At 66.4% G+C, this 55,874-nt stretch carries 51 protein-coding genes and 1 pseudogene (1 of these 52 running past the window's edge); 37 read left to right on the top strand and 15 right to left on the bottom strand.

Annotated elements, in window-relative coordinates; translation table 11 throughout:
* Positions 1-66 precede the first annotated feature (66 nt).
* Complete coding sequence (locus OU419_RS15680) at positions 67-696, top strand: eCIS core domain-containing protein (RefSeq protein WP_254473936.1); 630 nt, start codon at positions 67-69, stop codon at positions 694-696.
* A gap of 32 nt (positions 697-728) precedes the next feature.
* On the opposite strand, the gene OU419_RS15675 is transcribed toward OU419_RS15680, so the two are convergent.
* The 5 genes from OU419_RS15675 to OU419_RS15655 all read right to left on the bottom strand — a co-directional run bounded on the left by OU419_RS15675 (position 729) and on the right by OU419_RS15655 (position 7,692).
* Entirely contained in the window at positions 729-2,225 is a 1,497-nt protein-coding gene (locus OU419_RS15675) for an efflux transporter outer membrane subunit (protein ID WP_254473937.1), read from the bottom strand.
* Positions 2,226-2,552: 327 nt separating this feature from the next.
* Entirely contained in the window at positions 2,553-3,656 is a 1,104-nt protein-coding gene (locus tag OU419_RS15670; protein WP_254473938.1) for an ABC transporter permease, read from the bottom strand.
* 144 nt (positions 3,657-3,800) lie between these two features.
* Positions 3,801-4,928 carry an ABC transporter permease gene (locus OU419_RS15665; protein WP_254473940.1) on the bottom strand — a complete coding sequence of 376 codons (1,128 nt, stop codon included), beginning with the start codon at positions 4,926-4,928 and terminating at the stop codon, positions 3,801-3,803.
* Positions 4,925-6,691, bottom strand: a complete 1,767-nt coding sequence (locus OU419_RS15660) for an ATP-binding cassette domain-containing protein (RefSeq protein ID WP_254473942.1) — start codon at positions 6,689-6,691, stop codon at positions 4,925-4,927. The genes OU419_RS15665 and OU419_RS15660 overlap by 4 nt, the downstream gene beginning before the upstream one ends.
* Complete coding sequence (locus OU419_RS15655; RefSeq protein ID WP_254473944.1) at positions 6,691-7,692, bottom strand: HlyD family efflux transporter periplasmic adaptor subunit; 1,002 nt, start codon at positions 7,690-7,692, stop codon at positions 6,691-6,693. Before OU419_RS15655 ends, OU419_RS15660 begins: the two co-directional genes overlap by 1 nt.
* Before the next feature lie 212 nt (positions 7,693-7,904).
* Between OU419_RS15655 and OU419_RS15650 the strand changes: the two genes are divergently transcribed.
* A complete protein-coding gene (locus OU419_RS15650; protein WP_254473946.1) occupies positions 7,905-8,168 on the top strand; it encodes a hypothetical protein in 264 nt (87 codons plus the stop codon).
* A gap of 10 nt (positions 8,169-8,178) precedes the next feature.
* Here OU419_RS15650 and OU419_RS15645 read toward each other — a convergent pair whose 3' ends face one another.
* Complete coding sequence (locus tag OU419_RS15645; RefSeq protein WP_254473948.1) at positions 8,179-8,361, bottom strand: hypothetical protein; 183 nt, start codon at positions 8,359-8,361, stop codon at positions 8,179-8,181.
* A gap of 212 nt (positions 8,362-8,573) precedes the next feature.
* On the opposite strand from OU419_RS15645, the gene OU419_RS15640 reads away from it, so the two are divergent.
* The 7 genes from OU419_RS15640 to OU419_RS15610 all read left to right on the top strand — a co-directional run bounded on the left by OU419_RS15640 (position 8,574) and on the right by OU419_RS15610 (position 14,916).
* Complete coding sequence (locus tag OU419_RS15640; RefSeq protein WP_254473950.1) at positions 8,574-9,554, top strand: quinone oxidoreductase family protein; 981 nt, start codon at positions 8,574-8,576, stop codon at positions 9,552-9,554.
* An 11-nt stretch (positions 9,555-9,565) separates the two neighbouring features.
* Complete coding sequence (locus tag OU419_RS15635) at positions 9,566-10,414, top strand: TauD/TfdA dioxygenase family protein (protein WP_254473952.1); 849 nt, start codon at positions 9,566-9,568, stop codon at positions 10,412-10,414.
* A 46-nt stretch (positions 10,415-10,460) separates the two neighbouring features.
* Complete coding sequence (locus OU419_RS15630; protein WP_254473954.1) at positions 10,461-11,513, top strand: BKACE family enzyme; 1,053 nt, start codon at positions 10,461-10,463, stop codon at positions 11,511-11,513.
* 103 nt (positions 11,514-11,616) lie between these two features.
* A complete protein-coding gene (locus OU419_RS15625; protein WP_254473956.1) occupies positions 11,617-12,930 on the top strand; it encodes an MFS transporter in 1,314 nt (437 codons plus the stop codon).
* Positions 12,918-13,577 carry a DsbA family protein gene (locus tag OU419_RS15620; protein ID WP_254473965.1) on the top strand — a complete coding sequence of 220 codons (660 nt, stop codon included), beginning with the start codon at positions 12,918-12,920 and terminating at the stop codon, positions 13,575-13,577. Before OU419_RS15625 ends, OU419_RS15620 begins: the two co-directional genes overlap by 13 nt.
* Positions 13,574-13,909, top strand: coding sequence for a Rieske (2Fe-2S) protein (locus OU419_RS15615; protein WP_254473967.1), 336 nt, complete (start codon positions 13,574-13,576; stop codon positions 13,907-13,909). Before OU419_RS15620 ends, OU419_RS15615 begins: the two co-directional genes overlap by 4 nt.
* Positions 13,906-14,916 carry a YeiH family protein gene (locus tag OU419_RS15610; protein WP_254473969.1) on the top strand — a complete coding sequence of 337 codons (1,011 nt, stop codon included), beginning with the start codon at positions 13,906-13,908 and terminating at the stop codon, positions 14,914-14,916. The genes OU419_RS15615 and OU419_RS15610 overlap by 4 nt, the downstream gene beginning before the upstream one ends.
* 169 nt (positions 14,917-15,085) lie before the next feature.
* Here the strand turns inward: OU419_RS15610 and OU419_RS15605 are convergent, their stop codons facing one another.
* Positions 15,086-16,090, bottom strand: coding sequence for an AraC family transcriptional regulator (locus OU419_RS15605; RefSeq protein ID WP_254474108.1), 1,005 nt, complete (start codon positions 16,088-16,090; stop codon positions 15,086-15,088).
* A gap of 357 nt (positions 16,091-16,447) precedes the next feature.
* Here OU419_RS15605 and OU419_RS15600 point away from each other — a divergent pair, with 357 nt between their 5' ends.
* The 5 genes from OU419_RS15600 to OU419_RS15580 all read left to right on the top strand — a co-directional run bounded on the left by OU419_RS15600 (position 16,448) and on the right by OU419_RS15580 (position 24,035).
* The gene (locus OU419_RS15600; RefSeq protein ID WP_254473974.1) at positions 16,448-17,008 is read left to right on the top strand and encodes an RBBP9/YdeN family alpha/beta hydrolase; all 561 of its coding nucleotides are present in this window, start codon (positions 16,448-16,450) and stop codon (positions 17,006-17,008) included.
* A 131-nt stretch (positions 17,009-17,139) separates the two neighbouring features.
* Positions 17,140-18,987, top strand: coding sequence for a DUF1302 domain-containing protein (locus tag OU419_RS15595; protein ID WP_254473975.1), 1,848 nt, complete (start codon positions 17,140-17,142; stop codon positions 18,985-18,987).
* Positions 18,988-19,027: 40 nt separating this feature from the next.
* Positions 19,028-20,386 (top strand): DUF1329 domain-containing protein, encoded by a 1,359-nt coding sequence (locus tag OU419_RS15590; RefSeq protein WP_254473982.1) that lies wholly within the window; start codon positions 19,028-19,030, stop codon positions 20,384-20,386.
* A 123-nt stretch (positions 20,387-20,509) separates the two neighbouring features.
* Positions 20,510-21,574 carry a WD40/YVTN/BNR-like repeat-containing protein gene (locus OU419_RS15585; protein ID WP_254473984.1) on the top strand — a complete coding sequence of 355 codons (1,065 nt, stop codon included), beginning with the start codon at positions 20,510-20,512 and terminating at the stop codon, positions 21,572-21,574.
* A 25-nt stretch (positions 21,575-21,599) separates the two neighbouring features.
* A complete protein-coding gene (locus tag OU419_RS15580) occupies positions 21,600-24,035 on the top strand; it encodes an efflux RND transporter permease subunit (protein ID WP_254473986.1) in 2,436 nt (811 codons plus the stop codon).
* A gap of 274 nt (positions 24,036-24,309) precedes the next feature.
* On the opposite strand, the gene OU419_RS15575 is transcribed toward OU419_RS15580, so the two are convergent.
* The gene (locus OU419_RS15575) at positions 24,310-25,203 is read right to left on the bottom strand and encodes a LysR substrate-binding domain-containing protein (RefSeq protein WP_254473989.1); all 894 of its coding nucleotides are present in this window, start codon (positions 25,201-25,203) and stop codon (positions 24,310-24,312) included.
* Between the two features lie 161 nt (positions 25,204-25,364).
* Here OU419_RS15575 and OU419_RS15570 point away from each other — a divergent pair, with 161 nt between their 5' ends.
* The 6 genes from OU419_RS15570 (at position 25,365) to OU419_RS15545 (ending at position 31,790) form a co-directional block, all read left to right on the top strand.
* Positions 25,365-26,444, top strand: coding sequence for an ABC transporter ATP-binding protein (locus tag OU419_RS15570; RefSeq protein WP_254473991.1), 1,080 nt, complete (start codon positions 25,365-25,367; stop codon positions 26,442-26,444).
* A gap of 27 nt (positions 26,445-26,471) precedes the next feature.
* On the top strand, positions 26,472-27,590 hold the full coding sequence (locus OU419_RS15565; protein WP_254473993.1) for an ABC transporter substrate-binding protein: 1,119 nt from the start codon (positions 26,472-26,474) through the stop codon (positions 27,588-27,590).
* A 1-nt stretch (position 27,591) separates the two neighbouring features.
* The gene (locus tag OU419_RS15560; RefSeq protein ID WP_254473995.1) at positions 27,592-28,443 is read left to right on the top strand and encodes an ABC transporter permease; all 852 of its coding nucleotides are present in this window, start codon (positions 27,592-27,594) and stop codon (positions 28,441-28,443) included.
* Complete coding sequence (locus tag OU419_RS15555) at positions 28,440-29,279, top strand: ABC transporter permease (RefSeq protein ID WP_254473997.1); 840 nt, start codon at positions 28,440-28,442, stop codon at positions 29,277-29,279. Before OU419_RS15560 ends, OU419_RS15555 begins: the two co-directional genes overlap by 4 nt.
* A 90-nt stretch (positions 29,280-29,369) precedes the next feature.
* A complete protein-coding gene (locus OU419_RS15550) occupies positions 29,370-30,521 on the top strand; it encodes a M24 family metallopeptidase (protein ID WP_254474002.1) in 1,152 nt (383 codons plus the stop codon).
* 174 nt (positions 30,522-30,695) lie between these two features.
* Positions 30,696-31,790, top strand: a complete 1,095-nt coding sequence (locus OU419_RS15545) for an arginase family protein (RefSeq protein WP_254474004.1) — start codon at positions 30,696-30,698, stop codon at positions 31,788-31,790.
* A 134-nt stretch (positions 31,791-31,924) separates the two neighbouring features.
* Here OU419_RS15545 and OU419_RS15540 read toward each other — a convergent pair whose 3' ends face one another.
* The 3 genes from OU419_RS15540 to OU419_RS15530 all read right to left on the bottom strand — a co-directional run bounded on the left by OU419_RS15540 (position 31,925) and on the right by OU419_RS15530 (position 34,790).
* Positions 31,925-32,725, bottom strand: a complete 801-nt coding sequence (locus tag OU419_RS15540) for a lytic transglycosylase domain-containing protein (protein WP_254474006.1) — start codon at positions 32,723-32,725, stop codon at positions 31,925-31,927.
* 308 nt (positions 32,726-33,033) lie between these two features.
* A complete protein-coding gene (locus OU419_RS15535; protein WP_254474008.1) occupies positions 33,034-33,393 on the bottom strand; it encodes a cupin domain-containing protein in 360 nt (119 codons plus the stop codon).
* 11 nt (positions 33,394-33,404) lie between these two features.
* Positions 33,405-34,790, bottom strand: coding sequence for an NAD(P)/FAD-dependent oxidoreductase (locus OU419_RS15530; RefSeq protein WP_254474010.1), 1,386 nt, complete (start codon positions 34,788-34,790; stop codon positions 33,405-33,407).
* 238 nt (positions 34,791-35,028) lie between these two features.
* On the opposite strand from OU419_RS15530, the gene OU419_RS15525 reads away from it, so the two are divergent.
* The 3 genes and pseudogenes from OU419_RS15525 to OU419_RS15515 form a co-directional block, all read left to right on the top strand.
* Positions 35,029-35,769, top strand: coding sequence for an AraC family transcriptional regulator (locus OU419_RS15525; protein ID WP_408004956.1), 741 nt, complete (start codon positions 35,029-35,031; stop codon positions 35,767-35,769).
* Positions 35,770-35,988: 219 nt separating this feature from the next.
* Positions 35,989-37,461 carry an aldehyde dehydrogenase family protein gene (locus OU419_RS15520; protein ID WP_254474014.1) on the top strand — a complete coding sequence of 491 codons (1,473 nt, stop codon included), beginning with the start codon at positions 35,989-35,991 and terminating at the stop codon, positions 37,459-37,461.
* A gap of 56 nt (positions 37,462-37,517) precedes the next feature.
* A pseudogene (locus OU419_RS15515) lies at positions 37,518-37,697 on the top strand (MFS transporter); the annotation flags it as partial.
* Between the two features lie 18 nt (positions 37,698-37,715).
* Here OU419_RS15515 and OU419_RS15510 read toward each other — a convergent pair.
* Entirely contained in the window at positions 37,716-38,600 is an 885-nt protein-coding gene (locus tag OU419_RS15510) for a DMT family transporter (protein WP_254474016.1), read from the bottom strand.
* A gap of 291 nt (positions 38,601-38,891) precedes the next feature.
* Between OU419_RS15510 and OU419_RS15505 the strand changes: the two genes are divergently transcribed.
* The 4 genes from OU419_RS15505 to OU419_RS15490 all read left to right on the top strand — a co-directional run bounded on the left by OU419_RS15505 (position 38,892) and on the right by OU419_RS15490 (position 43,239).
* Positions 38,892-39,260: a c-type cytochrome gene (locus tag OU419_RS15505; protein WP_254474018.1), complete on the top strand. Its 369-nt coding sequence runs from the start codon at positions 38,892-38,894 to the stop codon at positions 39,258-39,260.
* 16 nt (positions 39,261-39,276) lie between these two features.
* Entirely contained in the window at positions 39,277-40,671 is a 1,395-nt protein-coding gene (locus tag OU419_RS15500; protein ID WP_254474020.1) for a D-arabinono-1,4-lactone oxidase, read from the top strand.
* An 85-nt stretch (positions 40,672-40,756) separates the two neighbouring features.
* The gene (locus OU419_RS15495; RefSeq protein WP_254474111.1) at positions 40,757-41,965 is read left to right on the top strand and encodes a DSD1 family PLP-dependent enzyme; all 1,209 of its coding nucleotides are present in this window, start codon (positions 40,757-40,759) and stop codon (positions 41,963-41,965) included.
* A 227-nt stretch (positions 41,966-42,192) separates the two neighbouring features.
* Entirely contained in the window at positions 42,193-43,239 is a 1,047-nt protein-coding gene (locus OU419_RS15490) for an AraC family transcriptional regulator (RefSeq protein WP_254474022.1), read from the top strand.
* A 14-nt stretch (positions 43,240-43,253) separates the two neighbouring features.
* Here OU419_RS15490 and OU419_RS15485 read toward each other — a convergent pair whose 3' ends face one another.
* Positions 43,254-44,540 (bottom strand): glycosyltransferase, encoded by a 1,287-nt coding sequence (locus OU419_RS15485; RefSeq protein WP_254474024.1) that lies wholly within the window; start codon positions 44,538-44,540, stop codon positions 43,254-43,256.
* 88 nt (positions 44,541-44,628) lie between these two features.
* Positions 44,629-45,561 (bottom strand): GntR family transcriptional regulator, encoded by a 933-nt coding sequence (locus OU419_RS15480; protein WP_254474026.1) that lies wholly within the window; start codon positions 45,559-45,561, stop codon positions 44,629-44,631.
* Positions 45,562-45,750: 189 nt separating this feature from the next.
* Between OU419_RS15480 and OU419_RS15475 the strand changes: the two genes are divergently transcribed.
* The 10 genes from OU419_RS15475 to OU419_RS15430 all read left to right on the top strand — a co-directional run bounded on the left by OU419_RS15475 (position 45,751) and on the right by OU419_RS15430 (position 55,433).
* Complete coding sequence (locus OU419_RS15475; RefSeq protein ID WP_254474028.1) at positions 45,751-46,800, top strand: polyamine ABC transporter substrate-binding protein; 1,050 nt, start codon at positions 45,751-45,753, stop codon at positions 46,798-46,800.
* A 175-nt stretch (positions 46,801-46,975) separates the two neighbouring features.
* A complete protein-coding gene (locus OU419_RS15470) occupies positions 46,976-47,848 on the top strand; it encodes an ABC transporter permease (protein WP_254474030.1) in 873 nt (290 codons plus the stop codon).
* Positions 47,841-48,647, top strand: coding sequence for an ABC transporter permease (locus OU419_RS15465; RefSeq protein WP_254474031.1), 807 nt, complete (start codon positions 47,841-47,843; stop codon positions 48,645-48,647). The genes OU419_RS15470 and OU419_RS15465 overlap by 8 nt, the downstream gene beginning before the upstream one ends.
* Positions 48,640-49,719, top strand: a complete 1,080-nt coding sequence (locus OU419_RS15460; RefSeq protein WP_254474032.1) for an ABC transporter ATP-binding protein — start codon at positions 48,640-48,642, stop codon at positions 49,717-49,719. Before OU419_RS15465 ends, OU419_RS15460 begins: the two co-directional genes overlap by 8 nt.
* 31 nt (positions 49,720-49,750) lie before the next feature.
* Complete coding sequence (locus OU419_RS15455) at positions 49,751-51,052, top strand: glycosyltransferase (protein ID WP_254474033.1); 1,302 nt, start codon at positions 49,751-49,753, stop codon at positions 51,050-51,052.
* Entirely contained in the window at positions 51,045-51,410 is a 366-nt protein-coding gene (locus OU419_RS15450) for a cupin domain-containing protein (protein WP_254474034.1), read from the top strand. Before OU419_RS15455 ends, OU419_RS15450 begins: the two co-directional genes overlap by 8 nt.
* Before the next feature lie 180 nt (positions 51,411-51,590).
* Entirely contained in the window at positions 51,591-51,935 is a 345-nt protein-coding gene (locus tag OU419_RS15445) for a cupin domain-containing protein (RefSeq protein WP_254474035.1), read from the top strand.
* A 4-nt stretch (positions 51,936-51,939) separates the two neighbouring features.
* Positions 51,940-52,971 (top strand): aminoglycoside phosphotransferase family protein, encoded by a 1,032-nt coding sequence (locus OU419_RS15440; protein WP_254474036.1) that lies wholly within the window; start codon positions 51,940-51,942, stop codon positions 52,969-52,971.
* 17 nt (positions 52,972-52,988) lie between these two features.
* On the top strand, positions 52,989-54,494 hold the full coding sequence (locus OU419_RS15435; protein ID WP_254474037.1) for an aldehyde dehydrogenase family protein: 1,506 nt from the start codon (positions 52,989-52,991) through the stop codon (positions 54,492-54,494).
* Between the two features lie 9 nt (positions 54,495-54,503).
* Positions 54,504-55,433, top strand: a complete 930-nt coding sequence (locus OU419_RS15430) for an NTP transferase domain-containing protein (protein ID WP_254474039.1) — start codon at positions 54,504-54,506, stop codon at positions 55,431-55,433.
* Here the strand turns inward: OU419_RS15430 and OU419_RS15425 are convergent.
* A protein-coding gene (locus OU419_RS15425) for a GNAT family N-acetyltransferase (protein WP_254474041.1) crosses the window boundary here: on the bottom strand, positions 55,396-55,874 show its 3' portion. Its footprint extends 136 nt past the window's final position; only the last 479 of its 615 coding nucleotides appear in the window; the start codon falls outside the window, past its right edge; it ends in the stop codon at positions 55,396-55,398. The two genes, OU419_RS15430 and OU419_RS15425, sit on opposite strands and share 38 nt — an antisense overlap.

The raw sequence follows: 55,874 nt of genomic DNA, 5'->3' as shown, positions 1-55,874 counted from the left end.
TGGCATGATCGCGCAGCGGTGTGGTCCAACCGCCACCGTACCTTCTCCCGTCGCTCCGGAGCCCCCATGCCATCCCTCGTTCCGACCCGCTTCCTGCGCCGGCTGGCGCTGCTTGCCGGGTTGGCCGCCTCCGTCGCCGTGCTCGCCTGCCCGGAAGGCCAGCGGCAGATATGCGAGCAGACCTGCGTTTGCATTCCCGATCTCGCCACGGTTCTCGGCCCGGTGCTCGCCGACGGCCGGAAGATGGCTGCCCAGGCGCTGGCGGTGTGGCTGCAACAGTCCCGCGACCAGGCCGAGCAGAGCGGCACCCAGCCCATGCCGCTGGATATCCGGGCGCAGTTGCAGGCGTACTTCCCGGACGAAGTGCTGATGACGGCGCGCTACTCCACCGGCGCCCTGGATGAACTCAACGCCGCCCAGGCGATCATGCAGAACCCCGATACCGAGGCCGTCACCCTGGTTGACGTAGTGGTGTTCCGCAGCGAGGAAGATGCGCAGAAGAACGTCGCGCTATGGGCGCACGAGCTGTTCCATGTCCAGCAGTACCGGGAGTGGGGCGTACAGGGCTTCGCCACCCGCTACACCCAGGACTACGACGCCGTGGAAGCGCCGGCCTACGAGATACAGCGGCGTGTGGCCAAGGATCTGCGCGATGGCAGGCTGGCGTCGCCGGATCGATCCGGCGGCGATCGATAGACGCGCGCCGGGAGTCCCGCTGCGAGGCTGGGTCAGGAGCGGCTGGCCGCCCCCTCCGTCACGGGTGTCCCGCCGCCCAGGGCCTTGCACAGGGCGATCAGGGTCAGTCGCAGCTGCGTGTCGCTGTCCACCACGTCACGGCGTGATTGCAGGTAGGCGCGCTGGGCGTCCAGTTCCACCAGGAAGTCGGTCATGCCGCCTGCGTAGCGGGCCTTGGCCATGCCGTAGGCGGCGCCGCTGCTGCTCAGCTTCTCCTGCAGCCGCTGGTTGCGCTGTCGTTCGGCGCCGTACTGGCTCAGGGCGTCGTCGACTTCCTGCCAGGCCCTGAGCACGGTTTGCTGGTAGGACACGGCGGCTTCCTGCTGTTCGAGCTTGCGCAGATTGATCTGCGAGCGGCGGCGGCCGTTGTCGAAGATCGGCAGGGACAGGCTCGGCCCGACGCTCCAGGTGCGGCTGCCCCAGTCGCTGAACTTGCCATCGTCCGCCGATTCGTAGCCGAAGCTGGCGCCCAGGCGGATGGCTGGGTAGAGGTCGGCGACGGCGACGCCGATATTGGCCGTGGCGGCGTGCAGTTGGGCTTCTGCGGCGCGGATATCCGGGCGCCGGCGGGCCAGTTCGGAGGGTACGCCGAGGCTGAGGTCTGGCGTTTGCGGTGCAGGTTGTGCAACGGGCTTGAGGTCGTCGCGCAGGCTGCCGGGCTCAGCGCCGATCAGCACGCCGATCTGGTTGATCGCTGCGCTTTCGCTGGCCTGCAATTGCGGCAGGCTGGCGCGCAGCTCGGCGAGCTGGCCGCGCTGGCGCTCCACGTCGAAGTCGTCCACCAGCCCGCCGTCGGCGCGTACCTGGATCAGTTGCAGGGACTCCTCGGTGGCGGCGATGTCCTGCCTGGCAACGGCGATCTGCTGCTGCACGCCGCGCAGTTCGAAGTAGGCCCGCGCCAGTTCGGCCGAGACGCCCAGGCGGGTCTCGTAGAACATCGCCTGCTGCGCCGCCACGCTGGCGTCGGCTGCTTCGATGGAGCGGCGGATGCGGCCCCAGAGGTCGGGCTCCCAGGAGGCGTCGAAGCCGGCCTGGTAGAGCGTGAAGGGCTGTGCCAGCACCTTGCTGATTTCGTCACTGTCGGCGCCGGGGGCGATGCGCTGGATCATCAGGGCGTTGGCGCCGTTTTCGCTCATGCGCTGGCGATTCACCGCGCCGGATGCGTTGACGTCGACGCCGCGCTGGGCGGCCACCATCTGCCGCTGCATGCGGCTCTGGGCGAAGCGCAGCACGGCGGTGTTGAGGTCCGGGCTGGCCTTGTCGGCGCGTCGTTGCAGGTTGTTCAGCACCGGGTCGTTGAACAGCGTCCACCAGTCCTCGGTGAGGCGGACACTCCCCTCGGCCGGGGGCAGTTGCCCATTGCCGGAATGCGCGGCCTGCCAACTGGCCGGCGCCTGGGCCTTGGGCGCCTCGTAGTCGGGGCCGACGGCGCAGCCGGCCAGGCTGGCGCCGAGCAGGGCGAAGGAGGCGAGGCGGGAGGTGCGGTTCATGGGTTACACCCTCTCAGGTTTGCCGGCGCGGCAGCGGCGCAAGCACGAATACCAGTGTCAACGGTGCCGGTCATCGTCATCCGAGGACTCCTCGAATCGCCGGGCGGAAAGCCCATCGCCAGCGACAGCGCGATCAGGAAGATGCCGCCCGCCTGCCACGACGCGTGGGAGTGCCCTTTTTCCGGCAATACAGGTATCCCAGCCCGAACGGCAGCAGGAGCTGGGTGACGAGAAATACGATGGAGTGGCCGCTGTCGTCCATGTCTGTTGGCTTCCGAGGGTGGCTCGCCCAGGGTCGTGGGTTGCTCGATCATGCCGGGTTATCCGTTACGCAAGCCGGTGGCGGAACAGCCACGAGGCGAGCGGCAGGGTGACGGCGGCGACCACCAGCATGGGTATCAGGTTGAGCCCCACGTCGGTGAGGCTCGCGCCTTCCAGGTAGACGCGCTGGATCAGGTCGATACCGAAGCGCAGTGGGTTCGCGTAGGTCACGATCTGCAGGAACTCGGGCATGTTGCGCACGGGCGTGGCGAGGCCTGAGAGCAGCGTCAGCGGCATGATCAGCACGAAGGTGTAGAGCATCGCCTGCTGCATGTTCAGCGAGATGGCGGAGATCGACATGCCCAGGCCGACGCAGGCGATGGTGAATACCGCGAGGCCGCCGTAGAGGTTCAGCAGCGAGCCGGCCATCGGGATGTCGAACCAGAACAGCGCCATGAGCAGGACCAGGGTGGCCTGGGCGAGCCCGATCAGGGTCGGTGGAATCGCCTTGCCGAGCATGATTTCCAGCGGTGTGTAAGGTGTCACCAGAAGCTGGTCGAAGGTGCCTTGCTCGCGTTCGCGGGCCACCGACAGGGCGGTGAGCATGAGTGTCTGCATCATGCTCAGGGTGGCGATCAGCGCGGGGATCAGCGGCCAGCGGGTTTCCAGGTTGGGGTTGTACCAGGAGCGGCTCACCACGCTGACCGGCGGCGTCGCCAGGCCCATGTCGCGGTTGAAGGTGCCCACCACTTCGGCGAGGCCGGCAGCCGCCGATCCGGCGGTGTTGGAGTTGCGCCCGTCGAGGATCACCTGGATCGGCGCGGCGTCGCCCTGGGCCAGGCGGGTCTGGAAGTCGGCGGGAATGTGGATCACCAGCAGGGCTTTCTGTTCATCGATCAGCGTCTGGATTTCCTCGACCCGTGTCAGGGTCGCGACCCGGTGGAAGATGCCGCTGCCATCCAGGCGCGAGGCCAGCTCGGTGGACGCTTCGCCGCGGCTCAGGTCGAGCAGGGCGTAGGGCGCGTCGTTGAGGTCGAAGGTCACCGCGTAGCCGAACAGCACGCTCTGCATCAGCACCGGTGCCACCAGCACGATGCGGTTGGCCGGGTCCTTGAGGATCACCAGCAGTTCCTTGCGCCAGAGGTTGAGGATGCGCCAGAGAAATTCCATGTCGTCAGAACCTGCTCAATGTCTGCCTGTGCCTGCCCATAGGGTGGGACCAGGCCCGGAATGCCCATCTACAGAGTGCGAACTGCGGTTCTTCGCCCGTTTGCGCGTTGGCCGGGCTGTGCTCGGCGAGACCTTGGACATGTTCTAGTCCAGCCGCTTGCGGGTCACTGCCCGCGCCAGTCCGAGCAAGGCTACCGCGTAGCCGGCGAGGATCGCGCAGTTCTTGAAGATCATCGGCCAGAAGTCGCCGGCCAGGAATAGCGACTTCACCAGCTCCATGAAGTAAGTCGCCGGCAGCAGGTTGCCGATGATCCGGATGGCGGTCGGCACGTTGCGCAGGTCGAAGATGAAGCCCGAGAGCATCATCGCCGGCAGGAAGCTGGCGAGCAGGGCGATCTGGCTGGCGAGGAACTGGTTCTTGGTCACCGCCGAGATCAGCAGGCCGATGCCGAGGGCCACCAGCATGTAGAGCATCGAGGCGATCACCAGCACCACGAAGGAGCCATACAGCGGCACGTCGAACAGGACGCGCGCGGCGATCAGGCACAACGCCAGGCCGATCATGCCGACGGCGAAGCAGGGAATGATCTTCGCCAGCAGGATTTCCACGGGTCGCACGGGGGTGACGAACAGCGCCTCCAGGGTGCCGCGCTCCCATTCGCGCGCCATCACCAGGGCGGTGAGGAAGGCGCCCACCAGGGTCATGATCAGCACGATCAGCCCCGGAACCAGGTACCAGGTGCTGGTGTTGGCGGCGTTGAACCACATGCGCTGGACGATGGTGACCGCGCCACCCTGGGCCTGCCCGGCGTTGCGGTCGGCCTGCTTGGCGCCCCAGCCGGCCAGGGCGCTGCTGACGTAGGTGGAGACGCTGGCGGCGCGGGTGGCGTCCGAGCCTTGCACCAGTACCATGATCTGCGCGTTGCCGTCGTTCAACTGGCGGGTGAAGTCCGGCGGCACCTGCACCAGCGCATCCACCTCGCGGCGCTTCATCAGCGCTTCGCCCTCGGCGAACGAGCGCACCAGGTGCGGCTCCAGGTACTCGGTGCGGCTGATGCTGGCGGCTACGTCCCGCGCCACGGGGGAAGGGTCTTCGAGGACGATGGCGATGATCGCGCGCTTGACGTCCAGCGACAGGCCGTAGCCGAAGATGAGGATCAGCGCGATGGGCAGGCCGATGCCGATCAGCAGGTTGCTGCGGTCGCGCACCAGTTGGCGGACCTCCTTGCGGGTCAGCGACAGCAGGCGCCGCCAGAATCCGGCCGCGCTCATCCCGCGCCCTCGCTGGCATGCTGGCGGTTGGTTTCGACGATCTGGATGAACGCCTGCTCCATGTTCAGCGTGCTGCCCTTGCCGCCGGCCTGCTCGCGGACCTCCCGCGGGGTGCCCATCGCCAGCAGCTTGCCGGCGTCCTGGATGACGATGCGGTCGCAGTACTCGGCTTCTTCCATGAAGTGCGTGGTGATGATGATGGTGGTGCCGGATGCCGCCAGCGCCGTGATGCGCTGCCAGAAGCCGCGGCGGGCGAGGGGGTCGGCGCCGCTGGTGGGTTCGTCGAGGAAGAGTATTTCCGGCTCGTGGAGCAGCCCCACGGCCATTGCCAGGCGCTGCTTGAAGCCGCCGGGCAACTGGCCGCTGGGAGCATCTTCCTGGCCGGAGAGGTCGAACTGGCGGGACACCGTCGCCATCCGCTCGCTCAGGCGCTTGCCGCCCAGCCCGTACGCGCCGCCGAAGAAACGCAGGTTTTCCGCCACCGAGAGGTTGCCGTAGAGGGAGAACTTCTGCGACACGTAGCCGACCTTGCGCCGTGCCTGCGCCCGCGCGTTGCGCAGGTTGACGCCGGCGACCTGGAGGGTGCCGCTGGTGGCCGGCAGCAGGCCGCAGAGCATGCGGAAGGTGGTGGTCTTGCCGGCGCCGTTGGGGCCGAGCAGGCCGAAGATTTCGCCGCGGCGCACGCTGAAGCTGGTGCTGGCCACGGCGGTGAAGTCGCCGAACTTGCGCACCAGGTCCTTCACTTCGATCACCGCCTCGTCGCCTTCCTCATGGCGGCGCGTACCGGACTTGAGAGCGTCCATGTCCACGGCTTCGGCGTCACTGCGGGCGCGCAGAAGGAACATGAAGCCATCCTCCAGGCGCGCATCGACCTGCCTGACCGGCGCGCCATCGAGCATCTGGTCGAGCTTGCCCTGGTCGGCGTCGGGCTGGCGGATGAAGCGCACTTCGCCGCTCTGCGGCACGGCATCGACAATGTTCTGCTGGTCGTCCAGCAGGCGTGCCTGCAGGGTGCGCGCCGGTTCGTCCCGGGGCGGCGTAGCGATGAAGCACAGGCCGTCGGCATGGTCGCGGATTGACGCGGGATCGCCTTGGGCCATCAACTGCCCCTGGTGCAGCAGGAAGACCTTGGCGCAACGCTCGGCCTCGTCCATGTAGGAGGTTGCCACCAGCACGCTGAGCTGCTCCTGCTCGATCAGTTGCTGGATGATTTCCCATAGCTCGCGGCGCGACAGCGGGTCTACTCCGACGGTCGGCTCGTCAAGCAGCAGCAGGTCCGGCGAGCGCACCAGGGTGCAGGCCAGCCCGAGTTTCTGCTTCATGCCGCCGGAGAGCTTGCCGGCCGGTCGCTCGGTGAAGCGTGCCAGGTCGGTCATCTCCAGCAGCCGCTGGTAGCGCTCCTTGCGCTGGGCGGGCGAAACGCCGTGCAGGTCGGCATAGAGGTCGAGGTTTTCCTGCACGCTGAGGTCTTCGTAGAGGCCGAAGCGTTGCGGCATATAGCTGATGCGGTCCTGGACCTGTTGCGGATGCTCGTGGACATCGAGGTCGAGCACCGTGAGGCTGCCTCCGTCGGCCTGCAACAGCCCGGCGGCGAGGCGCAGGAAGGTGGTCTTGCCGGCGCCGTCCGGGCCGACCAGCGCGGTGAGCTGGCCGCGCGGGATTTCCAGCGAAACGTCATGCAGCGCCTGCACCGTCTTGCCCGACTCCTTGACCAGGAAACGCTTGGCCAGCGCCTCGGCGCGAATCACCCAGGGCTCGCCCATCAGTTAGGCTCGTCGGCGAAGCGCACCGTGGCCGGCATGCCCAGGCGCAGGCGGTTGTCCGGGTCGGCGACGATAATCCGTACTTCATAGACGAGGCTGGTGCGCAGTTCTTCGGTCTGCACTGACTTGGGCGTGAATTCGGCGACCGAGGAGATGAAGCCGACATGGCCGTCCACCGGGCGTTCCGGGTGGCTGTCGGTGAAGACCTGCGCCTTCATGCCGGGCTTGATACGGCCGAGATTGGCCTCGCTGACGTAGGCGCGGATCCACTTGGGATCGGTCAGAGCCAGCGAGTAAACCGGGCGCTGCGGCGAGGCCATGTCGCCCGGCTCCAGCAGACGCGAGCGTACTACGGCGTTCTGCGGGGCCTTGAGTTCGGCCTCGTCGAGATTGTGGCGGAGCAGGGCGAGGTCGGCGCGGGCGCCTTCGAGCTGTGCCGCCGCCTGGGCGACGTCTTCCGCACGCGGGCCGATCTGCGCCAGGCGCAGGGACTTCTGGCGGTCTTCCAGTTCGGCCTGCGCCACCTTCTGCTGCGAGGTGGCGGTATCGATGTCCTGCTGGCTGACGGCGCGGCCGCCAGGGCTGCTGGCGCGGATGTTCTGCAGGCGGCGCAACTGGGTATTGGCGAGGTCGAGCTGTGCGCGGGCGGCCTGGTCCTGGGCGCGGGCTCTGTCGATGTCCTCGGGGCGCGAGCCGTTCTTCAGGCGCAGCAGGTTCTGCTCCTGCGCGGCGATCTGCGCCTGTGCCTTGTCGATCTGCAGGCGCAGCGCGCGGGTGTCGAGGCTGGCCAGCACGTCACCGGTCTTCACGGTGTCGCCTTCCTCGACGTTCATTTTCGCGATGCGCTCGCTGCCGGTGAAGGCCAGCGATACCTGGCGGATGTCCACGTTGCCGTAGAGCACCAGGCCCTTTTCCGCACTTCCGCGGGACTGCAGGTACCACCACAGTCCGCCCCCCAGCAACACCACCACTACGGCGACCAGCAACAGCTTCTTCGGCATGAAGACCTTCCCTGTTTCGTGACAGCCCGGTGAAGGATAGACAGTTCCGCGCCGCTGATGGGGATCTGTATCAATAGCCCGGTATCCCGACTGGCCGCCAGGCGGCATTCCAGAGCGTCCGCCGCCGCCGTGACGGACCCTTTGTCAGGTGCCCGGCCAGGGCCTGGCGTTGCCTGTTAGCGTGGAGTGAAGCATTGGACGGGAGCACCGTCATGAACGACGACGTGGAGAATCTGCAGGCGGTCAGGCGATCCCCCTGGCTCCGCCGCGCACAACTGATGCAGTGGTTCGGCCTGGTGATGTTCGTGCTGGCCATCGGCCTGGCCGCGCTGACCGACTTCATGGACCGCCGCGAAGGCATCGCGACCATCGCCATCTTCGCCATGCTCGGCCTGCTGGCGCTGGTGCCGGCGCGCTTGATCCTCGCCCGGTACCTGATGAACCCGGAGCAGAGGGGGCGGGTGCGCCACCCGTAGCGCCGTTGCTTCAGCGCGGGACGATGGACTGCACCCGTGGTTGTATCTGTTGCTGCGGGATGCCTTTGTAGCCGATCTGGCCGCTGTCCCCCATTGGCGGCGGCGGTGGCGCGTCGTTGTGGCTGTTGCAGGACGAGCCGCCCAGGACGACGGCCAGCGCGCCCGCCAGGAGCACCGGTACGAATCTGCTCATCGCTGCTGCCTCCCGCAAGCCCCCGCGTTTCACCCAGTGAACCCGAGAACGTCTGCCTCCCGGCGCCCGCCTGACGAACGGTGGCGCATCCCTGTCATGAAATGAAAAGCCCCTGTCGTTCGATGTGAAGCGGTCCGCAAGGCCCCTCCCTAGAGTCCGGTTCATGGGCAATCGCCCAAGTAAAAACAACAAGACTGACAGGAGTTACCGGCATGGCCAAAGCCGTTCGTTTCTATGAGACAGGAGGTCCCGAAGTCCTGCGTTACGAGGATGTGGAGGTCGGCGACCCCGGCCCGGGGCAAGTGCGTCTGCGCCACGTCGCAGTGGGGCTCAACTACGCCGACACCTACTTCCGCAATGGCACCTACGCGGTTCCGCTACCCAGCGGCATGGGTGTCGAGGCCGCCGGCGTGGTGGTGGCGGTGGGCGAGGGCGTCGAGAACGTGGTACCGGGCGACCGCGTCACCTACACCGGCTTCATCAATACCCTGGGCGCTTACAGCACCGAGCGCCTGGTTCCCGCCGCACCGCTGATCCGCCTCCCGGAAAGCATCGCCTTCGAAACCGCTGCCGCCATGACCATGCGCGGCCTCACCTCGGCGTACCTGCTGCGCCGCATCCACGACTTCAAGCCCGGCGACAGCATCCTGCTGCACGCGGCGGCCGGCGGCGTGGGGCTGATCGTCTCGCAGTGGGCACGCCTGCTCGGGCTGCGGGTGATCGGCACCGTTTCCAGCGGTGCCAAGGCGGAAATCGCCAAGGCCCACGGTTGCGAGCACGTCATCAACTACAGCGAGGAAAACGTCGCCGAGCGCGTTCGCGCGCTGACCGATGGCCGTGGCGTGGATGTGGTGTTCGACAGCGTCGGCAAGGACACCTTCATGTCCTCCCTCGATTCGCTCAAGCGGCGCGGCCTGATGGTCTGCGTCGGTACTGCGTCCGGGCCGATCCCGCCGTTCGACCCGGTGCTGCTGGCGATGAAGGGCTCGGTGTTCCTCACGCGCCCGGCGCTGGCGGACTACATCGCAGATCCGCAGGAAAAGGCCGCGCTGCTCGATGAGCTGTTCACCCACGTGGGCAACGGTGATATCCGCATCGAGATCAACCAGCACTACGCCCTGGAAGACGCAGTCCAGGCGCACCGCGACCTGGAGTCTCGCAAAACCACCGGCTCGTCGATCTTCGTCATCTGAGGTGACTCGTCATGCACGTGGAGCAACTGACTTGCAGCATCGGCGCTGAAGTTTCCGGCGTGAACCTGGGCGATGCCGCCCGTGACGATGCACTGTTCGACGAAATCCGACGCCTGCTGCTCAAGCACAAGGTGCTGTTCCTGCGCGATCAGGACATCACCCGTGCCGAGCATGTCGCCTTCGCTCGCCGCTTCGGCGAGCTGGAGGACCACCCGGTGGCTGGCAGCGACCCGGAGCATCCGGGCCTGGTGCGGATCTACAAGACCCCGGACCTGCCCAACGACCGCTACGAGAACGCCTGGCATACCGACGCCACCTGGCGCGAGGTGCCGCCCATGGGCTGTGTGCTGCGTTGCGTGGAGTGCCCGCAGGTAGGTGGCGACACCATGTGGGCCAACATGTCGCTGGCCTACGAAATGCTGCCGGCGGAGATCAAGGCCCGGATCGAGGGCCTGCGCGCCCGCCACAGCATCGAGGCGAGCTTCGGTGCGGCGATGCCGATCGAGAAGCGCCTGGCGCTCAAGGCGATGTACCCCGACGCCGAGCACCCTGTGGTGCGCACGCACCCGGAGACGGGCGAGAAGGTGCTGTTCGTCAATGCCTTCACCACCCACTTCACCAACTACCACACCGCGCAGAACGTGCGTTTTGGCCAGGACGCCAATCCCGGCGCGCTGGACCTTCTGCGCTACCTGGTGAGCCAGGTCTACATCCCCGAGTACCAGGTGCGCTGGCGCTGGAAGAAAAACAGCGTGGCGATCTGGGACAACCGCTGCACCCAGCATTACGCGGTGATGGATTACCCGCCGTGCGTGCGCCGCATGGAGCGCGCCGGAATCATCGGCGACAAGCCGTTCTGATTCCCGGATAGACGAGTCCCTACAAGAACAATCCAAGGAGACAGACATGCAATTTTTCGACGATTCCCTGCACCCGGAAAACCAGGACAAGGTAGTGATCACCGTGGCGCCCTATGGCCCCGAGTGGATGCCCGAGGATTTCCCCGAAGACATCCCGGTGACGATGGATGAACAGGTCCAGAAGGCCGTTGACTGCTACGAGGCCGGCGCCACCGTGCTGCACCTGCACGTTCGCGAGCTGGACGGCAAGGGCTCCAAGCGCCTGTCCAAGTTCAACGAGCTGATCGCCGGCGTGCGCGAAGCGGTGCCGGATATGATCATCCAGGTTGGCGGCTCGATCTCGTTCGCTCCCGAAGACGAGGGCGAGGCCGCCAAGTGGCTGTCCGACGACACCCGCCACATGCTGGCCGAACTGACGCCCAAGCCTGACCAGGTGACGGTCGCGATCAACACCACCCAGATGAACATCATGGAGCTGCTCTATCCGGAATACCTCAAGGGTACGTCCCTGGAGCATCCGGCCTACCAGGCGGCCTACAGCGAGATGACCGTGCCGGCCGGCCCGGCCTGGGTCGAGGAGCACCTCAAGCGCCTGCAGGCTTCCAACATCCAGCCGCACTTCCAGCTCACCGGCATGCACGCGCTGGAAACCCTCGAACGCCTGGTCCGCAAGGGCGTCTACCGTGGCCCGCTGAACCTGACCTGGATCGGCATCGGCGGCGGTTTCGACGGCCCCAACCCGTTCAACTTCATGAACTTCGTGCACCGCGCGCCGGACGGCGCCACGGTCACCGCCGAGTCGCTGCTCAAGAACGTCCTGCCGTTCAACATGATGGCGATGGCGATGGGGCTGCACCCGCGCTGCGGCATCGAGGACACCATCATCGGCCAGCACGGCCAGCGCATGAGTTCGGTGGAGCAGATCCAGCAGTGCGTGCGCGTTGCCCACGAGCTGGGCCGCGAGATCGCCAGCGGCCAGGAAGCCCGCGCCATCTACAAGATTGGCGTGCAGTACGACAGCGTCGAGGAAACCTTGCGCATGAACGGCATGGCGCCCAATCGCCAGGCCGGCCAGCGGGCGGTTCCCCTGCGCGCCTGATCGGCCTGCGTGCCTTGGCCGGTCCGGGTTCTGCCAGTAGCCGGGCCGGCCGCTTCGAAGAAGAACAACAAAAAAATCCCGTATACGTCTGGAGAGGTGCGTCATGGCCATCCACTCAGTCGCCCTGGGCGACGCTGCCGATACAACGATTTCCGTCCCGCGCCGCTATGCCTGGGTGGTCTTCGCCCTGACCTTCGGCCTGCTGATTTCCGACTACATGTCGCGCCAGGTACTCAATGCCGTCTTCCCGCTGCTCAAGGGCGAGTGGGCGTTGACCGATGCGCAGCTCGGCCTGCTCAGCGGCATCGTCGCGGTGATGGTCGGGCTGCTGACCTTCCCCCTGTCGCTGATGGCTGACCGCTGGGGCAGGGTGCGCAGCCTGACGCTCATGGCGATGCTCTGGAGCCTTGCGACCCTGGGGTGCGCGCTGGCACAGAATTTCCCGGAGATGTTCGTCGCACGATTTTTCGTTGGCGTGGGCGAGGCGGCCTACGGCAGCGTCGGTATCGCCGTGGTGATCTCGGTCTTCCCGGCACACATGCGTGCCACCCTGACCGGCGCCTTCATGGCCGGCGGCATGTTCGGCTCGGTGCTCGGCATGGGCCTGGGCGGGGTGCTGGCCGCCCATCTGGGCTGGCGCTGGGCGTTCGCCGGCATGGCGCTGTTCGGCCTGCTGTTGGCGCTGGTCTATCCGCTGGTGGTGAGCGAGAAACGCATCGCCCCGGTGGCCGCCGCAGAATCCTCACGCCAGCGTGGCGGACGCTCGTTGCGCAGCCTGTTCGGCAGCCGTTCGGTGATCAGCGCCTACGTCGGCAGCGGCCTGCAACTGTTCGTCGCTGCCTCGGTGATGGTCTGGTTCCCCAGTTACCTGAACCGTTACTACCACCTGGCCACCGACAAGGCCGGGATGATCTCCGCCATTATCGTGCTGGTCGGCGGCAGCGGCATGGTGCTCTGCGGCATTCTCTGCGACCGTCTGGGCCGTGCCAGCCCGCCGCGCAAGATCGTGCTGGCCATCGCTTTCTGTGCAATCAGTTGCGTGTTGCTGTCGCTGGCCTTCCGCCTGGCGCCGGGGGCGCTGCAACTGAGCCTGGTGGCGCTGGGCATGCTGGTCGCCGCCGGTACATCCGGGCCGTCCGGCGCAATGGTCGCCAACCTGACCCATCCGCTGGTGCATGGCACCGCCTTCGCCACCCTGACCCTCGCCAACAATCTGCTCGGACTGGCGCCCGGCCCGCTGCTCACTGGCGTGATGGCCGACGCCTTGGGGCTGGACCGCGCCTTCCAGTTGATGCCGCTGATCAGCGTGCTGGCGGCACTCGTATTCCTGTATGCGCTGCGCCACTACCACGGCGATATGCATCGCCTGCGCAGCGAAATGGACGGCATGGAGGAGGGTAAGCGATGCCAAGCCTGAGCCTGGAAATGACCTTCGACTTCATCTGCCCCTGGTGCCTGATCGGCAAGCGCAACCTGGATGCCGCACTGCGCCTGCTGGCGCGGCAGCGTCCGGAGTTGGACGTGCGGGTAAACTGGCTGGGCCTGCAATTGCTGCCCCAGGTGCCGATGCAGGGCGAGCCCTTCGCCGAGTTCTACCAGCGCCGGCTCGGCGGCAAACGTGCTGTTCGCGCCCGCCAGGCCGAGGTGTACGACGCGGCGCGGCGCGCGGGTGTGGAAATCGAACTGGAGCGTATCCAGACCATGCCCAACACGACCTACGCGCACCGTGTGTTCCAGCGCGCGGCCCAGGTGGGCAGCCAGGCCCAACTGGAGCGCCTGCTGGAGCTGCTGTTCCGCGCGCACTTCCAGCTGGGCGAGGACATCGGCCAGCGGGAAACCCTCAAGCGCCTGCTGCGCTCCTGCGACTATCTGCCGGAGCAGTTCGACGAAGCGCTGGCCGACGGTGCGCGGGCCTTCATCGGTCGCCGCGTCGGCCTGGCCGACTCCAGCGTCCCTTTGTTCCTGGCCGATGGCCGGGCCTTTGCCCTGGGCGGGCAAAGCCCGGAACAATTGCTCGCGTCGCTGCTGCGCACGCTGGATCGACAGGAGGCGTTGTCGGCATGAGTGGTGCATTGCGTGTCCCGGCAGAGCGCCTGCCCGTCAGAGGAGGCCGCAGCCTGTTCCATCATGAGAAGGGCATTGTCCTGTTGTTCGACGTCGAGGGCTGCCTGTACGCCGTCGACGATCGTTGTCCCCATGCGGGTGCCTCCCTGTTCACCGGGCGCCTCGACGGTCGCTGGCTGCAGTGCCCGGCGCACGGTCTGAAGTTCGACCTGGCCAGCGGTTGCCCCGCGGGCATCAAGGGCTTCGGCGTGCGCCGCTATCCCGTCGAGTGGCGTGCCGGAGAATGTTTCCTGTTGCTCGATGAACCCATCACGGAAGAGGTGCCGGTATGAGCGCCGCCGTGATCTCACATCTCGGCAGCCGCAGCCGGACGCTGCTGCCGGGGCTGTCGGTCAGCGCGATGGTTGCGGCTGCGGCGACCTTCCTTTCCGAGCACTACGGTGCGCCGGTGATGCTGTTCGCGCTGCTGCTGGGCATGGCGCTGAACTTCCTCGGCAGCGACAGCGTGTGCAAGGCCGGCATCGAGTTCACCGCCCGCGAGGTGCTGCGCCTGGGTGTGGCGCTGCTGGGAATCCGCATCACCTTCGGGCAGATAGCCGAGCTTGGCTGGCAGCCGGTGGCGATAGTGGTGGTGCTGGTCAGCGTCACTATTGTGGTGTCCATCGTCGCCGCCAGGGTCATGGGTTTCAGCAGCCTGTTCGGCCTGCTCACCGGGGGTGCCACGGCGATCTGCGGCGCATCGGCGGCGTTGGCCCTGGCCGCTGCGTTGCCGGCGCATTCGCAGAAGGAGAAAGCCACGCTGTTCACCGTGCTCGGCGTTTCCGCGCTCTCGACCCTGGCGATGATCCTCTATCCGATGGTCGTCAGGTGGTTGGGCCTGCCGCCGCTCCAGGCCGGCATCTTCCTCGGTGGCACTATCCACGACGTGGCCCAGGTCGTCGGGGCGGGCTACAGCCTGTCGCGGGAGGTCGGCGACAGCGCCACCGTAGTCAAATTGATGCGCGTGGCCATGCTGTTGCCGGTGATCCTCTGCGCCGCGATGATCACCCGTGCCCAGGGCGTGCAGCCTGGCGACAAGCGCCCGCCGTTGTTGCCCTGGTTCGCCGTGGGCTTCGTGCTGCTGGCGGCGATCAACAGTACCGGCGTGCTGCCGCAGATGCTGCAGCAGGCAGGTGGAAAGCTGTCGCAATGGTGCCTGGTGATCGCCATCGCAGCGCTGGGGATGAAGACTCAGTTGCGCGCCCTGGTCACGGTCGGGATCAAGCCGATCCTGCTGATGGTGGGGGAAACGCTGTTCCTGGCGTTGCTGGTGTTGGGAATGCTGCGCCTGGCCGATTGAGCCCCGGCAAAGGCGCTCTGGCGAAAAGCCCGTTCCCGCCCTGTGTGGGAGCGGGCTTTGTCTTTGTGTTCCACCATCGACATGGGCTGCGGGCCGTTCGGTGGGTATCGCTTCGGCGAGTGTACCGGCGGAATCTGTCCTGTGGAGCGGGGCCAGTCGACGCGTGGCGTCAGTCGCCTTCGCGCCCCATGTGTTCGCGCCGCCAGGCCGCCGGCGACATGCCGTACTGCATCGTGAACCATCGGGTGAAGGAGCTGGGCATGGCATAGCCGAGCAGGTCGGCTATGCGGCTGAGCGAGTAGCGCGGGTTTTCCATGTAGCGCAGCACCAGTTCGCGGCGCACTTCGTTGATCAGGTCGGAGAAGGTCACGCCGTTTTCCTCCAGCCGGCGTTGTAGGGTGCGGACATTCAGCCCCAGCGACTGGGCGATCTGCTCGATGGTCGCACGGCCCATCGGCAACAGCAGGTAGATGGCCTTGCGGACTTCGTTCAGGGTGCTGCCTTCGGTGGCGCCCGGCAGTGAGTCGACGAAGCTGCGCGCGTGCCGCGCCATCGCCGGGTCGGCCATGGGGTTGGCGGCATCGAGGTCGGCGGCGGGAATCACGATGCCGTTGAATTCGCTGCCGAATTCGATCTTGCAGCCGAACAGGCGCTTGTGCACCTGCATGTCCGCTGGCGCGTCGTGGGTGAGATTGACGCTCATCGGCCGCCAGTGCGGGCCGAGGAGGGCGGCGCAGAGACGGTAGAGCGTGCCGATGGCCAGCTCGATGCTCTGGCGCATCGGCATGGGCGGCACGGTGATGATTTCTTCGCGCAGGATTGCCATCTTGCCTTCCTGATCCACGAACAGGGCCAGCGATTCGTTGATCATGTGGCGGTACTGAACGATGGTGTCTATGGCTTCGCGCAGTGTCGCCTGGTGGGTGATCAGCAGGCTGATCACACCGAAATCGGCAAGCTGGCGGGACTCGGCCATGCGCAGGCCGAACGTCTCGCAGCCGCTGGCACGCGAGGACTCTTCCAGCAGGCTGACCACCGGTGTGATGGGGACGCGCTGCTCGGGATGCTCGAGCATCGACAGGCTCAGGCCGACCTGGCTGAGCTGCTGCTGGGGGTTGAGGCCCAGGTGGCGGGCCACTTCCAGGTAGTTGGTAAGGGCCGCGATGCGAACCATTGGTGTCATGCCTATCGCCTTCTTGTTCTTCTGGCTGCTCCGCGCCGACGGCGCCAGGTGTCGATGGACAGGTGCCGGAGCGTCAGCAGCGAATTCATGGCTGGGTCGATGACGCAGGATTCTATCGGCGTATTCATCCAAGCGTGTACGAAGTTTTACCTATCGGCCAGCGCCTTTTTGGCGTTCTTGAGCGGGCGCACGTTCTGTGTCCCGTGGGGTTGGGCCATGCAACCGCACGCCGGATGGATTCACCGCTGTCACCAAATGCGAAGTGCCTGACGTTCTATGCAAAGCAGCGTTGCCGGGCTGCCTCTACTGTCTGCTCCAACAAGTTCGAAAACGCTGCAAGGTGATCCGGTGAAACATAACAATTCCACCACCGTCCTCATCGTTCCCGGCCTGCGCGATCACGTCGCCGAGCATTGGCAAACGCATCTCCAGGAGCGTCTGCCGACGGCGCGGAGCGTGCCGCCGCTGACCGGCGACAAGCTCGACCTCGACGCCCGCGTGGCTGCCATCCAGAACGAACTGGCCCGTATCGACGGACCGGTGATCCTGGTCGCACACAGTGCCGGCGTCCTGATGGTCGCCCACTGGGCGGCCCGCCACGACCGCCCGATCAAGGGCGCGCTGCTGGCCACGCCGCCGGACCTGGACGGCACCTGGCCCGACCACTATCCCAGCCCGGACAGCCTCATCGAACGTGGCTGGGCGCTGCCACAGCAACCCTTGCCATTTCCCAGCCTGGTGGCGGCCAGCGACAACGACCCGCTCGCCACGCCACAGGCCGTGCGGCGCATGGCCCAGACCTGGGGCGCGAGCCTGGTGGAGCTGGGCTGCGTCGGCCACCTGAATCCGGCCGCCGGATTTGGCGACTGGCTAGAGGTCGATGCCCTGATCCACCTGCTGGATCACTGATTCCAGATCAAGTTCTGCGTTCCGGCGCCTGACGCCGGGGCGAGCCTGCGTGCGCCCTGGTGGCGGCGCGGGCGGGGCCGCGGGACGGGCCCGGATAGCGTCCCGACCACAACAAGAAATGGAGCACACGCATGCACTACCAGAGCAACCCACCGCGGCGGCTGCGCCGCTGCCTGCTCGCCACGGCGATTCTCAGCGCCTTCGGCGGCAACGCGGCACAGGCTTTCGAGCTGAACACCGGCAACCCCGACCTCTCGATCCGTTTCGACAACACCGTCAAGCTCAGCTACGGGCAACGGGTCGAATCCGCCAACAGCAAGATCGCCAACACCGCCAATACCAATGACGGTGACCGCAATTTCTCCGCCGGCACCCCGGTGACCCAACGCTTCGACCTGCTCAGCGAGCTGGACTTCATCTATCGCGACAGCATGGGCTTCCGCCTCAGCGCCGCCGGCTGGTACGACCATGCCTACGACGACGTCGGTTCCAGCAACAATTTCCCAGGCCAGGCGGGCAACGCCGGCCACCTGGTGGGCCTCAACGGCAACGTGATCGCGCCGCGCGGCGCACATGCGTCTACCCACGGCCTGAGCAACTTCGCCGACCGCTACTACAACGGCCCGTCCGGTGAGCTGCTCGACGCCTTCATCTTCGCCAACCACGAGGTCGGCGACGGTATGCAGCTCAGCGGCAAGCTCGGGCGCCACACTGTGTACTGGGGCGAAACCCTGTTCAGCGCCGCCAACGGCATCAACTACGGCCAGTCGGCACTCGACCTGGGCAAGCTGTACAACGTGCCGGGCACCGAGGCGAAAGAGCTGTTCATGCCGCGCAGCCAGCTATCGATGTCGCTCACGGTCAATCCGGAGCTGACCCTGGCCGCGCAGTACTTCCTCGAATTCGAGAACTCGCGCTTCCCCGAAGGCGGCACCTACATGGGGCCCTATGACATGCTCAACGATGGCGGCAACGTGTTCTGGCTGCCGCTGCCTGCGCAGAAAGCCTTCTACGGCGCACCGCGCGGTGACGACCGCGAACCGAGCAACACCGGCGACTTCGGCCTGATGGCCAAGTGGAGCCCGGAATGGCTCGACGGCACGCTGGGCTTCTACTACCGCAAGACCTCCGACACTCTGCCGGCGGTGCTGATCGACGCGCCCAACATGCACAAGCCCGGGCTCGCCGGCCTCAAGGGCATGAACTACTTCACCGCCTATGCCGACGACATCGATATCTACGGCATCAGCCTGTCGAAGGAAATCGGCGGGGTGAGCGTCGGCATGGACCTGAACTACCGCGAGAACATGCCGCTGGCGAGCAACTTCACCACCGTCAACCCGACGCTCTACGCGGCAGCCAAGCGCGGGCTGATCAACGGCGCGAACCTGATCGGCGAGCTGCCCAGCGACGGCGACACCGGCCTTGCCCGCGGCAAGACCTTCCATGTCGTGCTCAACGGCCTGGTGACCTTCGGCGCGACTCCGCTGTGGGACGCCTCGTCGCTGGCGGTGGAAGGCACCCTGACGCACCTGATTGACGTCACCGAGGGCGAGCAGACCTTCAAGGGCGACTCCAGCTACCGCGGCGTGGACAAGGTCAGCACCAACGCCTACGCCATGTCCGCCAACTTCACCCCGACCTGGTACCAGGCGTTCCCCGGCGTCGATCTGTCCATGCCCATCGCCTACAACGTCGGCCTGCACGGCAACTCGGCGGTGCAACTGGGCGGCAACGAAGACGCCGGCAGCTACTCGGTCGGCGTGGCGGCGGACTTCCACCAGAAGTACCGCATCGACCTGAAGTACGTCGATGCCTTCGGTCCCTTCGACACCTGTTCGAGCGGGCACGACAACAACACCCCGGGGGCCAACGGGCAGTACCAGTGCATTCCCGGCCAGATCACTTCCCAGGGTGGTCTCGCGCCCCTGCTGAAGGACCGCGGGATGGTCACCGCTTCCCTCAAGGCAACCTTCTGATTTCACCCCAGCCTCCTACCCGGAGCAGGAGAAACACAGCATGAACTTCAAGCCTACCCTGATCGCCACGGCCCTCGGCCTGGCCCTGTGTGGCGCGGCCCAGGCCGCCGTATCCCCCCAGGACGCCGCTCAACTGGGCAGCACCCTGACCCTGGTTGGCGCCGAGAAAGCCGCCAGCAGCGACGGTTCAATTCCCGCCTACACCGGCGGCCTGACCAGCGCCCCGGCCGGTTTCAAGGCCGGCGACAGCATGCGCCCGGACCCGTTCGCCAGCGACAAGCCGCTGCTGGTGATCGATGGCAAGAATGTCGACCAGTACAAGAACGAGCTGACTGCCACCACCCTCGAGCTGGCCAAGCGTTATCCGAGCTTCCGCGTCGACGTCTACCCGACCCACCGCAGCGCCGCGCTGCCGGATACCGTGCTGGAGAACAGCAAGAAGAACGCCGTTACCGCGCAGTCCCTGGAAGGTGGCACCGTCATCGACAACGCGCTGCCGGGCGTGCCGTTCCCGATTCCGAAGACCGGCGCCGAGGCGATGTGGAACTTCCTGCTGCGCTACCAGGGCGTGAACATCAAGGCCAAGTACGACTCCTGGAACGTCGATGCCTCGGGCAGCGCCAATCTCGCCACCACCGGCCAGGCCTTCATCAACTACCCGGTGTACGAAGACCTCACCCAGCCGGTGAAGGGCTCCGAGGTCTACTACCAGATGAAGCTGTACTACAGCGGCCCGGCGCGCCGCGCAGGCGAGGCGATGATGCTCAAGGACGCCGCCAACCCGCTGCAGCAGCCGCGCCGCGCCTGGCAGTACCTGCCCGGCCAGCGCCGCGTGAAGCTGGCGCCGAACCTGGCCTACGACACGCCCAACCCCGGCATGGCCGGCGCCGGCACCTACGACGACGTATTCGTCTTCAATGGCGCGCTGGATCGCTACGACTGGAAGCTGGTGGGCAAGCAGGAAATGATCGTACCCTACAACACCTACCGGCTGACCTACGCCAGCGACATCAAGCCGGTGGTCACGCCCTATCATCTGTCGCCCGACTACGTGCGCTGGGAGAAACACCGCGTGTGGGTAGTCGAAGGCACGCTGAAGTCCGGTGCGCGGCACATCTACGCCAAGCGCCGCTTCTACCTCGACGAAGATAGCTGGGTGGCCCTGGCCTCCGACCAGTACGACGCCCGCGGCCAACTCTATCGGGGCTCCTTCGCCTTCCTCAGCCAGAGCTACGACAAGCACATCCCGGATGCCACGCCGTTCATGATCTACGACCTGGCCGCCGGCTCCTACAACATCAATGGCATCGTCGGTCCGTACGGCGGCATCAGCTACATCGACCCGCTGGCCGCCACCCAGTGGTCGCCCGACGCCCTCGCCGGCAGCGGCATTCGCTGAGGGCCTGACGGCCCTCTCGCACGGCGCAGGCATGCCGGCGTGCGAGAGGGCGGACAGGTTCCAAGCGGGTGAGTCCGGTCGCGGCGGCACCCACCGCCGCGACATTCCCATCGAGGTAGCCGTATGCAGTTTTCCTTCAAATTCGCCCTGGCCTCCGCCAGCCTCGGGTTGGCGCTGCTCGCCGGCCACGCCGCCGCCGTTGAGTTCGCCGATGTGCTCGACCTGCCGGCCCAGCGCACCGGACTGGCGTTGCACAGCCCGCTGGCCGCCGTGGCCCGCGCAGGCGGGCGCCTGGTGGTGGTTGGCCAGCGCGGCCACATTCTCTATTCGGACGACGACGGGCGGAACTGGCAGCAGGCCGATGTGCCGGTCAGCTCCGACCTCACCGCCGTACGCTTCCCTGCACCGCGCGATGGCTGGGCAGTCGGCCACGACGGCGTAGTGCTGCACAGCGCCGACGGAGGCCAGCGCTGGACACGTCAGCTCGACGGCCGTGGCATCGGCCAACTGATGCTGGATTTCTATACGACCCATCCCCAGGCGGATAACGAAACCCTGCTGGAACAGGCGCGGCGCATGAAGGAAGAGGGGGCCGACAAGCCGTTCCTTGACCTCTGGTTCCGCGATGCCCAGGAGGGTTTCGTGATCGGCGCCTTCAACCTGATCCTGCACACGACCGACGGCGGGCGCAGTTGGCAGCCCTGGAACCACCTCATCGACAACCCCCAGGCACTGCACCTGACCGCCATCACCGCGGTAGGCGACGAGGTGTTCATCGTTGGCGAGCAGGGCCTGCTGCTCAAGCTCGATACGGCCAGCCAGCGCTTCGTCGCGCTCGACTCGCCCTACAAGGGCACCTTCTTCGGCGTGTTCGGCAAACCGGGGCTGCTGTTCGCCTATGGCCTGCGCGGAAACGCAGTGCGCAGCGTCGATGGCGGCGCGAGCTGGAGCGAAGTGGCCACCGGTGTGCCGGTCAGCCTTACCGCCGCCAGCCAGGGCGCCGATGGTGGCCTCTATCTGTTCAGCCAGGCGGGCCAGGGGCTGGTAAGCCACGACGATGGCGCCACCTTCACCACTCTCGACATCGCCCAGCGCACGCCCGTCAGCGGCGCCCTGGTCGGTGCCGACAGCCTGTTGCTGGTGGGCGGTCGCGGTCTGCAGCGCAGCACGTTGCCGCTCTCCCAATAAGAACAAGACGAAGAGACAGCCTCATATGGTCGACCTCAAGCAAGGGCAGATGCCCGTCATCCGCGACATGCGGGATTTCGATGTGCACAGCGGCAGCGTGCTGGAGCGTCTGGTGTTCAACCATCGGATCCTGTTCATCAGCCTGATCGCCGTGGTCACGCTGGTGCTCGGCTGGATGGCGGCGACCCGCCTGGAGATCAAGCCCAGCTTCGAGAAAATGATCCCGCAAAGCCATCCCTATATCCGCAATTACCTGGACAATCGCGGGGCCCTGCGGGGCCTGGGCAACTCCGTGCGGGTAGTGGTGGAAAGCAGCGGCGGCGACATCTTCGAGCCGGCCTACCTGGACACCCTCAAGCAGATCAACGACCAGTTGTTCCTCAGCCCCGGCGTAGACCGCGCCTGGATGAAGTCGCTGTGGTCGCCCGCGGTACGCTGGACCGAAGTGACCGAGGAAGGCTTCCAGGGCGGGCCGGTCATGCCCGACGGCTATGCTGGCGATGCCGCGAGCATTGCCCGCCTGCGCCAGAACATCGCCCGCGCCGGTATCGTCGGCAGCCTGGTGGCCAATGACTTCCAGTCGAGCATGCTGGTAGTGCCGCTGCTGGACCATGACTCGGCCACCGGCAAAGGCATCGACTACCGGCAGTTCTCCCACGAGCTGGACGCGCTGCGCCTGAAATACGAGTACCTGGGCGACCAGCGTGCCTTCGACGCCGGCGGGCCGGGCAAGGGCGCGGTGCGCATCCACGTTATTGGCTTCGCCAAGCTGGTGGGTGACCTGATCCACGGCCTGGTGCGAGTGATGATGTTCTTCGGCCTCGCGGTGGTCTCGGCGTTCGTCATCATCCTGCTCTACACCCGCTGCCTGCGCAGCAGCCTGCTGGTGATCGTCTGCTCACTGCTGGCGGTGGTCTGGCAACTGGGCCTGATCGCCTGGTTGGGTTATGCCCTGGACCCATACTCGATCCTCGTACCGTTCCTGATTTTTGCCATCGGTGTGTCCCATGCGACGCAGAAGATGAACGGCATCATGCAGGACATCGGTCGCGGCACCCACCGACTGGTGGCGGCGCGCAACACCTTCCGCCGCCTGTTCCTCGCTGGCGTCAGTGCGCTGCTCTGCGATGCCGTGGGCTTCGCCGTGCTCATGCTGATCGACATCCCGGTGATCAAGGCTCTGGCGATCACCGCCAGCATCGGCGTGGCGGTACTGGTCTTCACCTCGCTATTGATGATGCCGGTGGCGCTGTCCTTCGTCGGTGTCAGCCCGCGTGCCGCCGCCCGCGCCCTGCGCGAGGAGCAGCAGGAGGCGCGCGAGCAGGGCCTGGGCCGGCTGTGGAGCCTGCTCGACCGCTTCACCGAGCGTCGCTGGGCGACCGTCGCCCTGGCTTGTGCCGCGCTGATTGGCGCCGGCAGCTTCATGGTCAGCCAGCACTTGCAGATCGGCGACCTCGATGCCGGTGCGCCCGAGCTGCGCGCGGATTCGCGCTACAACCGTGACAATGCCTACATCACCAGCCACTACGCGCTTTCCAGCGACCTGTTCGCAGTGATGGTGAAGACGCCGGCCGAAGGCTGCCTGAACTACCAGACGCTGATCCTCGCCGACCGCCTGGGCTGGGCGCTGCAACAGCATCCTGGCGTGCAGGCCACCGTCTCGCTGGCCGACGCGGTACGCCAGATCACCGCCGGCACCTACGAGGGCAACCCCAAGTTCGCCAGCCTGCAGCGCAACCAGGACGTGCTCAACTACTCGGCGCAGCAAGCCTCGGTGAATACCCCGGAATTGTTCAACACCGACTGCTCGGTGATGCCGGTGATCGGTTTCCTCAAGGACCACAAGGCCCGCACCCTGGAAGAAGTGACGGCAATCGCCGAGGACTTCGCCAAGGCCAACAGCACGCCCGACCGCCAGTTCCTGCTTGCCGCCGGCAGCGCCGGCATCGAGGCTGCCACCAACAGCGTGGTGCACCAGGCCAATCGCACCATGCTGCTGTACATCTATGGCGCGGTCAGCCTGTTCTGCCTGATCACTTTCCGTAGCTGGCGTGCCACCGTCGTCGCCATGCTGCCACTGGTACTGACCTCGATGCTCTGCGAGGCGCTGATGGTGTTCCTCGGCATCGGCGTGAAGGTGGCGACCCTGCCGGTGATCGCCCTGGGCGTCGGTATCGGCGTGGACTACGCGCTGTACCTGCTCAGTGTACAACTGCAACTGCAGCGCGCGGGCTTCCCGCTGGGGCTGGCGTACCGCCAGGCGGTGATCTTCACCGGCAAGGTAGTGGCACTGGTGGGCGTGACCCTGGCCGCGGGCGTGATCACCTGGGTCTGGTCGCCGATCAAGTTTCAGGCCGACATGGGCATCCTGCTGACCTTCATGTTCCTCTGGAACATGCTTGGCGCGCTGGTGCTGATTCCGGCGCTGTCGCACTTCCTGCTGAACGACCGAAAGGGGTGAGGGAGAGGGAGGATTGCCGGGCAGGGGCCGCTCCTGTGCAGGAGCGGACTTCATCTGCGATCCAGCTCTGACTGCCTCGCGCCGAGTGTCCGGTACGGCCTTGCGCAGGAGGAGTGGCGCTGTGCTCCAGCCATCCTGCGGAGCTACCCGGGCGGCAGCTCGCGCGAACCTATTGCGTGCCGGCGTCATCCTGCGGGCCAACCAGGCCAGTTAATTCTGCGTTTACCAATCCAGCGGTGTCCTCCCGGTGCCGCCAGCGCACCTGCCGTGCCATTCAATCGAATGCCGGGATCGCCTCCAGCTCGCGCAGCAGCCAATCGGCGAACTCCTGCGCGAGGGCCTGGTGGCCGTGGGGTGGGATGATCAGGAAGTAGGGGTGGGGTGCCGGGAAGTCAACGTCGAACAGGCGCACCAGCCGCCCCTGGTGCAGTTCCTCGCCAGCGAGGATGTGGTCGCTGATGGTCACGCCGCCACCGGCGATCGCCGCGCGGATGGTCAGGTAGGCGTCAGGCAGGAAGACGTTCTGCCGCGCCTGCAACCCCGGAATGCCGGCGGCGAGGAAGTAGCGGCTCCAGTCGAAGCCGTCGTCTTCGTGCAGCAGCACCTGGCGCGCCAGGTCGCGGGGTTTGCGCAGATGGTCCTGGGTGTTGAGCAGGCGCGGGCTGCATACGGGGAAGTAGCGGATGTCGCCCAGGGCGGCGAAGCGCTGGCCCTCGATATGGGTTTCGCCAAAGGAAATCACCATGTCCACGTCGCCCAGGTCGCTGCTCATCGGCAACAGGTGCAGGGCCACTTCCTGGTAGTTGCGCAGGAATTTCTCCAGCAGCGATGACACCCGTGCCAGCAGCGCCGGCGCGCAGGCGATGCGCAGTTCGCCGGCCGGTTCCTCGTTGGGCAAGGCACGGCGGATATCGCGCAACTGGTCGAAGGCGCTGCTGATCTGCTGGCTCAACTGGCGCCCGGCCGGAGTCAGCTTGACGCCTTTGCCCTGGCGCTCCACCAGCGCCACGCCAAGTTCTTCTTCCAGCTTCTTCACCTGGTGGCTGACCGCGCCGTGGGTGACGTGCAGCTCCAGCGCGGCGCGGCCGATGCTGCCTTGCCTGACCAATGCCTCGAAAGCGCGCAGGGCGATCAGGGATGGCATGCGAAACGCACTGTTCTGACGCATGGGAGCCTCTTTTCTGTGAATTTGACTAACGATTCAGCCGGAAAACTATTGAATTGTCGTTACTTAAATTACTGGAGATGATCGCCCCAAGTCGAACGCCGAAGTCCCGTCACGCGGGCCGGCGAACAGCACCTACAAGAACAAACGGCTGGAGACCCGCCATGCAGCATTTCGTCGACTTGCTCGGACTGGGCAAGCGCTATGGCAATCTGCAGGTCCTGAGCGACCTCAGCTTGAGCATCCGCCAGGGCGAGTTCCTCACCCTGCTGGGGCCTTCGGGCTCGGGCAAGAGCACCACGCTGATGATGCTCGCCGGCTTCGTCGAGCCCAGCGAGGGGCGCATCGAGCAGGGTGGCCGCGATATCACCCGGCTGCCGCCGGACCAGCGCGAGTTCGGCGTGGTGTTTCAGGGCTATGCGCTGTTTCCGCACATGAGCGTGGCGCAGAACGTTGCCTACCCGCTGCGCATCCGCAAGGTGCCGGGCGCCGAGATCGAGCGCCGCGTCGCCGAGGTGCTGGAGCGCGTCGGCCTGGCCGGGATGGGCGGGCGGGGCATCAGCCAGCTTTCCGGCGGCCAGCAACAGCGCGTGGCGCTGGCCCGTGCGCTGGTGTTCAAGCCCAGGCTGCTGTTGCTCGATGAGCCGCTGTCCGCGCTGGACCGCCGCCTGCGCCAGGAAATGCAGGGCGAGCTGGCTCGCATGCACAAGGACTTCGGCACCACCTTCGTCTTCGTCACCCACGACCAGGAAGAAGCCCTGGCCCTGTCGGATCGCATCGCAGTGTTCAACAAGGGGCGCCTGGAGCAGGTCGGCACCCCGCGTGAGGTCTACGAGCGTCCGGCCAGCCGCTTCGTCGCCAATTTCCTCGGCGACACCAACCTGCTGGAGGTCGGCGTGCTCGGTCGCGAAGCCGAAGCCACGCTATGCGACTACCGGGGCCAGCATCTGCGCGTGGCCCAGGCGGCGCAGCCCGGCGACGGCGCGCGGCAGTGGCTGGCCGTGCGCCCGGAGCACATCGACCTGCGCCCGCTGCATGACGCCGGCCGCGACAACGGCCTGTGCGCCACCGCGGGCAACGCCACCTACCAGGGCGCCCACGTCAATCTCGAACTGATGCTGGAGCAGGGCGAGCGTATCGACCTGCGCCTGCCGGTTTCGCACCCAATGCTGGGCAGCCTGCGCAGCGGCCAGCGCTATTGGTGCAGTTGGTCGCCGCAGAACTGCCACCTGTTGTCCGCATAACGAAAACAACGATCGGGGAGCAATCACATGAACGAACGCCAAGGCTTCATCGAAGATGCACTGGAGGTCGCCGCCGAGCGCGCCGAGCGGGCCGGCATCAGCCGCCGCCACTTCAACCGCAATCTGCTGCTGCTCGCCGCCGCCAGCGTCTTGCCGTTCGGCATGGGCGGTCGCGCCTTCGCCGCCGGCAACCTGGTCGTCGCCAACTGGGGCGGCGATGCGGTGCCGGCCTTCGAGAAGAGCTTCGGCGGCTTCGGCCAGGTAGCGGGGCTGGCCCTGAAGATCGATGGCAGCGGGCCGACCGAGGGCGCGCTGAAGACCCAGGTGAACAGCGGTGCGGTGCGCTGGGACGTGTGCGATGGAGAGATGTATTCGTCCTACCGGCTGGGCCGGGACAAGTTCCTTGCGCCGATCGATTTCGGCATCGTCGACAGGTCGCTGATCGGCTACGGCGATGTGCACGATTTCGGTCTCGCCAACTACAGCTACAGCTACGTGATCGGCTACGACCACGAGCAGTTCGGCAAGAACCCACCCAAGTCCTGGGCGGACTTCTGGGATGTGAAGAAGTACCCGGGCAAGCGCACTCTCTACAAGTGGATGAGCGCCAACCTCGAGTGCGCGCTGCTGGCCGACGGTGTGCCGCCCGAGCAGCTCTATCCGCTGGATGTCGACCGCGCGCTGCGCAAGATCGAGGAACTGCTGCCGCACATCGCCACTCACTGGTCTACCGGCGCCGAGTCGCAGCAACTGATCCGCGACGGCGAGGTGAGCATGGCGCAGTTGTGGCACACCCGCGCGGAGCTGGTGAAGAACGATACCGGCGGCAGGATCGACTGGAGTTTCGATGGCGGCATCGTCTCGCCGTCGGTGTGGATGGTGCCGAAGAACAATCCCGCCGGCGCCAAGGCCGCGATGCAGTTCATCGCCTACGCACTACGCCCGGAGGTCCAGGCCAGGCTCATGGAGGTCTACAACATGGGGCCGGTGAACCTGGCGGCCAACGAGCTGCTCAGCCCGCAGCTGCAGGCGATCAACCCCACCGCGCCGGACAACCTGAAGAAGCAGGTATCGCTCAACAACAAGTGGCACGCCGAGCATTACGGCGAAACCCTGGAGCGCTACCTGGCGCTGATCGGAGGCTGAGATGCGACGCCTGGCACCTGGCGTGCTGCCGGTCTACGGCCTGCTGATCCTGCCCTTGCCGCTGCTGGTTGTGGTCGGCTACCTGCTACCGACCCTCGGCGTGCTGGGCTGGAGCTTCAGCCTGCCGGAGTGGGGCACGCAGAATTACATGGCCATCGCCGACAACGCCAACCTGCAGACGGTTATCTGGCGCACGCTGCGCATCTGCCTGCTGACGACTGCGATCAGCGTCGGCATCGCCTACCTGATCGCCTACCGCTGGCGTTTCGCGACGCCGCGCGGCCGGCAACTGATCGAGCTGTTCGTGCTGCTGCCGTTCTGGCTGTCGATGCTGATCCGCGCATTCGCCTGGCTGGTGCTGCTGCGCAATGGCGGGCTGGTCAGCCAGGGGCTGATGGCCACCGGCTGGTTCGATGCGCCGCCGCCGCTGGTGCGCAACGAGCTGGGTGCGCTGATCGGCATGGTGCATTTCATGGTGCCGTACGCGGTGCTGCCACTGCTGTCGTCGCTGCGTCAGGTCGATGACAGCCTGCTGCGTGCCGCCAGCAGCCTCGGCGCGAGCCGCTGGCAGACGCTGCGCGATATTTTCGTCCCGCTTACCCTGCCGGGCGTGGTCGCCGCGTCCGCCATCGTCTTCGTGTTCAGCCTGGGTTGCTTCGTCACCCCGGCGCTGCTGGGCGGCGGCAAGGCGGCCATGCTCGCCGAGTACATCTACGTGCAGATGTTCCAGCTTTCCAACTGGGGCCTGGGCGCGGCGCTGAGCATCGTGCTGATGCTGCTGGTGGTCGGCTGCGCACTGCTGTTCGGACAACTGGTCGGCTTCCGCCGCCTGCTGGGGAGGAATGAGCTGTGACGCCGCAGGGAACCTTCGTCTGCGCCATGCCCAAGCGAGACAAACCGCAGCCGCCGCGCCTGCCGCTGGGGCGCTGGCTATCCTGGTTCGGCCTGGTACTGGCCGCGCTGTTCCTCATGCTGCCGATCCTGGTGATCGTGCCGCTGTCGTTCGGCAACCAGCGCTACCTGGCCTTCCCGGATGGCGACTGGTCGCTGCGCCACTACGCGACGCTGTTCGATGGCGCCTGGCTGCTGTCGATCCTGCAGAGCCTGGGGCTGGCACTGCTGGTCGGCGCGCTGGCCACGGCGCTGGCGTTCCTGTTCGCCACCGGCATCTGGCTGCAACGCCGCTACCGCACGCTGCTGACCGCCATCGTGCTGCTGCCGATGATCGTGCCGCAGGTGGTCTCGGCCATGTCGATCTACTACCTCGATGCACGCCTGGGCATTCTCGACAGCCTGCTGGGCGTTGGCTTCGGCCATCTGCTGATGGCGCTGCCGTACTCGGTGATCGCCATGCTGGTGGCCTATGCACGGCTCGACCTGAGCTTGTACAAGGCATCGCGCTCGCTCGGCGCCGGGCTCTGGCCGACGCTGTGGAGCGTGCTGCTGCCGAACGTGCGCGGCGGCCTGCTGGGCAGCTTTTTCATGGGCTTCGTGATGTCCTGGGAGGAGGTGGTGGTGACGCTGTTCACCAGCGGCCTGAGCGTGGTGACGCTGCCCAAGCGCATCTGGGACGGCCTGCGCTACAACCTCGACCCGGCGATTGCCGCCGTGTCCACCCTGATGATCGTCCTCACCCTGGCGGTGATGCTGCTGCGCATGTACTTCGAACGGCGCCGACCGCCTGCCTGACCGCGCTTCATCCGCTCCACACCGGGCCGCTGGCTGGCGGCCGCACAACCTGTCTGTCGAACGCACCTTGTCCCTGAGGAGGGAATCCCCATGCTTACCGCTTTTCCCGCGCGCACCTACCGTCAACGCGTCGAAGCCGTCAAACGCCGCATGGCCGATCGTGGCCTGGATGCCCTGGTGGTCAACTACCCGGACAACATCAACTACCTGAGCGGCTTCGACAGCCTGGGCTTCCTCTGGTACCAGGCGCTGATCATCTCGCCGAAGCTGGCGGAGCCGGTGTTCCTCACCCGCACCAGCGAGGAGCCCTGCACCTGGGAGCTGTCGTGCATCGACGAGGCGATCTTCTATGACATCGCCAGGCAGGACCCGCTGAAGATCGTCGCCGACGTGCTCGCCCAGGCGGGCCTCTCCCAAGCGCGCATAGGCCTGGAAATGACCGCCTCGACCTTCTCCCCGGCACAGTACAACGCACTGCTGGGCTATATGCCCGAGGCCCGTTTCGAAGATGCCGGCCCCCTGGTCGCCGAGAACCGCCTGATCAAGACCGCCGAGGAAATCGAGTACCAGCGCAGCGCCGCGCGCATGGCCGACCAGGGCATGCTGGCCGCCTTCGAAGCACTGCGCCCGGGTATCTCCGAGGTGGAAGTGGCCGGTATCGTGGCCAACGCCCTGGGCCGTGCCGGCAGCGAGTATTCGGCGATCAGCCCGATGTGTGCCACCGGCCGCCGCAGCACCATGACCCACGCCATGCCGCACCGCCAGACCATCAGCCACGGCGACGTGGTGATCCTCGAACACGCCGGCGTGTGCAACCGCTACCACGCCATCCTCATGCGCACCGCCGTGATCGGCAAACCCAGCCCGCGGGTGAAAGAAGTGGCGACCCTGCTCACCGAGGCCTTCAACGCCGCCATCGATATCGCCCGACCCGGCACGCCAGTGGGCGAGGCCAACCGCGTGTGCAACCAGATCCTCGACCGCATCGACCTCTCGCGCACCCGCGTGCACCGCATCGGCTACAGCCTCGGCCTCGCGTACCCGCCGACCTGGCTGGAAGCGATGATGGTGGACGAGGCCGATGATCACGTGTTCCAGCCGAACATGTCGTTCTCCATCGAGCCCAACCTGTCGTTGTACAACGAAGGCTTCGGTATCAAGCTCGGCGACACCGTGCTGTGTGGCGAGAAGGGTTCGGCAAGCCTGTCAGAGCTGCCGCCGGAGCTGACGGTCATCGACTGACACAGGCTCGCCTTCAGCCGCATGACCTCGTTGGGCGGCCTCACCGTGCTAAGCACTGTCTTCGGCCGCCCGCCGAGTTCTCTGGCCCAATGCAAACCCGTATCAACCTGTTTGAAGCGTGCCTGCGTTTGCGGGCGCAGTGATGGAATCCGAGGGTTTCCGATGAGTCACACGATGGATGTTTTCTGGCACGACGACGTGCTGCGCCACGACACCGCCGCCGGCGTCTTCGAGGCGCCGCCCAGCGAACTGCTGGCCGAACAACTGCAACACCCGGAGAGCAATCCCCGGTTGCTCAACATGCGCGCCATTCTCCAGCGCGGGCCGGTTGCGGGCTCGCTGCGCTGGCATGAGGGCCGTCATGCCAGCGAGCAAGAACTGCTGAGCTTCCACGATGCCGGCTATCTGCGTGGAATCTTCGCAGCGGACGCGCAGGGCAAGCGTTTCAGCAGTACCACGCTGATGTCCCCCGGCAGCCTGGCCGGGCTTCTGGCCGCCGCCGGCACCAGCGTGCAGGCGCTGCAAAGCGTACTGGCCACCGGCAACCCGGCGATGGCCCTGGTGCGCCCGCCGGGCCACCACGCGGCGCCGGCGATGGCCGACGGTTACTGCTTCTTCAACAACGTCGGGATCGCCGCGCGGGCTGCGCAGGCGGCGGGGCTTGAGCGGGTGGCCATCGTCGACTGGGACGTGCACCACGGCAATGGCACCCAGGAAGGCTTCTACGACGATCCATCGGTGTTCACCGTGTCGCTGCACATGGACCACGGCGCCTGGGGGCCGAGCCACCCGCAGACTGGCGCGGCGGACGAGCGCGGTCATGGCGCGGGTCTGGGCAGCAACCTCAACCTGCCGCTGCCGATGGGCTCGGGCGACCAGCTCTACGAAATGGTCTTCAGCCGCTTCGTGGAGCCGGCGCTGCGAGCGTTCAAGCCGGACCTGCTGATCATCGCCAATGGCCTGGACGCCTCGCAGTTCGACCCCAATGGCCGCCAACTGGTGACCATGCAGGGCTTCAACCACCTGGCCCGCCGTGCCCGCGCGCTTGCCGACGAACTCTGCGACGGGCGGCTGCTGGTGGTGCAGGAGGGCGGCTACAACCCGGCCTACAGCGCCTATTGCCTGCATGCCGCGACGGAAGGCTTCCTCGGCCAGCCATCGACGCTGACCGATCCGTTGGCGTACATGCCCGAACCGGCTGCGCGCGTGGAAGCCGACCTGGCCGCGCTGGATACGCGGCTGGCGGCGGCGGGGTGGAGGTTCGCCTGAGCCCCGGCGTGCCCGGTTCGCGCTAGCCTCGTAGGGCGGATGGCCCGGCGGATAACCTGTTCCAGGTTATGCGCCCTACGTCGCTTCACATGTGGTTCGCGAGCAAGCTCGCGAACCCTCACCGAACCACCCCGTCAGCGATGGTTGCGATAGCGCTCGGTCAGGGACTGCACGCGGGCGACGTAGGTTTGCGTCTCGCTGTAGGGCGGGATGCCGTTGTACTTGTCGACGGTCATTTCACCGGCGTTGTAGCTGGCCAGCGCCAGCCTCTGGTTGCCGTTGAAGCGCTTGAGCAGCCAGGCCAGGTAGCGCACGCCGCCACGGATGTTCTGCCGCGCATCAAACGGGTTGGTTACGTTGAAGCGCACGGCGGTGTCTGGCATCAATTGCATCAGCCCCTGGGCGCCGGCGATGGAGACGGCGTTGGGTTGAAACGCCGATTCGGCGTGGATCACCGCCCGCACCAGCGCCTGGTCGACGCCATAGCGCGTCGATGCCGATTCGATTTCCCGCCGATAGGAACGGGTGTCCAGGCGCAGGGCTGCGACGTTGAAATCCTTCGGCGCCATGCACAGGTAGCAGCCCTTGATGTAGTAGACGTCGAGCACATCGACCCGCGCGGTGATGCCGACCGGGCGGCGGCTCACATACTGGCGCACGCCATTATGGACGAAGGTGTACACGCGGATTCGCTCCGCGCCCGAAGCGCTGCCGCGCGCCAGTGGCGCCGCGGCCTTTGCCTTGGCGCCCTGGCCGGCCTTGCTGTTGTGCTGGGTGCAGCGCGCGCCGGGGACGGCATGGCTGCTGTGGCTGGTGGTGCCGTCGCGGGCGTGGCAGGTGAACTGGGCGTTGGCGAAGAGCGGAGCGCTCAGCAAGGCCAGACCGAAGCATCCGGGTATGCACTTGCGGGCCCATCGCCAAGCTCTGTAACTCATCGCAGCGCTCCGCGCCGATCAGGCTGGGCACGCCTGAACTGGGCTGGGGAAAAGGCCAATAGGAGCGGGCGTTGCCGGCAAGAACCCGGCGGCCCGCCGTTTCGTTCCGCTAGTTATAGCCGTTTCATTTCACCGTGGAGCGTGCGCAGACGTACGGCTTGCGGGCGTCATGGTGGGCCGGGCGGACGGCGCTTCCGATGGGCCGCCGTTGCGTGGGAGCGGACTGCGTCCGCCGTGGGCAACTCGCGGATGAATCCGCTCATGGCGCACCCGTTGCCTGTAGGCGTGAGCCTGCCCAGGCGCAGTCTTCAGCCCAGAATGAAGTACACCTTGCGCACCGGCGTGAGGTTCTCCCAGGTGCCCTTGAAGCCCGCCGCCACCACGAAGGAATCCCCCGGCCCGAAGGTCTTGGCCACGCCGTCCGAGTCGGTCAGGCGCACGCTGCCTTCGAGGATGTGGCACAGCTCGTCGTAGTCGCACTCGCAGCGCTCCAGGTGCACGCCGGCCTCCCAGATACCGGCGACAGCGTTCTTTTCGGGGGCGCCGAAGTGCCGCCAGCTACGGCTCCGGTAAGGCGCATCGACGATGGCCGGGTCGTTGATCTCGCGCTCCTGCGGGGCGAGCTGGGGGTTGGCGAAGTCAATGACATGGCGGGGCAGGGTGGACATGAGATTCTCCATCAGGAATCGAAACCGACGCCGAAGGCATCGAGGGTCTTGAGCAGCAGGTCGCGGCGGCCGGTGCGGTCTTCCCTGGCCAGCGAACGCTGCGCCAGGCGCACGCCCAGATAGCGCAGCGGCTCGGGCGGGAAGGGGAAGGGTTTCTGCGAGGTCATCCGCAGTTGGGTGCGCTCGGTGCGTTCGCCGCCCAACTGGTCGAGCATGTTCAGCGCGGCGAAGCGGCTGGCCGTCACGCCCTGGCCGGTGAAGCCCAGCGCATAGGCGACGCGGTTGCCGAGCACGCAGCCGGTGAACAGTGTGGTGCGCGCCGAAGTGTCGATGATGCCGCCCCAGGCATGGCTGAACTCTATCGGGCCGAGCTGCGGAAAGGCTTCGCGGAACTGTTCGGCCAAGCGCTGGAAGCTTTCCGGGCGCTGGGTCAGGGCTTCGTCGCGGCAGCTGCCGAAGTGGTAGATGGCGTCGAAGCCGGCCCAGAGGATGCGGTTGTCGGCGGTCTTGCGCAGGTAGTGGAACTGGTTTCCGGCATCGGCGATGCCGTAGCGGTCGACCCAGCCGATGGCGCGCAACTGGTCATCGGTGAGTGGCTGGGTGACCAGCGAGTAGTCGTACACCGGGATCACGCTGGAGTTCAGGTGGCCGAGCAGCGGCGGCGCGATATTGGTGGCCAGGGCGATCTGTCCGGCTTCCAGCTCGCCACGGTCGCAGCGCAGCATCAGGCGGTCGCCGCGCTGGTGCAGCTCGTGGACCGGGGTGTTCTCGAACAGCTCGACACCCTGTTCCAGGCACACCCGGCGCAGTTCGGCGGCCATCTTCGCCGGATTGAGCAGCGCGTAGTTGGGTTCGAACACGCCGGCCTTGTACAGGGGCGAGTCGAGTTTCTGCGCCAGTTCGGCACCTTCCAGCCACTCACAGTCGATGCCGAATCGCTGGTAGTTGCGCTGCATGCCGCGCAGGCCCTCGACCTGCCAGGGCTGCATGGCGACACTGAGCTTGCCGCGCCGCTCGAACTCCACGTTCATGCCGAAGCGTTCAAGGTCTGCCGCGAACTCGTCGAGGTTCTGACGGCCCAGGCGCACCAGGGTCTCGGCCTCTTCCGGCCAGCGGCGCAGGGCGTTGTCGACGCCGTGGGAGATGCTTGGCGCGCAGAAACCTCCGTTGCGCCCGCTGGCCTCGCCGCCGCAACGCCGGGCCTCGACCACCGCGATACTCGCGCCGGGCCAGCGCAGGCGGGCATGCAGGGCGGTCCACAGACCGGTGAAGCCGCCGCCGACCACCACCAGGTCGAAGCGGCGATCGGCCTCCAGCGCCGTCGCGGCGGGAGCGGGATCGAGGGTATCGAGCCAGAAGGGTCGTGGAGCGGCGTGCGCAAGAGGGGCGGATGTCATCGGAAAACTCCGGCAGAATGTCGGAAGAAAAAGCGGTCTTCGGGCCGCATCCGAGTTTTGTAATCGCTCCGGGGGCTCAGGCATACGGGCCGCCGCTCTTTGCGGGCACGCCCGGAGCACGTGGAGCCGGCCCAGACCGGCGGGGGAAACAATGAGCGAAGAACAGGGCTGGAGTGCCACCCTGGCAGGCACGATCTACCAACCCGACCCGGCCAGCGCCGCCACCCACGCGGTAGTGATGCGTTACCACCAGGCCTGGCGCCGCCACGATATCGAGGCGCTGATGGCGCTGTTCGATCCGCAGGTGGAATACAACGACTTCTTCCAGGGCCGCCGGATTCCTCCGGCGGAACTGCGCGACTATCTGCTCGGCAGCATGCCGGCGGCGGGCGATGAATCGCAGATCTACACCGACCGCCTGCGGGTGGACGGCGACACGGCCTTCCTGCAATACCAGGTCACGCTGCGCGGTACCCAGGGGCTGGTGTCGTTCCGCAGCAGCGAGGCTTACAGTGTGCGTGACGGCCTGATCATCCGGGTCAACGAGCACGCCGCGCTGGTTGGCCAGCCCAAACACACCGCCAGCGAGCCGCAGCCCCGCATGGCTGGGAGCCGCCTGGGGCTGTCGGCCCGGCAGCTGAGCCAGCTCGGTGGCGACATCCAGCAGTACTTCCAGCAGAGCCAGCCGTACCTCAACCCCGACCTGGACATGACCCAGGTAGCCTCGGCCACCGGCTACACGCGCAACCAGATTTCCTATTTCCTCAACCAGGTGCTCGGCCTGAGCTTCTACCAGTACCTCAACCAGCTACGCCTGAAGCACCTGCTGGACCGCCTGGACGAGGCGACCAGCATGACGCGCATCGACGAACTGGCACGGGCCGCGGGGTTCCGCTCGCTATCGACCTTCTACCGCTGCTTCCGCGAGGAGACGGGACTGTCGCCCAAGGCTTACCTGGAGCAGAAGGCGACCTCCTGATCGGGCCGTTCTTACAGGATGGCGCGGAGCGCAGCGATACCCATCGATCGCTGGCGACCCTGGCGATGGGGATCGCAGGTTCCACCCATCCTGCCCAGCCCATGTGCCAGCATGGCCGCTCCGCGCGTGCCCGCATGCACGGCATCCGCGTTATCAATCCCGCGCCCATTTCCCTATGCTCGGCCGACAAGCATTCCAATACGTTCAGGAGACCTTCGCATGCGCGACCAGCTCTATATCGATGGCCAATGGCAGGCACCCACTGATGGCCGCCGTTTCGAGGTCTACGAGCCCTCCAGCGAATCGGTGCTGACCGAAGTGGCCGCTGCCACCGGCCAGGACATCGACCGTGCCGTGCAGGCCGCGCGCCGCGCCTTCGATGAAGGCGAATGGGGGCGCAGCACCGGCAAGGAGCGCGCCGGCTACCTGCGCGCCATCGCCGACAACCTGCGTGGCCGCCGCGAGGACCTGGCCCGCCTGGAAGTGCAGGACAACGGCAAGCCGTTGCCCGAGGCGCAGTGGGATATCGACGATGCCATCGGTTGCTTCGACTACTACGCCGACCTGGCCGAAGGGCTGAATGACGACGGTGAAGTGGTTGCGCTGCCCGACGAGCGTTTCGCCTGCCGCGTACTGCGCGAGCCGGTGGGCGTGGCCGGGCAGATCATCCCGTGGAACTACCCGCTGCTGATGGCTTCCTGGAAGGTCGCGCCGGCCCTGGCCGCGGGTTGCACCGCCGTGCTCAAGCCTTCCGAACTGACCCCGCTGACCTCCCTCGAACTGGCCGCCGCGGCGGATGCCGCAGGCTTGCCCAAGGGCGTGCTCAACGTGGTGACCGGCCTTGGCCGCGATGCCGGCTCGCCGCTCTCGGCGCATCCGGGCGTGGACAAGCTGGCCTTCACCGGCAGCGTGCCGACCGGGCGCGCGATCATGCAGGCGGCTGCCCAGGACATCAAGAACGTCAGCCTGGAACTGGGCGGAAAGTCGGCCTTCATCGTCTTCGACGACGCCGATATCGAGGCAGCGGTGGAGTGGATCCTGTTCGGTATCTTCTGGAACCAGGGCCAGGTATGCAGCGCCACTTCGCGCCTGCTGGTGCAGGATGGCCTGCATGACCGGTTGATCGAGCGCCTGGTGGAAGAAACCCGCCGCATCACCATCGGCAACGGCCTGCAGCCGGGCGTGCTGCTCGGCCCGCTGGTCAGTGCCGGTCAACATGCCAAGGTGCTGCAGGCCATCGAGGCTGGCGTGCGCGACGGCGCGAAACTGGCTACCGGAGGCAAGCGCCCGGCGCATCTGGACAAGGGCTGGTTCGTCGAGCCCACGGTGTTCCTCGACGCGCCGCTGGACAGCGCTGTCTGGCGCGAAGAAATCTTCGGCCCGGTGCTTGCCGTGCGCCGATTCAAGGACGAGGCCGAAGCCGTGCGCCTGGCCAACGACAGCCAGTTCGGCCTGGCGGCAGCGGTGATGTCGGTCGACCCGGCGCGCTGCCGGCGCGTGAGCCGTGCCCTGCGTGCCGGCATCGTGTGGGTCAACTGCTCGCAGCCGACCTTCACCCAGGCGCCCTGGGGCGGTTACAAGCAGAGCGGCATCGGCCGCGAATTGGGTGTCTGGGGCCTGGACAACTACCTGGAGACCAAGCAGGTCACCGAGTACCTCAGCGACCGGCCCTGGGGGTGGTACATCAAGTGATGTCGCAGGGGGATAACCTGTTCCAGGCTATTCCCCTACGGCTGCTGGCCGGCTTCTTCCTGGGACCGATCCCGGCCTTCCTCGCCGAGCAGCTCCCGCGCGCGATGCGCTATTCGGGGATTTCCTTCAGCTACCAGGTCGGCGCGGCGCTGGGCACGGCATCGAGCATTGCCACCGCCATCCTCATCGCCACCGGTCGCAATCCGTCCGGCGTAGCGCTGTATGGCGCGGCGGCGCCGTGCCGGTGCAGGCTATCAACTGACTGCGCGCGCTCTGGTGCCCGGTATCAGGCCGAGCACCAGAGCGCAGCCGACCAGGATGATCAGTGCGCCCACACCCTGCATCAGCGAAAGGCTTTCGCCCAGCACCAGCGCGCCGACCAGCACGGCGACCACAGTGACGACGAACTCCACGCTGATGGTTCGGGTGGCGCCGATGCGCGCGACGAGCTGGAAGTAGACGACGTAGTTCACTGCGCTGAGCACGCAGCCGCAGAGCAGCAGGAAGAGGAAGTCGACCGGCTCTGGCATACCGGGCACCGGCACCCAGATCAGTAGCGGCAGCGTCAGCAGCCCGCCGATCAGGAAGGCGCCGCAGGTCACTTCCCAGGGGCCGGCGGTACGCAGCTTCAGACTGGCGTAGTTGCTGCCGAAAGCCGCGCAGATCGCACCGAACACCGAGGCCGCGCTGCCGAGGATGAATTCGTGGGTGATCGGCACCGCCGGAAAACCCACCAGCAGCACCATGCCGCAGAAGCCCAGCACCAAGCCGCCCAGGCCGCTCCAGGTGATGCGCTCCAGGCCCCAGAGGCGGCCGATGAGCATGGAGAACAGCGGAATGCCGGCGACGAAGATCGCTGCCATCGCGGTGCCGATGCGCGGAGTGGCATACGTCATGCCGATCAGTTGGCCTGCCACCGTCGTGGCGCCCACCACGCACAGCGGCTTCCACAGCCCTTCGAAATTCAGCCTGCGTCCGGATAGCCTGGCCACCGCGAACAGCGTGAAGCTGGCGATCAGTGCACGGAAGCTGACCGCGCCGACCCAGCCGAACCCGGCGATGGCCTTGAGCAGCACGAGAAAGGACAGCCCCCAGCCGATCGCAAGGAACAGGTAGGCGGCAAAGTCGCGCGGTTGCATACGGCTCCCGGGGTGCAAGGCAAGAAAGTAGGCCACCGGATCGCGGCGGCAAGCACGGTTATCTTGCCGGGCGCCCGCAAGGCTTGGGAAGGTCTCGTGCCGCAGCTTTTTCCATCGCAGTGCCGGCGAGTGCCGAGGCGGCACTCGGGGTGGCCGCCGGGTTGTCCCCCATTGCCCCCTTGTTGGCCGCCAATGCCCTTAGTGGCGGGCGGCGCCTGGCTTAACGTCGCTCTACCCATGCCAACAATAATCCGCGCCCGTCTTCCCGGTGCGGTAGAAAAGGGGAGCATCATGCTGAAACCCGCAACACCGCTGCTGCCGGCTGCCGTGCTGGCGGTGGCCGCGCTGCTCGGCGGCTGTGGCGAGGACGCGCCGCCAGCCAGCACCCGCAACACCGCCGCCCTGGCCCCCAGCGATCCCGCCCTGGCGAAGATCTACGACAGCAGTTGCAAGCTGTGCCACGCCAACCCGGCTTCCGGGGCGCCGCAGACCGGCGATGCCAAGGCCTGGCAGCCACGGCTCGCCCAGGGTGGCGATAGCCTGCTGGATCACAGCATCAACGGCTACAAGGGCATGCCGCCGATGGGGATGTGCATGCAGTGCTCGGAGGACGAGTTCCTCGCCCTGATTTCCTTCATGTCCGGCCAGCAGGTCCGATAACCGGGGGGCTCGTTCGATGTCCATTCATCTCACCCGTCGCCAACTGCTGTGGCGTGCCGGCGTTGCCGGCGCCTTCGCGGCGTTTTCCGGTCATGCGCTGGCGGCCGAACCGGCTCGCGCCCCGCGCCTGATTCCCTGGCGCAACTGGTCCGGCGGGCAGAGCTGCCTGCCGCTGGCGCGCCTTGCGCCACAGAGCCTGGACGAGCTGGTCCAGATCATCCGCCAGGCCCAGGGCAAGGTCCGCCCGGTCGGCTCGGCCCACTCCTTCAGCGCCCTGGTGCCCACCGACGGCACGCTGGTTTCCCTCGCCTACTTCAACGGTCTGCTCGGACACGATGCCAGTACCTTGCAGGCGGAATTCGCCGCCGGCACGCCGATGTCGCTCATGGGGGCGGCGCTCAAGGAGGTAGGCCAGGCCCTGCCGAACATGGCCGATATCGATTACCAGACCCTGGCCGGGGCGATTTCCACCTCGACCCACGGCACAGGAGTCGGCTTCGGCTCCTATTCGTCCACCGTCACCGGCCTGCAACTGGTGACAGCCAGCGGCGAGGTTCTGGACTGCGACGCCCGGCGGCATCCCGAGGTGTTCAACGCCGCGCGGGTTTCCCTGGGCGCCCTGGGCGTCGCCACCCGGGTGCGAATGCAGAACCGCGCGGCCTACCGCCTGCGCGAGAAACAGTGGGTGGCCAGCACCGAGGAGTTGCTGGAGGACGTGGAGAAGAACACCCGCGAGAACCAGCATTGGGAGATGCAGGTGATCACCCATTCCGACTACGCGCTGTCCATCGCGCTCAACGAGACCACTGACCCGGCCACTCCGCCGCAGGACCCGGCCAAGGAGGGGGGCAACGAGTTCGTCGGCCTGATCGAGAACCTCGATAAGTACGGCAGCGACTTCCCGGCCGCGCGCAGCTTCCTGCTCAACAGCCTGCGCCACATCGCCAGCTTCGACGACCGCGTGGACGACTCCTACGAGATCTACGCCAACGTGCGCAACGTACGTTTCAACGAGATGGAATATTCGGTCCCGGCCGAGCACGGTCCGGCCTGCCTGCGGGAAATCCTCAAGCTGATCAACGACCGGGACCTGCGCACCTGGTTTCCCATCGAGTACCGCTACGTGAAGGCCGACGACATTCCGCTGAGCATGTTCGAGGGGCGCGACAGTTGCTCCATCTCCGTGCACCAGCACTACAGCATGGACCACCACAACTTCTTCGCCGCCGTCGAGCCGATCTTCTGGAAATACGCGGGGCGGCCTCACTGGGGCAAGCTGCACACGCTGAATGCGCGGGCGCTGCAACCTTTGTATCCGCGCTGGAAGGAGTTCACCGAAGTACGCCAGGCGCTGGACCCGCAGGGCAAGTTCCTCAATGCCCACCTGTCCTCGATCCTGGGCGTGGCCTGACAAGGAAGGAGAATCCATGAAACGACGCAATTTCATCGTCGGTGCGGCCGGGGCGGGCGTGCTGCTGGCGGGGGCGGGAGCCTGGCTGCGGCCATCGGATAACGGCGCCCCGTATGACGAATACTTTGCCCGGCTCAACCGCGAAATGCGCGAGCACGGCCCGATGCGCCCGGTCATGCTGATCGACCTGGACCGCCTGGACCACAACGTCGATGTGGTGATGCGGTCGGTGCGCCGCACCGGCAAGCACCTGCGTCTGGTGGAGAAGTCGCTGCCGTCGCCGCAACTGCTCGACTACATCGCCAGGCGCGCGGGCACCCGGCGGATGATGTCGTTCCACCAGCCATTCCTCAATCATGATGCCGAGCGCTTTACCGATGCCGACCTGCTGCTGGGCAAGCCGCTGCCGGTACGTTCCGCGCAGGAGTTCTATGCGAACCATCGCGGCGCGTTCGACCCGAGCGCTCAACTGCAATGGCTGCTGGATACGCCCGAGCGCCTGCAGCAATATCTGGAGCTGGCCAGGGCACTCAACACCCGGCTGCGGATCAACATCGAGCTGGACGTCGGGCTGCACCGCGGTGGCGTGGCGGACCACGCGACCCTCGGGCAGATGCTCGCATTGATCGGCGCCAACCCGCAGCACCTGGAATTCGCCGGCTTCATGGGTTACGACCCCTTCGTCGGCATGGGCGTGCCCGGCATCCTCGGCTCGCCGGAAGAACTCTTCGCCAAGGTCATGAAGCTCTACGACGGTTTCGTCGACTACGCCCGCACCCAGCATGCGCCGTTGTGGAAGCCGGGCCTGACGCTCAATACCGCCGGCAGCCCGAGCTACAGGATGCACGAGAACGAGCGCACCAGCACCGAGGTTTCGGTAGGGTCGGCGCTGGTCAAGCCGACTCACTACGACCTGCCGTCGCTGATGGATCACCAGAGCGCGGCCTTCATTGCCACGCCGGTGCTCAAGAGCACCGGCGCGGTGCGGATGCCGGCGCTGGACGAAAAGTCCGCGCTGTTCTCCTGGTGGGACCCGAACCTGCGCGAGACCTTCTTCGTCTACGGCGGCAACTGGATGGCCGAGCCCGAGTCGCCCCGGGGGCTGCAATTCAACGGGCTGTACGGGCGCAGCTCGAACCAGGAAATGATCAACGGCTCCCATGCCGTCGGCCTGGGCGTGGACGACCAGGTATTCCTGCGGCCCACGCAGTCCGAGTCGATCTTCCTGCAGTTCGGTGACCTGCTGGCGGTGCGCGAGGGACGAATCGTCGAACACTGGCCGGTCTACACCTGAGTTCCGGCTCATCCAGATGAAGAAACCCGGGCCTGCGACCTGGGTTTTTTTCTGTCCGCAACTGCGCGCCAGTGCTGACGGCGCCGGTCCGCCGAGGCTTGCCGGGAGTCTGTAATATTCTGTTACGCTCGTTCTTGGGATGCGCGCGAACACGCTATGATGGCGCCGCCGCGCACTGGCTCCCACAAAACAAGAACGTCAGGCGCTCCAGTTCGAGAACAGCTCCCATGCCCAGTACTCCCATCGACGCGCAGTTCGACCTGGCCCTGGTTTCGCCTTTCCTGTTGCAGACCCTTGCCGAGGTCGCCGGCGACAAGGGCGTGAGTGGCGAGCGCCTGTGCCGCGGGCTCGGCTTTACCGTCGAAGAATTGCAGGACCCGGCCCAGCGTATCTCCTACCGCCAGGCTGCGAGCATGATTCAACGGGCCCTGGAGGCTTTGCCGGAGCGCGGCCTCGGCCTGTGGGTCGGCCATCGCAATGTGCTCGGTACGCTCGGCCTGCTCGGGCACGTGCTGTCGCTGTGCAAGACCCTGCGCGATGCCTTCGAGACCGGCCGGCGCTTCCAGCACACCACCGGTGGCATCGCGGTCTGCAACCTGCTCGAAGGCCCCGACGAGAGCTTCGTCGAAGTCGAATGCCGGTTGCCACATGCGGACATCCAGAGGTTCGCGGTGGAGGAGTTCTTCGCCAGCCTGCTGGTGTACAACCGCGCACTGATCGGCACTGCGTTCGAGCCCCTGCGTTTCGAGTTCACACATGCCGCGCCGAGCTACGAGGCAGAATACAGGCGCCTGCTCGGGCCGAACCTGCACTTCGGCTGCCTGCACAACCGCATGGTGATCGCCAGTCATTGCCTGGACCTGCCGTTGCCTGGCCACCAGCCCGTCGCCCTGCGCCAGGCGCTCAACCTGCTGGAAGCCGAGAGTGCCCAGGCGCGACAACAGATGGACCTGCTGGAATCGGTGGAGCGCGCCATCCTCCGCGACCTGTCGCTGGGCAGCCACATCGACAAGGTTGCCGCCGGCCTCAACATGAGCAGCCGTACCTTGCGTCGGCGCCTGGGCGAACACGGCATGACCTTCGAGGCCCTGCAGGACCAGGTGCGCCGGACGCGTGCCATGAGTCTGCTGAACAATCCGGACATGCCTCTGGAACGCATCGCCGAGGCCCTTGGCTACAGCGATGTGCGCGGCTTTCGCCGAGCCTTCAAGCGCTGGACCGGCCAGAGTCCGTCCGCCTGCCGCGACGAGGCGGTGGCTTCGGCTCAAGGGTAGGGACCGAGCAACGATCAGTCGGCGCAGATGCCGAGAATCGCTCGTGCTGCCGTCTCGGTTCCGCGCGAGGCCTGCATCGTTTCGCGCGCGGCGGCCAGGCGCTGGTGCATGGCATTGTCGGCGAGCAGTTCGGCGAGAGCCCGGGGGAGTGCTGCCAGTGGGTCTTCGAAGCGCGGCAGGTAGCGCGCCACGCCGACTTCCTCGGCGCGCCGGGCGTTGTCGTGGCCGTCCCAGCAATAAGGGATGATCACCGACGGCAAGCCGTAGTAGAGCGCTTCGCAGAAGCTGTTGTTGCCGCCGTGGTGGATGAACAGCTGGCATTCGCGCAGCACCGCAGGTTGCGGGAACCAGCTATCGAGGTAGACGTTGTCCGGTACTGTGCCGTAGTGCTCGCGGTAGGCGCCGACGTTGATCAGGAAACGGTAGGGCAGCAGTGCCACGGCGTCGATCAGGCGCTGCATCATTGCCACGTCGGCCGCGCCAAGGCTGCCGAAGCTCACGTAGATCAGCGGCGCATCGTCATGGCGGGGGAATTGTGGCGGCACATAGGGCGCCTCGCTGCGGACGCAGCCGTCGAGGTACAGGTAGCGTTCGGCCGGCAGCGGCTTCTCGCGCCTGTAGCGCACCGGCGTCGGCGACAGCAGCAGGTTGAGCCAGGGCGAGTCTTCGAGGAACTGGCCGGGGGGCAGGGCGGGGTGGCCGCATTCGGCGAGGAAGCGGGCGAAGCGCTCGTGCGCCGGCTTCGTCGCTTGCAGATAGCGCTCGCGGTAGGTTGCGCAGGCCTGTCCATCGCTGCTGCTGGCACCGGAAAGATAGGGTGGCACGGCGGCGTCGGGCAGCTCGGTTTCCGCACAGGAGACCATGCGCACCCAGGGGCAGCCGGCGGCTGCGATGGCCGGGAAGGTGACGACGTTGTCCAGCACGATGGCGTCCGGCTTCAACCGTGCGAGCAGTTGCTGCAGCGGCTTCTCCGACTCGATGGCGGTGTCGATGATGGCGTCCCAGGCCGGCGCCACGTAGCTGTCGATCTGTTCCAGCGGTGTCTGGTCGAAGTAGGGAACGTTGCGCTCGATGAAGCGCTCCCAGTAGTGCTGGTGCTCGGCGGCGGATAGCGGCGAGTCCAGTTGCAGCGGGTATTCGGCGAAGCCGTACTCGGCGAAGATGCCCTGGAAGTGCGAGTGGCAGATGAACACCGGACGCGCCCCGAGCTCGCGCAGCGCCTGGGCGATGCCGATGCAGTTGAGCGCGGCGCCGAAGCTGGCTTCGGGGAAGAAGGCGATGGTTTTGGTTCTTGGCTTCATAGACGCGTCCACGGTGCTACTGGTGGGGTACTGCTTGAAACTGATAGTGCATTTTTTCGCTAAAAAAAACACCGAAGATGAAAAATAATCACCGACGGGGTCCGGCTGGCGACTGTGGAATCCCGCGGTTGGCGGTCTGCGGCCGCTGTGCTGACGACAGCCGCAGGTGCAGGCGCATCAGGTCGGCGGCGATTTCCACTTGGCCGCGCTCGATCTGCTCGATGATCCGCAGGTGTTCGCGCAGGGCTTCCTGCAGGCGGTGCACGCTGACCATCGGCAGCAGGTTGGGCAGGCGGCGCAGGCGTTGGTGCTGGAGCAGTGCGTCGCCGACGAAGCGGTTGCCGCAACCCTGGGCGATCAGTTCGTGGAAGCTGATGTCCAGCTCGCGGAACTGCACGATATCGAAGCGTTCGATAGGCGCGGCGAGCAGTTCCTCCATTGCCCCGCGCAGTAGCGCCAGGCGCGCCAGGTCGGGGTCGAAGCCGGGGGCGAGCAGGGCCTCGGGTTCGAGGATCAACCGGTAGCGCAGGCTGTCTTCCAGCGCCGCGAGGTTGTTCAGCAGCGGGCGGAACGACCAGCTCTGCCCGGCGCCGCGCTCCAGCACCTGGTCTTCGCTCAGTTGCGTCAGCACCTTCTGTGCGGCTGCCCGGCCGATGTCGTAGCGGCGCATCAGTTCACTGGCGCTGAGGCTGTTGCCCAGGCGGCCGGCCATGCGGTCGCGCAGCACCGAGGCGGCCAGCTCCTCCTCCTCGGCCTGGGGCAAGGCAGAGCCGAGCACCTGTGCCGAAGGGTCGGCGCAAAGGCGATAGCCCTTGCCCGGCTCGTGGGCTGCCAGGCGCTGTTCCAGCAGCAGGTCGAGGCTGGCGCGGATCAGCGTGCGCGACACGCCGAAGTTGCGCGCCAGTTGCTGTTCGGACAGCGCATCGCCATCGCCCAGGCCAGTGTCCTGCGCATGCTCGATGATCCGCCGGGCCAGTTCCAGGTGGTTGGTGCGCGGTTTTTTTTCGGTGTCCTTGCTCAAGCCGTTCTCTCTCCGACAGGGCTTTGGGCGGTGCGAGCCCCTTATGCCACAGGGAAGGTGGTGCAACAAGAATGCAAGAAAGTATTGACTTCGCCAGTTGTTCGGTTTTTATTTTTAAAAAAAGACATGTAGTTCGCTTTTCGTTCCGCTGCCGTCGACACAACAACAACCAATCGTCAGGTGCGCAAGATGAAGCTGAAGACCATGCTCTACGCGGGGGCTACCCTCGCGCTCACGCTGTCCGCCACCACCGCCAGCGCCAAGGATCTGGTGATCTCCATCTGGGACGGCTACATGGCCCCGGATGCCCTGGAGAAGTTCCAGAAGGCCACCGGCCTCGAAGCCGACAAGTCCCTCCACGCCACCAACGAAGAGATCATGGGCAAGCTCATGGCCTCCGGCGGCGACGGCTACGACGTGGTGTTCGTTTCCTCGCCTTTCGCCGAGATCCTGCACAAGCAGGGCCTGCTCGCCGAGATCGATCCGGCCAAGGTGCCGAACCTCAAGAATCTCTATCCCGAAGCGCAGAAGCTCGAATACGACCCGGGCAACCACTTCTCCGTGCCCTACACTTGGGGCACCACCGGCATCTGCTATCGCTCGGACAAGGTCAGCCCCGCGCCGGCCAGTTGGAGTGACCTGCTCAAGCCTTCCGATGCCCTCAAGGGCAAGACCACCATGCTGGCCACCGACCGCTGGCTGCTGGGCGCGGGCTTCCTCGCCAACGGCTGGTCGGTGAACGACGGCAACCCGGAGCAGATCAGTGCGGTGCGCGACCAGTTGATCGCCACCAAGAAGCGCCTGCTGTCCTTCGACGACACTACTTTCTACTCCAAGCTGGCCTCCGGCGAGGCGCTGATGGCCCATGCCTGGGACGGCTGGTGCAACTACGGCACGCAGGCCAACGAAGCGATCAAGTTCGTCGTGCCGAAGGAGGGCTCCGACCTCTGGGTGGACACGATGGTGGTGCTCAAGAGTTCGAAGAACCCCGAGGCGGCCTATCGCTTCATCAACTACATGCTCGAACCGGCCAACCATGCGTGGGTCGCGGAGAACATCCTCTACAAGGTGCCCAACCAGGCGGCGATGGCGACCTTGAAGCCCGACCTGCTGGCCAAGTACCCGAACCTCACCACCACGCCGGCAGAACTGGTCAAGCAACAGCAGTTGCGTGATGTGGGCGGCGAGACGCAGAAGGCCTACACCCGCGCCGTGACCGAGATCATGGCTGCGCAATAGGGCCGGCTGCGCCTGGGCGTGCTGCGCTGAGAACAAGCATGGGCCTGCCCGTTCGGCGGCCTGGATTCCGTGTCCGCGCTTGTTCTTGCTTTGCCGTGCCCTGGCTCGCCCCGCAATTTCACTGCATCCAATCACCCTGAAGCACCCCGCCTGAGCGGGGTTGGGGGAGTCACGCATGACCGCTTTGTCCGCCGACCGAAGACTGTCGGCCTGGCTGCTCGCGCCCGGCCTGGGATGGCTGGCCCTGTTCCTGTTGCTGCCGTGCCTGCTGGTGCTGGTCTACAGCTTTCTCGAACGTGGCGCCTATGGTGGCATCGATTACGTATTCACCTGGGAAAACTACCGCCGCGCGGTGGACCCGCTGTACCTGGATATCCTGCTGCGTTCGGCGAAGATCGCCGGCCTCGCCACCCTCTATGCGGTGCTGATCGGCTATCCGGCGGCCTATGCCATCACCCGCGCCACGCCGCGCAGGCAGGCGGTGTACCTGTTCCTGGTGATGCTGCCGTTCTGGAGCAACTACCTGATCCGCACCTACGCCTGGATCGTCCTGCTCAATCGCGAGGGGCTGCTCAACCGCCTGTTCAGCCTGGTGGGGTACAGCGGCGAGCCGATCAGCCTGCTGTACACCGATGCGACCGTGGTGCTCGGGCTGGTCTACAACTACATCCCCTTCGTCATCCTCGCCATCTACAGCTCGCTGTCGCGCATCGACAACGAGCTGTGGGAAGCCTCGCGGGACCTCGGCGCGTCCGGCTGGACCACCTTCCGCCGGGTGATCCTGCCGCTGTCGGTGCCCGGCGTCGCGGCGGGCGCGGTGTTCGTCTTCGTGCTGTCGATCGGCAACTTCATCACCGCCGATCTGCTCGGCGGCAAGCAGGTGCAGATGGTCGGCAACCTGATCTACGCGCAGTTTCTCACCGCGCGAGACTGGCCGTTCGGCGCGGCGCTGAGCTTCTTCCTGATCGGCATCATGATGCTGCTGCTGTTCATCCAGGCCCTGGTATCGCGCCGGGCCCAGGGCGCGGAGGGCGAACGCCATGCGTAACCATTCAGGCTTCGCCCTCGGCGCGCACCTGTGGCTGGTGTATGCCTTCCTCTATGTGCCGATCCTGGTGCTGATCCTGCTGTCGTTCAATGCCAGCGGGCTGCCCACCGCCTGGGGCGGTGCGTCGCTCAAGTGGTACGGCAAGCTGTTGGCCAATGCTTCGATCCAGCATGCGGCGCTCAATACGCTGATCGTCGCGCTGACCTCCACCTTCATCGCCTGCCTGCTCGGCACATTGCTCGCCCTGGGCGTGGAGATGCGCGCGCGCAACAATTCAGCCAGGAAGGGCGCGAACCTCGCCGATACCCTGCTGATGGCGCCGATGATCATTCCCGACATCGTCCTGGCCATCGCGCTGCTGAGTTTCTTCAACCTGCTGAAGATGAGCCTGGGGCTGCACTCGGTCATCCTGAGCCATGTCGTGTTCAACATCGCCTTCGTCTGCGCGGTGGTGCGCACGCGTCTCAAGCACTTCGACTATTCGATCCTCGAAGCATCCATCGACCTCGGCGCCGGCTGGTTCACCACCGCGCGGCGGGTGCTGCTCCCGGCGATCTTCCCCGGCGTGCTGGCCGGCGGGTTGCTGGCGTTCACCCTGTCGGTGGACGAATTCATCATCGCCTTCTTCAACGCCGGCTCCGGCAGCGCATCCACCACGCTGCCGATGCAGATCTACTCGATGATCCGCTTCGGCGTGACTCCCGAAATCAACGCCCTCGCCACCCTGGTGATGCTGGTCAGCTTCACCGCGCTGTTCGCCTCCCAACGTCTGAACAAGGTGCCCAAAGCCCATGACTAAGTCTTCCGACCTGCTGGTGCTGGATCAGGTCAGCAAATCCTATGGCGAAGGCCTGACCGCGGTGGACCAGGTTTCCCTGGCGATTCGCGAGAATGAGTTCTTCGCGCTGCTGGGGCCGTCGGGATGCGGCAAGACCACCCTGATGCGGATGATCGCCGGCTTCGAGACCCCCAGCGCCGGCTGCATCTACCTGGATGGCCGGGACATCTCGCCACTGCCGCCGAACAAACGGCCGCTGAACCTGATGTTCCAGTCCTATGCGCTGTTCCCCAACATGACGGTGCGCGGCAACATCGCCTACGGCCTGGAGATGGAAAAACTGCCCGCCGGCGAAATCCGCCAGCGCGTCGACGCGGTGCTGGAAACCGCGCAGCTCGGGCAACTGGCCAACCGTCGCCCGGACCAGCTTTCCGGCGGCCAGCGCCAGCGCGTGGCCCTGGCCCGCGCGCTGGTAAAGCGCCCGCGCGTACTGCTGCTGGACGAGCCGCTCGGCGCGCTGGACAAGAAGCTGCGCGAGAAGATGCAGCTTGAGCTCAAGCGCCTGCAGCACGAAAGCGGTATCACCTTCATCATGGTCACCCACGACCAGGAGGAAGCGCTGGTCATGTCCGACCGCATGGCCGTGCTGCGCGACGGCAAGGTCTGCCAGTGCGGCAGCCCCGGCGAGTTGTACGAATATCCCGGCAGCCGCTTCGTCGCCGACTTCATCGGCGTCAGCAACCTGATCGAGGGTCGCCGCGTGGGCACCGGGCGGTTGCAGGCCGGCGACCAGTTACTGGCCATCGAGACCACCGCCGAAGCCGGCCCGGAGAACGTCACCCTGGCCCTGCGCCCGGAACGCCTGCGGGTGCTCACCGACGCCACGCCGGCCTGCGACAACCAGATCCGCGGCGAGGTGGCGGAAGTCGCCTACCACGGCCTGGACACCAACCTGCACGTCAACACGGCGCTGTCCAGCAAGCCGCTGATCGTCCGCGTGCCTTCATCCGACTACGACTACCTACGCCTCGCCGCCGGCATGCCGGTGCAACTGGGCTGGGATGCGCGGCATGCCCGCGTGCTGACTCACTGATTGCCTACAACAAGATCGACAGGAGAGCACCATGAGTGAACGCAAGGTCATCGCATTCTTCCCCGAGGCCGCCTACGGCCCGGCCCTGAACTCAGTCGGAATCGCCCAGGCCTGCGAGGCGCTGGGGCACAAGGCGGTGTTCCTCACCGACCCGGGCATGACCGGGGTGTACTCCGCCTACGGCTTCGAGGAGCACTACGTGAACATGTCCGAGCCGATGCCGGCCGAGGAGATGGCGCGCTACTGGTCGGACTTCATCAACGGCCACATCCCCAACTTCCGCAAGGCGCCCATCGACCAGCTCGACAACTACGTGAAGGAGTGCTGGCAGGCCATCGTGGAGACTTCCAAATGGGCACAGAAGGAGCTGCCGGCGATTCTCGACCGCATCAAGCCGGACCTGATCTGCGTCGACAACGTGATCCTTTTCCCGGCCATCAAGCACTACGGCAAACCCTGGGTAAGGATCATCTCCTGCTCGGAGAACGAAGTGCACGACCCGGACATCCCGCCGTACCTGTCGGGCATGAGCGTGGACGACAAGGAAGGCCATGCGCGCTTCCGGAAGCGCTTCGAGGAAGTGATCGCGCCGATCCACGCCAACTTCAACGACTTCCTCGCCCAGTGCGGCGAGCGTCCCTATCCGCTGGGCGTGTTCTTTGAAGAGTCGCCGTACATGAACCTGCTGCTCTACCCCGACCCGGTGAAGTTCGAGCGCCGCCATCCGCTGCCGGCCCGGCAGTTCCATTACCTGCAGGGCTGCGTGCGCACCGACAAGCCCTACGAGATTCCGCAGTTCAAGGCACACAACGACAAGCCGCTGCTGTACGTGAGCTTCGGCAGCCTCGGCTCCGGCGACGTGGAGCTGTTGCAGCGCCTGGTGCGGGCCATCGGCAAGCTGCCGTACCGCGCGCTGTTCAATGTTGGCGAGCACCTGGAGAAGTACACCGACCTGCCGGACAACGTGATCGTCTCCAACTGGTACCCGCAGCCCTCGGTGATCGCCCAGGTCGATGCGGTGATCCACCACGGCGGCAACAACAGCTTCACCGAGTGCCTGTACTTCGGCAAGCCGGCCATCGTCATGCCCTACGTCTGGGACGGCCACGACAACGCCATGCGCGCCCAGGAAAGCGGCCACGGCCTGCGCATGGACCGCTACGACTGGAGCGAGGAGGACCTCGCACGCAACATCGGCCAACTGCTGGGCGATTCGCTGATGGGCGAACGCCTGCGCCGCACGAGCGACTACATGCGCTCGCGCAAGGGCCCGGAAGACGCCGCGCGCATCCTCGACCAGCTCGTCCAGGGCAAGGCGGTGAAGCATGCCTGAGTTCAACGCCGCCTCGACGGCGCCGCACATCCGCGGCGCCCGTGACTACGACGAACTGGTGGACTGGGGCGTGCAGTCCGACGCCCTGGAGGGGGTGTCGCACTCCAGCGGCCGCCTGCTGTTCAAGGGGCCGAACAACAGCCCGGAGAGCGGACTGTGGGTCTGTACGCCTGGCCGTTGGCGGCTGTCGATCCCGCGAGACGAGCTGTGCCACTTCGTGTCCGGCCGCGCGACCTACCGCTCGGATGACGGCGAGGTGATCGAAGTGGAGCCCGACACCCTGGTGCTGTTCCCCGCCGGCTGGACCGGCGAATGCACGGTGCACAGCACGATACGCAATCTCTACATGTTGGCGTGATTTCCGATTCCATCGGCGGATAACCGCAAGCGGTTATTCGCCCTACGCCCGGCTCGAAATTCGATCGTAGGGCGCATAACGCCACAAGCGTTATCCGCCATCGAGTTCCACCCGATCCCACCGGCGGATAACCGCAAGCGGTTATGCGCCCTACATGATTCGACTCATCAGGAGTGAACGATGAAGACCCCCGTTATCTACCGCCCGCTGCAAGTCACCGAACTCAAGGACTGGGGCGTGATCCCGACCATGCTCGAAGGCGAGTCTCACATCAGCGGCGTGGTCCTGCACAAGGGGCCGGAAGGCCAGTCCGAGTGCGGCATCTGGCACTGCACGCCGGGCAAGTGGTTCTGCCACGTGACCAGCGACGAGTTCTGCCACTTCCTCGAAGGCCGCTGCACCTATGTGCATGAGTCCGGCGAGGTGATCGAGATCGAGCCGGACACTGCGGCCTTCTTTCCCAAGGACTGGAAGGGCGTGTGCACCGTGCACGAGACCATCAAGAAGGTCTACATGATCCGGTGATGCCATGAGCCTGCCTTGCGAAACCACCCGCGCCGCCGCCCGCGAGACCTTCCTCGAAAGCAGCGGCCTGTCCGGCGCGGCCATCACCGCGCTGCCGGCGGACGCTTCGATGCGCCGTTACTTCCGCCTCGACGGCAAGGGCCTGTTGCTGATGGACTCGCCACCCGGCGCCGAGCCGTTGGCGCCATATCTGCAGGTGGCGCAGTCGTTGCGCGGCTGCGGATTGTCGGCGCCGAGGGTGCTGGCTGCCGACGGCGAACTGGGCCTGGCGCTGGTGGAGGATTTCGGCCAGGCCACCTATACCCGGCTGCTTGCGGCGGGCCACGACGAGGCGGGGCTGTACCGTCTCGCCGTGGATGCCTTGCTGCGCCTGCACCGGGCCGGCCCGCAGGCCGCGGAGGGCACGCACGCCTACGATGCCCAGCGCCTGGCCGACGAGGCCGCGCTGTTCATCGACTGGTATGCGCCGCTGCTGATCGGTGCTCGAGGTGCGGCGCAATTGCGCGATGCCTACCTCGACACCTTCGCCGCGGCCTGCCGTGATGTCGCCATGTGCCGCGAGGTGCTGGTGCTGCGCGACTACCACGTCGACAACCTGATGTTGCTGGAAGGCCGCGAAGGCGTTGCCGCCTGCGGGCTGCTGGATTTCCAGGACGCCCTCTGCGGGTCGCCGGCCTATGACCTGATGTCCCTGCTGGAGGACGCCCGCCGCGATGTGCCCGAGGCGCTGCGGGCGGCCCTGCTGGATCACTACCTGAACCTGCGCCCCGAGCTGGACCGCCGCCGTTTCATGGCCGACTACCGGGTGCTGGCCGCCCAGCGCCATGCCAAGGTGCTGGGCATCTTCGTGCGGCTGGCGCGGCGCGACGGCAAGACCGGCTATCTGGCGCACCTGCCGCGCGTGCTCGGCCTGTTCCGGCGCGCGCTGGAGGACCAGCGCCTGGCCCGGCTGCGCGACCTGCTCGATGCCGAACTTCCATCCTGGCGCCAGCCGCTGACCGGCGAAACCCTCGTCCAGCGCCTGGCCACCTACTGACCCTTGCGGAGCACACCATGACCATCGCATTCCAGACCGATTCGGCCCTGCGTTACATCGGCCCGCACTACCAGGGCGCGTTGACCCGTCGCCAGCGCGACATCATCAACCCCGCCGACCTCACCCGGGTCGGCCGTATTGCCCTGTGCGATGCCGAGGATGTGGACGCCGCCATCGATGCCGCCAACGCAGCCCAGCGCGAGTGGAAGCGCGTCGATGCCAAGAGCCGCGCGGCGATCCTGCATCAGTTGGCCAACGCCATCGAGACCGACCAGGCCACCCAGCGCGAAGTCGCGCGGCTGATGACCCTGGAAATGGGCAAGCCATTCCCCGAGGCGATGGGCGAGCTGGCCAACTGTGCGCCGATCTTCCGCTACTACGCCGAGATGGCCCGCGATGAAGCCGGGAAGGTGGCCGGGACCACACAGCTTGGCTCGTTCCAGCATGTGCGCTACGAACCCTGCGGTGTCAGCGTGCACATCATGCCGTTCAACTTCCCGATCCTGCTGATGTGCTGGACCCTGGCCGCGTCGCTGGCGGCGGGCAACGCCTGTATCGTCAAGCCGGCGGAAAGCACCACGCTGTGCTCGCTGAAGTTCATGGAGCACTTCAAGGTTCTGCCTGCCGGCATGGTCAGTTGCGTGCCGGGCGATGCCAGCACGGCGCAGTGCCTGGTTCAGTCGCAGCGCACCCATGCCGTGGCCTTCACCGGTAGCGTGGCCGCCGGCAAGGCAGTGGCGGTGGCCTGTGCCGAACGCATGAAGCCAGCGGTGATCGAGGCGGGCGGCAGCGACCCGATGATCATCTCGCGCCATGCGCCGCTGGAGGTTGCGGCGGCCGGCGCGGTGACCGCGGCCTTTCATCTGAGCGGGCAGATCTGTACCTCGGCGGAGCGATTCTTCGTGGTCGAGGATATCCATGACGAGTTCGTCGCACGCTTCGCCGAACGCACCCGCGCGCTGCGCATCGGCCACGGCCTGGAGCGTTCCGAGATCGGCCCGATGGTCAGCGAGGCGGCCCGCGCCAAGGTAATGCGCCTGGTGGACGACGCCCTGGCCAAGGGGGCCACGCTGGTCTGCGGCGGGCGCATTCCCGCGCATCTGCCGGTCGGGTGGTACTACGAGCCGACCATCCTCACCGACGTGACGGCGGAGATGGCGATCTTCCACGAAGAGTGCTTCGGGCCGGTGGCGGCCATCTGCAAGGTGAAGGACTTCGACGAAGCCGTGCGCCTGGCCAACGACTCGCCCTTCGGCCTGGGCGCTTCGCTGTTCACCACCGACCTGGCCGAGGCGATGGAGGCGGCAGATCGGCTGGAAGCGGGCATGGTCTGGGTCAACAACCCGCTGATCGACAACGATGCCTTGCCGTTCGGTGGCTGGAAGATGTCCGGCCTGGGCCGCGAGCTGGGCCGCCAGGGCCTGGACGCCTTCCGCCGCTCGAAGATGGTGATCATCGACCACCAGCCGCAGATCCATTCCTGGTGGTACCCGTATGCCGACGATGTGTTCTACCAGGGCTGAGGAGGCTACATGGACGTCTCCACGCTGGCGGTGATCCTCGCCGCCGGGCAGGGCACGCGCATGCGTTCGGCCCTGCCGAAAGTGATGCACTGCGTTGGTAACCGGCCACTGCTGGGGCATGTGCTGGCGACCTGCGAAACCGCCGGAGTCGACCGGCTGGCGGTGGTGATCGGGCCGGACTCGCCCCAGGTGGGCGACTACCTGGCGCAGGTCGCCCCGCAGGCGCGATGTTTCGTCCAGCGCGAACGGCTCGGCACAGCCCATGCGCTGCTGGCCGCCCGCGAAGTGCTGGAGGAGCACAGCCAGGGCTGCGTACTGGTGCTGTTCGGCGATTCGCCGCTGGTCAGCGGCGAGACGCTGGCGAAGTTGCGCGCGGCGCTGAGCGGCGGAGCCGCGGTGGCGGTGGCGGGTTTCACCAGCGAATCGCCCGGTGGCTATGGGCGCTTGCTGCTGGAGGATGGCCAGTTGCAGGCCATCCGCGAGGCGAAAGACTGCACGCCGCAAGAGTTGCAGGTGCGGTTGTGCAACGGCGGCGTGATGGGGCTGCGCGCCGACCATTGCCTGTGGCTGCTGGAGCGTATCGGCAACGCCAACGCCCAGGGCGAGTACTACCTGACCGACGCGGTGGAACTCGCCCATCGCGCCGGGTTGCGGGTGGCTGCCGTGGAGGTGGAGGAGGATGACATCCTCGGCGTCAACGACCGCGAGCAACTGCATGCCGCCGAGCAGGTATTCCAGCGCCGTCGCAGGCAGCAGGCGATGCGTGCCGGAGTGACGCTCGCCGATGCGCAGTCGGTGTACTTCAGCGCCGATACCGAGCTGGCCGCCGACGTGGTGGTCGAGCCGTGCGTGGTGTTCGGGCCGGGCGTGCGCGTTGCCAGTGGTGCGCGGGTGCCGGCGTTCAGCCGGTTGCAGGCGGTACGAGTGGAGCCCGGCTGAGGCGCGCCAGCAGCCCGGCCTTCACCTGCGGCCATTCGCTGTCGATGATGCTGAAACGCACCGAGTTGCGCTTGCGGCCGTCGGGCATGATTCGCTCGTGGCGGACGATGCCTTCCTGCACCGCGCCCAGGCGCAGGATCGCCTTGCGGGACTTCTCGTTCAGCTCGTCGGTGGTGAACTGCACGCGTACGCAGCCCATCTGCTCGAAGGCGTAAGTCAGCAGCAGGAGCTTGGCTTCGGTGTTGATCGGCGTGCGTTGCGCCGACTGCGCCAGCCAGGTATGGCCGATCTCCAGCTTGCGGTTGGCCCGGTCGATCTTCCAGAAGCGCGTGCTGCCGACGATGCTTGCGTTGCGCCGGTCGAGGATGGCGAAGGGCATCACGCTGCCCTCCTGCAGGCCGGCCAGGGCCTTGTCGATGTAGCCGGCCACCGTCTCCGGCC

The organism is Pseudomonas triclosanedens, from assembly GCF_026686735.1.
In the GTDB taxonomy this organism is placed as follows: Bacteria; Pseudomonadota; Gammaproteobacteria; order Pseudomonadales; family Pseudomonadaceae; genus Pseudomonas; species Pseudomonas triclosanedens.
The sequence above is the reverse complement of the archived record's forward strand: the minus strand, read 5'-3'. Positions and strand labels throughout refer to the sequence as shown.

What these genes read in the sequence shown, in the direction of transcription:
- OU419_RS15590 (WP_254473982.1), top strand. Translation starts at nt 19,028, where the DNA reads ATGAACTTCAAGCCTACCCTGATCGCCACGGCCCTCGGCCTGGCCCTG.
- OU419_RS15680 (WP_254473936.1), top strand. Translation starts at nt 67, where the DNA reads ATGCCATCCCTCGTTCCGACCCGCTTCCTGCGCCGGCTGGCGCTGCTT.
- OU419_RS15465 (WP_254474031.1), top strand. Translation starts at nt 47,841, where the DNA reads ATGCGTAACCATTCAGGCTTCGCCCTCGGCGCGCACCTGTGGCTGGTG.
- OU419_RS15660 (WP_254473942.1), bottom strand. Translation starts at nt 6,691, where the DNA reads ATGGGCGAGCCCTGGGTGATTCGCGCCGAGGCGCTGGCCAAGCGTTTC.
- OU419_RS15575 (WP_254473989.1), bottom strand. Translation starts at nt 25,203, where the DNA reads ATGCGTCAGAACAGTGCGTTTCGCATGCCATCCCTGATCGCCCTGCGC.
- OU419_RS15585 (WP_254473984.1), top strand. Translation starts at nt 20,510, where the DNA reads ATGCAGTTTTCCTTCAAATTCGCCCTGGCCTCCGCCAGCCTCGGGTTG.
- OU419_RS15455 (WP_254474033.1), top strand. Translation starts at nt 49,751, where the DNA reads ATGAGTGAACGCAAGGTCATCGCATTCTTCCCCGAGGCCGCCTACGGC.
- OU419_RS15510 (WP_254474016.1), bottom strand. Translation starts at nt 38,600, where the DNA reads ATGCAACCGCGCGACTTTGCCGCCTACCTGTTCCTTGCGATCGGCTGG.
- OU419_RS15435 (WP_254474037.1), top strand. Translation starts at nt 52,989, where the DNA reads ATGACCATCGCATTCCAGACCGATTCGGCCCTGCGTTACATCGGCCCG.
- OU419_RS15525 (WP_408004956.1), top strand. Translation starts at nt 35,029, where the DNA reads ATGCGTTACCACCAGGCCTGGCGCCGCCACGATATCGAGGCGCTGATG.
- OU419_RS15565 (WP_254473993.1), top strand. Translation starts at nt 26,472, where the DNA reads ATGAACGAACGCCAAGGCTTCATCGAAGATGCACTGGAGGTCGCCGCC.
- OU419_RS15625 (WP_254473956.1), top strand. Translation starts at nt 11,617, where the DNA reads ATGGCCATCCACTCAGTCGCCCTGGGCGACGCTGCCGATACAACGATT.
- OU419_RS15615 (WP_254473967.1), top strand. Translation starts at nt 13,574, where the DNA reads ATGAGTGGTGCATTGCGTGTCCCGGCAGAGCGCCTGCCCGTCAGAGGA.
- OU419_RS15430 (WP_254474039.1), top strand. Translation starts at nt 54,504, where the DNA reads ATGGACGTCTCCACGCTGGCGGTGATCCTCGCCGCCGGGCAGGGCACG.
- OU419_RS15485 (WP_254474024.1), bottom strand. Translation starts at nt 44,540, where the DNA reads ATGAAGCCAAGAACCAAAACCATCGCCTTCTTCCCCGAAGCCAGCTTC.
- OU419_RS15560 (WP_254473995.1), top strand. Translation starts at nt 27,592, where the DNA reads ATGCGACGCCTGGCACCTGGCGTGCTGCCGGTCTACGGCCTGCTGATC.
- OU419_RS15655 (WP_254473944.1), bottom strand. Translation starts at nt 7,692, where the DNA reads ATGCCGAAGAAGCTGTTGCTGGTCGCCGTAGTGGTGGTGTTGCTGGGG.
- OU419_RS15670 (WP_254473938.1), bottom strand. Translation starts at nt 3,656, where the DNA reads ATGGAATTTCTCTGGCGCATCCTCAACCTCTGGCGCAAGGAACTGCTG.
- OU419_RS15645 (WP_254473948.1), bottom strand. Translation starts at nt 8,361, where the DNA reads ATGAGCAGATTCGTACCGGTGCTCCTGGCGGGCGCGCTGGCCGTCGTC.
- OU419_RS15605 (WP_254474108.1), bottom strand. Translation starts at nt 16,090, where the DNA reads ATGGTTCGCATCGCGGCCCTTACCAACTACCTGGAAGTGGCCCGCCAC.
- OU419_RS15475 (WP_254474028.1), top strand. Translation starts at nt 45,751, where the DNA reads ATGAAGCTGAAGACCATGCTCTACGCGGGGGCTACCCTCGCGCTCACG.
- OU419_RS15550 (WP_254474002.1), top strand. Translation starts at nt 29,370, where the DNA reads ATGCTTACCGCTTTTCCCGCGCGCACCTACCGTCAACGCGTCGAAGCC.
- OU419_RS15470 (WP_254474030.1), top strand. Translation starts at nt 46,976, where the DNA reads ATGACCGCTTTGTCCGCCGACCGAAGACTGTCGGCCTGGCTGCTCGCG.
- OU419_RS15580 (WP_254473986.1), top strand. Translation starts at nt 21,600, where the DNA reads ATGGTCGACCTCAAGCAAGGGCAGATGCCCGTCATCCGCGACATGCGG.
- OU419_RS15450 (WP_254474034.1), top strand. Translation starts at nt 51,045, where the DNA reads ATGCCTGAGTTCAACGCCGCCTCGACGGCGCCGCACATCCGCGGCGCC.
- OU419_RS15570 (WP_254473991.1), top strand. Translation starts at nt 25,365, where the DNA reads ATGCAGCATTTCGTCGACTTGCTCGGACTGGGCAAGCGCTATGGCAAT.
- OU419_RS15675 (WP_254473937.1), bottom strand. Translation starts at nt 2,225, where the DNA reads ATGAACCGCACCTCCCGCCTCGCCTCCTTCGCCCTGCTCGGCGCCAGC.
- OU419_RS15650 (WP_254473946.1), top strand. Translation starts at nt 7,905, where the DNA reads ATGAACGACGACGTGGAGAATCTGCAGGCGGTCAGGCGATCCCCCTGG.
- OU419_RS15665 (WP_254473940.1), bottom strand. Translation starts at nt 4,928, where the DNA reads ATGAGCGCGGCCGGATTCTGGCGGCGCCTGCTGTCGCTGACCCGCAAG.
- OU419_RS15520 (WP_254474014.1), top strand. Translation starts at nt 35,989, where the DNA reads ATGCGCGACCAGCTCTATATCGATGGCCAATGGCAGGCACCCACTGAT.
- OU419_RS15640 (WP_254473950.1), top strand. Translation starts at nt 8,574, where the DNA reads ATGGCCAAAGCCGTTCGTTTCTATGAGACAGGAGGTCCCGAAGTCCTG.
- OU419_RS15620 (WP_254473965.1), top strand. Translation starts at nt 12,918, where the DNA reads ATGCCAAGCCTGAGCCTGGAAATGACCTTCGACTTCATCTGCCCCTGG.
- OU419_RS15595 (WP_254473975.1), top strand. Translation starts at nt 17,140, where the DNA reads ATGCACTACCAGAGCAACCCACCGCGGCGGCTGCGCCGCTGCCTGCTC.
- OU419_RS15630 (WP_254473954.1), top strand. Translation starts at nt 10,461, where the DNA reads ATGCAATTTTTCGACGATTCCCTGCACCCGGAAAACCAGGACAAGGTA.
- OU419_RS15505 (WP_254474018.1), top strand. Translation starts at nt 38,892, where the DNA reads ATGCTGAAACCCGCAACACCGCTGCTGCCGGCTGCCGTGCTGGCGGTG.
- OU419_RS15540 (WP_254474006.1), bottom strand. Translation starts at nt 32,725, where the DNA reads ATGAGTTACAGAGCTTGGCGATGGGCCCGCAAGTGCATACCCGGATGC.
- OU419_RS15460 (WP_254474032.1), top strand. Translation starts at nt 48,640, where the DNA reads ATGACTAAGTCTTCCGACCTGCTGGTGCTGGATCAGGTCAGCAAATCC.
- OU419_RS15445 (WP_254474035.1), top strand. Translation starts at nt 51,591, where the DNA reads ATGAAGACCCCCGTTATCTACCGCCCGCTGCAAGTCACCGAACTCAAG.
- OU419_RS15530 (WP_254474010.1), bottom strand. Translation starts at nt 34,790, where the DNA reads ATGACATCCGCCCCTCTTGCGCACGCCGCTCCACGACCCTTCTGGCTC.
- OU419_RS15635 (WP_254473952.1), top strand. Translation starts at nt 9,566, where the DNA reads ATGCACGTGGAGCAACTGACTTGCAGCATCGGCGCTGAAGTTTCCGGC.
- OU419_RS15440 (WP_254474036.1), top strand. Translation starts at nt 51,940, where the DNA reads ATGAGCCTGCCTTGCGAAACCACCCGCGCCGCCGCCCGCGAGACCTTC.
- OU419_RS15500 (WP_254474020.1), top strand. Translation starts at nt 39,277, where the DNA reads ATGTCCATTCATCTCACCCGTCGCCAACTGCTGTGGCGTGCCGGCGTT.
- OU419_RS15490 (WP_254474022.1), top strand. Translation starts at nt 42,193, where the DNA reads ATGCCCAGTACTCCCATCGACGCGCAGTTCGACCTGGCCCTGGTTTCG.
- OU419_RS15610 (WP_254473969.1), top strand. Translation starts at nt 13,906, where the DNA reads ATGAGCGCCGCCGTGATCTCACATCTCGGCAGCCGCAGCCGGACGCTG.
- OU419_RS15545 (WP_254474004.1), top strand. Translation starts at nt 30,696, where the DNA reads ATGGATGTTTTCTGGCACGACGACGTGCTGCGCCACGACACCGCCGCC.
- OU419_RS15535 (WP_254474008.1), bottom strand. Translation starts at nt 33,393, where the DNA reads ATGTCCACCCTGCCCCGCCATGTCATTGACTTCGCCAACCCCCAGCTC.